Annotated in this window: 50 protein-coding genes; 5 read left to right on the forward strand and 45 right to left on the reverse strand. The window is 59.2% G+C overall.

Features of this window, described 5'->3' with window-relative positions; genetic code table 11:
• Together BO74_RS12665 and BO74_RS12670 are read right to left on the reverse strand one after the other, a co-directional pair.
• A partial coding sequence (locus BO74_RS12665; RefSeq protein ID WP_496442733.1) for a helix-turn-helix domain-containing protein occupies positions 1-261 on the reverse strand: 261 nt, incomplete at its 3' end.
• 23 nt (positions 262-284) lie between these two features.
• Complete coding sequence (locus BO74_RS12670) at positions 285-707, reverse strand: tripartite tricarboxylate transporter substrate-binding protein (RefSeq protein WP_496442734.1); 423 nt, start codon at positions 705-707, stop codon at positions 285-287.
• Between the two features lie 130 nt (positions 708-837).
• On the opposite strand from BO74_RS12670, the gene BO74_RS12675 reads away from it, so the two are divergent.
• Positions 838-1,746, forward strand: coding sequence for a LysR family transcriptional regulator (locus BO74_RS12675; RefSeq protein WP_496442735.1), 909 nt, complete (start codon positions 838-840; stop codon positions 1,744-1,746).
• 82 nt (positions 1,747-1,828) lie between these two features.
• Here BO74_RS12675 and BO74_RS12680 read toward each other — a convergent pair whose 3' ends face one another.
• The 3 genes from BO74_RS12680 to BO74_RS12690 are packed head-to-tail and all read right to left on the reverse strand — an operon-like array spanning position 1,829 to position 4,970.
• On the reverse strand, positions 1,829-2,344 hold the full coding sequence (locus BO74_RS12680) for a 3-isopropylmalate dehydratase small subunit (RefSeq protein WP_496442736.1): 516 nt from the start codon (positions 2,342-2,344) through the stop codon (positions 1,829-1,831).
• A gap of 17 nt (positions 2,345-2,361) precedes the next feature.
• Positions 2,362-3,612 carry a 3-isopropylmalate dehydratase large subunit gene (locus BO74_RS12685; protein ID WP_496442737.1) on the reverse strand — a complete coding sequence of 417 codons (1,251 nt, stop codon included), beginning with the start codon at positions 3,610-3,612 and terminating at the stop codon, positions 2,362-2,364.
• 26 nt (positions 3,613-3,638) lie between these two features.
• Complete coding sequence (locus BO74_RS12690) at positions 3,639-4,970, reverse strand: GntP family permease (protein WP_496442738.1); 1,332 nt, start codon at positions 4,968-4,970, stop codon at positions 3,639-3,641.
• 214 nt (positions 4,971-5,184) lie between these two features.
• Between BO74_RS12690 and BO74_RS12695 the strand changes: the two genes are divergently transcribed.
• Complete coding sequence (locus BO74_RS12695; RefSeq protein ID WP_496442739.1) at positions 5,185-7,053, forward strand: sigma 54-interacting transcriptional regulator; 1,869 nt, start codon at positions 5,185-5,187, stop codon at positions 7,051-7,053.
• Between the two features lie 336 nt (positions 7,054-7,389).
• On the opposite strand, the gene BO74_RS12700 is transcribed toward BO74_RS12695, so the two are convergent.
• The 11 genes from BO74_RS12700 to ttdA all read right to left on the reverse strand — a co-directional run bounded on the left by BO74_RS12700 (position 7,390) and on the right by ttdA (position 17,185).
• Positions 7,390-8,550: a sodium ion-translocating decarboxylase subunit beta gene (locus BO74_RS12700; RefSeq protein WP_496442740.1), complete on the reverse strand. Its 1,161-nt coding sequence runs from the start codon at positions 8,548-8,550 to the stop codon at positions 7,390-7,392.
• A 7-nt stretch (positions 8,551-8,557) separates the two neighbouring features.
• Entirely contained in the window at positions 8,558-8,965 is a 408-nt protein-coding gene (locus tag BO74_RS12705; protein ID WP_496442741.1) for an acyl-CoA carboxylase biotin carboxyl carrier protein subunit, read from the reverse strand.
• Between the two features lie 37 nt (positions 8,966-9,002).
• The gene (locus BO74_RS12710; protein ID WP_496442742.1) at positions 9,003-9,449 is read right to left on the reverse strand and encodes a hypothetical protein; all 447 of its coding nucleotides are present in this window, start codon (positions 9,447-9,449) and stop codon (positions 9,003-9,005) included.
• Positions 9,450-9,553: 104 nt separating this feature from the next.
• On the reverse strand, positions 9,554-11,131 hold the full coding sequence (locus tag BO74_RS12715) for a hydroxymethylglutaryl-CoA lyase-like TIM-barrel protein (RefSeq protein ID WP_496442743.1): 1,578 nt from the start codon (positions 11,129-11,131) through the stop codon (positions 9,554-9,556).
• Between the two features lie 135 nt (positions 11,132-11,266).
• Positions 11,267-11,653 carry a VOC family protein gene (locus tag BO74_RS12720; protein ID WP_496442744.1) on the reverse strand — a complete coding sequence of 129 codons (387 nt, stop codon included), beginning with the start codon at positions 11,651-11,653 and terminating at the stop codon, positions 11,267-11,269.
• A 30-nt stretch (positions 11,654-11,683) separates the two neighbouring features.
• On the reverse strand, positions 11,684-12,745 hold the full coding sequence (locus BO74_RS12725) for a tartrate dehydrogenase (protein WP_496442745.1): 1,062 nt from the start codon (positions 12,743-12,745) through the stop codon (positions 11,684-11,686).
• 92 nt (positions 12,746-12,837) lie between these two features.
• Positions 12,838-14,112 carry a TRAP transporter large permease gene (locus BO74_RS12730; RefSeq protein ID WP_496442746.1) on the reverse strand — a complete coding sequence of 425 codons (1,275 nt, stop codon included), beginning with the start codon at positions 14,110-14,112 and terminating at the stop codon, positions 12,838-12,840.
• Between the two features lie 4 nt (positions 14,113-14,116).
• On the reverse strand, positions 14,117-14,617 hold the full coding sequence (locus BO74_RS12735; protein WP_496442747.1) for a TRAP transporter small permease: 501 nt from the start codon (positions 14,615-14,617) through the stop codon (positions 14,117-14,119).
• A gap of 58 nt (positions 14,618-14,675) precedes the next feature.
• Positions 14,676-15,662, reverse strand: a complete 987-nt coding sequence (locus BO74_RS12740) for a TRAP transporter substrate-binding protein (protein WP_496442748.1) — start codon at positions 15,660-15,662, stop codon at positions 14,676-14,678.
• Between the two features lie 15 nt (positions 15,663-15,677).
• On the reverse strand, positions 15,678-16,289 hold the full coding sequence (gene ttdB, locus BO74_RS12745) for a L(+)-tartrate dehydratase subunit beta (protein ID WP_496442749.1): 612 nt from the start codon (positions 16,287-16,289) through the stop codon (positions 15,678-15,680).
• Positions 16,286-17,185, reverse strand: coding sequence for a L(+)-tartrate dehydratase subunit alpha (ttdA, locus tag BO74_RS12750; RefSeq protein ID WP_496442750.1), 900 nt, complete (start codon positions 17,183-17,185; stop codon positions 16,286-16,288). The genes ttdB and ttdA overlap by 4 nt, the downstream gene beginning before the upstream one ends.
• Before the next feature lie 108 nt (positions 17,186-17,293).
• Here ttdA and BO74_RS12755 point away from each other — a divergent pair, with 108 nt between their 5' ends.
• A complete protein-coding gene (locus BO74_RS12755) occupies positions 17,294-18,208 on the forward strand; it encodes a LysR family transcriptional regulator (protein WP_496442751.1) in 915 nt (304 codons plus the stop codon).
• 82 nt (positions 18,209-18,290) lie between these two features.
• Here BO74_RS12755 and BO74_RS12760 read toward each other — a convergent pair whose 3' ends face one another.
• From BO74_RS12760 to BO74_RS12770, 3 genes are read right to left on the reverse strand one after another with little or no spacing between them, the layout of a single operon-like run.
• On the reverse strand, positions 18,291-18,878 hold the full coding sequence (locus BO74_RS12760) for a restriction endonuclease (protein WP_496442752.1): 588 nt from the start codon (positions 18,876-18,878) through the stop codon (positions 18,291-18,293).
• Between the two features lie 18 nt (positions 18,879-18,896).
• Complete coding sequence (locus BO74_RS12765; protein WP_496442753.1) at positions 18,897-19,217, reverse strand: RnfH family protein; 321 nt, start codon at positions 19,215-19,217, stop codon at positions 18,897-18,899.
• Positions 19,210-19,653 carry a type II toxin-antitoxin system RatA family toxin gene (locus tag BO74_RS12770; RefSeq protein ID WP_496442754.1) on the reverse strand — a complete coding sequence of 148 codons (444 nt, stop codon included), beginning with the start codon at positions 19,651-19,653 and terminating at the stop codon, positions 19,210-19,212. The genes BO74_RS12765 and BO74_RS12770 overlap by 8 nt, the downstream gene beginning before the upstream one ends.
• A gap of 76 nt (positions 19,654-19,729) precedes the next feature.
• On the opposite strand from BO74_RS12770, the gene smpB reads away from it, so the two are divergent.
• Positions 19,730-20,176, forward strand: a complete 447-nt coding sequence (gene smpB, locus BO74_RS12775; protein ID WP_496442755.1) for an SsrA-binding protein SmpB — start codon at positions 19,730-19,732, stop codon at positions 20,174-20,176.
• A gap of 6 nt (positions 20,177-20,182) precedes the next feature.
• On the opposite strand, the gene BO74_RS12780 is transcribed toward smpB, so the two are convergent.
• From BO74_RS12780 to nifV, 24 genes are all read right to left on the reverse strand, one after another.
• Entirely contained in the window at positions 20,183-20,965 is a 783-nt protein-coding gene (locus BO74_RS12780; RefSeq protein ID WP_496442756.1) for a TrmH family RNA methyltransferase, read from the reverse strand.
• The gene (rnhB, locus tag BO74_RS12785) at positions 20,962-21,549 is read right to left on the reverse strand and encodes a ribonuclease HII (RefSeq protein ID WP_496442757.1); all 588 of its coding nucleotides are present in this window, start codon (positions 21,547-21,549) and stop codon (positions 20,962-20,964) included. The genes BO74_RS12780 and rnhB overlap by 4 nt, the downstream gene beginning before the upstream one ends.
• Positions 21,527-22,711 carry a lipid-A-disaccharide synthase gene (gene lpxB / locus BO74_RS12790; protein WP_496442758.1) on the reverse strand — a complete coding sequence of 395 codons (1,185 nt, stop codon included), beginning with the start codon at positions 22,709-22,711 and terminating at the stop codon, positions 21,527-21,529. The genes rnhB and lpxB overlap by 23 nt, the downstream gene beginning before the upstream one ends.
• Positions 22,708-23,478 (reverse strand): acyl-ACP--UDP-N-acetylglucosamine O-acyltransferase, encoded by a 771-nt coding sequence (lpxA, locus tag BO74_RS12795; RefSeq protein ID WP_496442759.1) that lies wholly within the window; start codon positions 23,476-23,478, stop codon positions 22,708-22,710. The genes lpxB and lpxA overlap by 4 nt, the downstream gene beginning before the upstream one ends.
• A 19-nt stretch (positions 23,479-23,497) precedes the next feature.
• Positions 23,498-23,935 (reverse strand): 3-hydroxyacyl-ACP dehydratase FabZ, encoded by a 438-nt coding sequence (gene fabZ, locus BO74_RS12800; RefSeq protein ID WP_305075155.1) that lies wholly within the window; start codon positions 23,933-23,935, stop codon positions 23,498-23,500.
• 5 nt (positions 23,936-23,940) lie between these two features.
• A complete protein-coding gene (gene lpxD / locus BO74_RS12805) occupies positions 23,941-24,978 on the reverse strand; it encodes a UDP-3-O-(3-hydroxymyristoyl)glucosamine N-acyltransferase (RefSeq protein ID WP_496442780.1) in 1,038 nt (345 codons plus the stop codon).
• Positions 24,979-24,983: 5 nt separating this feature from the next.
• Positions 24,984-25,499, reverse strand: coding sequence for an OmpH/Skp family outer membrane protein (locus BO74_RS12810; RefSeq protein ID WP_442956721.1), 516 nt, complete (start codon positions 25,497-25,499; stop codon positions 24,984-24,986).
• A 14-nt stretch (positions 25,500-25,513) separates the two neighbouring features.
• Positions 25,514-27,877, reverse strand: a complete 2,364-nt coding sequence (gene bamA / locus BO74_RS12815) for an outer membrane protein assembly factor BamA (protein ID WP_496442760.1) — start codon at positions 27,875-27,877, stop codon at positions 25,514-25,516.
• Between the two features lie 4 nt (positions 27,878-27,881).
• Positions 27,882-29,249 (reverse strand): RIP metalloprotease RseP, encoded by a 1,368-nt coding sequence (gene rseP, locus BO74_RS12820; protein WP_496442761.1) that lies wholly within the window; start codon positions 29,247-29,249, stop codon positions 27,882-27,884.
• On the reverse strand, positions 29,246-30,433 hold the full coding sequence (gene ispC / locus BO74_RS12825; protein WP_496442762.1) for a 1-deoxy-D-xylulose-5-phosphate reductoisomerase: 1,188 nt from the start codon (positions 30,431-30,433) through the stop codon (positions 29,246-29,248). The genes rseP and ispC overlap by 4 nt, the downstream gene beginning before the upstream one ends.
• Positions 30,434-30,447: 14 nt before the next feature.
• Positions 30,448-31,290 (reverse strand): phosphatidate cytidylyltransferase, encoded by an 843-nt coding sequence (locus BO74_RS12830; protein WP_496442763.1) that lies wholly within the window; start codon positions 31,288-31,290, stop codon positions 30,448-30,450.
• Positions 31,283-32,095: a polyprenyl diphosphate synthase gene (gene uppS / locus BO74_RS12835; RefSeq protein ID WP_496442764.1), complete on the reverse strand. Its 813-nt coding sequence runs from the start codon at positions 32,093-32,095 to the stop codon at positions 31,283-31,285. Before uppS ends, BO74_RS12830 begins: the two co-directional genes overlap by 8 nt.
• A gap of 21 nt (positions 32,096-32,116) precedes the next feature.
• The gene (frr, locus tag BO74_RS12840; RefSeq protein ID WP_496442765.1) at positions 32,117-32,677 is read right to left on the reverse strand and encodes a ribosome recycling factor; all 561 of its coding nucleotides are present in this window, start codon (positions 32,675-32,677) and stop codon (positions 32,117-32,119) included.
• A 10-nt stretch (positions 32,678-32,687) separates the two neighbouring features.
• The gene (gene pyrH / locus BO74_RS12845; RefSeq protein ID WP_496442766.1) at positions 32,688-33,416 is read right to left on the reverse strand and encodes a UMP kinase; all 729 of its coding nucleotides are present in this window, start codon (positions 33,414-33,416) and stop codon (positions 32,688-32,690) included.
• A 24-nt stretch (positions 33,417-33,440) separates the two neighbouring features.
• Positions 33,441-34,337 (reverse strand): translation elongation factor Ts, encoded by an 897-nt coding sequence (gene tsf, locus BO74_RS12850; protein WP_496442767.1) that lies wholly within the window; start codon positions 34,335-34,337, stop codon positions 33,441-33,443.
• An 87-nt stretch (positions 34,338-34,424) separates the two neighbouring features.
• Positions 34,425-35,168, reverse strand: a complete 744-nt coding sequence (gene rpsB / locus BO74_RS12855) for a 30S ribosomal protein S2 (RefSeq protein ID WP_496442768.1) — start codon at positions 35,166-35,168, stop codon at positions 34,425-34,427.
• Between the two features lie 275 nt (positions 35,169-35,443).
• Positions 35,444-36,574 (reverse strand): sodium ion-translocating decarboxylase subunit beta, encoded by a 1,131-nt coding sequence (locus tag BO74_RS12860; RefSeq protein ID WP_496442769.1) that lies wholly within the window; start codon positions 36,572-36,574, stop codon positions 35,444-35,446.
• A gap of 36 nt (positions 36,575-36,610) precedes the next feature.
• Positions 36,611-37,000, reverse strand: coding sequence for a biotin/lipoyl-containing protein (locus tag BO74_RS12865; RefSeq protein ID WP_496442770.1), 390 nt, complete (start codon positions 36,998-37,000; stop codon positions 36,611-36,613).
• Positions 37,001-37,037: 37 nt separating this feature from the next.
• Positions 37,038-37,490, reverse strand: coding sequence for a hypothetical protein (locus BO74_RS12870; RefSeq protein ID WP_496442771.1), 453 nt, complete (start codon positions 37,488-37,490; stop codon positions 37,038-37,040).
• Between the two features lie 192 nt (positions 37,491-37,682).
• On the reverse strand, positions 37,683-39,230 hold the full coding sequence (locus tag BO74_RS12875) for an acyl-CoA carboxylase subunit beta (protein WP_496442772.1): 1,548 nt from the start codon (positions 39,228-39,230) through the stop codon (positions 37,683-37,685).
• Between the two features lie 484 nt (positions 39,231-39,714).
• The gene (gene nifM / locus BO74_RS12880; RefSeq protein ID WP_496442773.1) at positions 39,715-40,554 is read right to left on the reverse strand and encodes a nitrogen fixation protein NifM; all 840 of its coding nucleotides are present in this window, start codon (positions 40,552-40,554) and stop codon (positions 39,715-39,717) included.
• Positions 40,547-41,005: a nitrogen fixation protein NifZ gene (locus BO74_RS12885; RefSeq protein WP_496442774.1), complete on the reverse strand. Its 459-nt coding sequence runs from the start codon at positions 41,003-41,005 to the stop codon at positions 40,547-40,549. The genes nifM and BO74_RS12885 overlap by 8 nt, the downstream gene beginning before the upstream one ends.
• The gene (gene nifW, locus BO74_RS12890; RefSeq protein ID WP_496442775.1) at positions 40,999-41,310 is read right to left on the reverse strand and encodes a nitrogenase-stabilizing/protective protein NifW; all 312 of its coding nucleotides are present in this window, start codon (positions 41,308-41,310) and stop codon (positions 40,999-41,001) included. The genes BO74_RS12885 and nifW overlap by 7 nt, the downstream gene beginning before the upstream one ends.
• A gap of 12 nt (positions 41,311-41,322) precedes the next feature.
• Positions 41,323-42,504 carry a homocitrate synthase gene (gene nifV, locus BO74_RS12895; protein WP_496442776.1) on the reverse strand — a complete coding sequence of 394 codons (1,182 nt, stop codon included), beginning with the start codon at positions 42,502-42,504 and terminating at the stop codon, positions 41,323-41,325.
• 241 nt (positions 42,505-42,745) lie between these two features.
• Between nifV and BO74_RS12900 the strand changes: the two genes are divergently transcribed.
• Positions 42,746-43,459, forward strand: a complete 714-nt coding sequence (locus BO74_RS12900; protein ID WP_496442777.1) for a GntR family transcriptional regulator — start codon at positions 42,746-42,748, stop codon at positions 43,457-43,459.
• Positions 43,460-43,474: 15 nt separating this feature from the next.
• Here BO74_RS12900 and yiaK read toward each other — a convergent pair whose 3' ends face one another.
• Together yiaK and BO74_RS12910 are read right to left on the reverse strand one after the other, a co-directional pair.
• Positions 43,475-44,500, reverse strand: a complete 1,026-nt coding sequence (gene yiaK, locus BO74_RS12905; RefSeq protein WP_496442778.1) for a 3-dehydro-L-gulonate 2-dehydrogenase — start codon at positions 44,498-44,500, stop codon at positions 43,475-43,477.
• Between the two features lie 77 nt (positions 44,501-44,577).
• The coding region (locus tag BO74_RS12910; RefSeq protein WP_496442779.1) for an IS3 family transposase at positions 44,578-44,860 on the reverse strand (283 nt) is incomplete at its 5' end.

Genomic DNA, 44,860 nt, shown 5'->3' on the forward strand with positions numbered 1-44,860 from the left:
GCGTTGTCGAATCCAGACTTCCTGCACCATCGACAGTTTTCGGCACGCGCCGGGGGGACGTCCACGCAGCCTTTCTGTCAGGGAACCCTCGCCGGCGGTCTGTGCCTTTCGCAACCACGCCTGAACCGTCCGGACATGAACTCCTGCCACCTTCGCCAGTTCAACGCCACTCAGGCCCGACTGCTTCCGCAGTCGAAGCACCATCTTCCGCAGCGTATCTCGCCCCTCATAACCCAGCTTGCGCGCATCAATCTTTTCCATGCGGAAATCATACCGCAAACAGCCTATTTAAGGGCCGGGTTAATAACCACCAGCGCCAACGCAGAGTTTCCAATCGAACCGATCGGCACGAGGTCGGTCGCCGGATCGAACGTGAGTTTCGAAAACAGCGCACCGTTGCTCGCCAGCGTATTGGAGGCTGTGAGCAACGTCAGCCCGTCCGGCTTCGCGCGAACGACCAACTCGGACCCCAGGTTCGTCGAGGCACCCGGGCGGTTGTCCACGATGATCGTTTCGCCGAGAATCTCGGCCATTTTCCCGGTCACGGTCCGGGTTACGACATCGACACCCCCGCCAGCGGCATACGGCACGACAATGCGTACGAGATTGCCGTCCGCCGCGTGGGCCATCGAGATCAGCGAACTGCAAACGATCGCCTTGACCGCCGTACTTCTGTATAACCGCGAGAACGTGTTAAGAATCCACATGCTTATCCCCTTTCATGGCTGTGATGTTTTTGGAATCAGAGTTCGACCTACCAGGGCATGTTAGGATTCGCTGCTCTATATTGTCTAATACATTTTTTGTGCCTCAGCTATATGGTTATCAAATAGAAAAATGGATTTCCGTCAGCTCAGATATTTCGTCGCGGTAGCCGAGGAACTCAGTTTCAGCGCCGCCGCCCGCCGGTTGCACATCAGCCAGCCACCGCTCAGTCTGCAGATCCGCGCCATGGAGGAAGAACTCGGCGCCCAGCTCTTCAAACGCGACAGTCGCAAGGTCGAACTGACCAATGCCGGGGAACTTCTGCTGGACGGCGCCCGGAAAGCGCTGTCGCAACTGGATCGTGCCGGCGAGATCGTGCGACAGGCGGTGCGTGGCGAAGCCGGCGAACTGCGTGTCGCATTCACCGCTTCGGTTCCCATGTTCGAGGCCTTCCCGAGCATCCTGCAGAAGTACCGGGAAAGCCATCCTGCCGTGATTGCCGATCTCGTGCACATGTCGACGGCAGGCCAACTGCAGGCACTCGCCGACAAGACGATCGACGTCGGCTTCCTGCGCCCCTCTCCATTTTTCTATCCGCCGGCGGGGATTGCCGTCAAGGAGCTCTGGCAAGACAGGCTTGTTGCCGTGCTGCCGGTTTCGCATCCATTGGCCGTCATGAACACCCCGGTGCCGATGGAGTCGCTGGCACGCGAGGACTTCATCCTCTTCCCGCGCGGCCTGGGGTGCGGCCTGTTCGAGCACGTCAGCACCCTGGCCAGTCGCGCCGGTTTCGGCCCGCGAATCCGCCAGGAAGCGCGGGAGGGCACGACGATCCTCGGGCTGATCGCCGCCGGAATGGGTGTCTCGATCCTCCCGGAGATCTATACGCGGACGGGAATCCCGGGGGTGGCTTATCGGACGATCGACGCCGAGGGGACGGAGAGCCGCTTGCTGATCGCTTCGCGCAGCGATGACGACTCACCGCTGCTGAAGCATTTCCTGGCGTTCGCGGGCGAGTTCAGCACCATTTCCGACGGCTGAGGATTTTCTCTCGTGCCGTCGCTTTGTAGATGCGCCAACTTCGTCCCTGACTCAGGTTATTTCAACAGTACAAGAGCACGGTTCAGACGCCGGCAGCTTGCATCATCTGTGCCTTGATCAGCGGCTTGATCCCCCCACTGGAGAGGATGTTCAGCGTGTACTCTGAGAACGGCTCGGCCTGCGCCGTTGCGCCCGTCGTCACGTTGGTAACCACCCCGGTGCCGAACTCCACCTGCAGCACATCTCCCTTGCTGACCAACGCGCTGATTCCCTTGCAGACGATCAGCGGAATCCCGAGATTGATCGCGTTGCGATAAAAAATGCGAGCATACGAATCGGCAATGACCGCACCGACGCCGACGGCCTGCAGTGTCACCGCGGCATGTTCCCGGCTTGAGCCGCAACCGAAATTGCTCGACGCGACGACGATATCGCCGGCGACGAACTCCTTGACGAAGGAAGGATCGGCCCCTTCCATCGCGTGCTTGGCGAGGTCTTCCGCATCGGTCAGTTCGAGATAGCGGCCGGGATAGATCTGGTCGGTGTCGATGTTCGCCCCGAAAACGAAGGCCTTGCCCTTGATGATTTTTTCTTTCATTGACGCGTACTCCTCATTTACAGATAGGGGGTGGGGTCGGTGATCTTGCCTTCCAGCGCGGCAGCGGCCACGGCGGCCGGCGAACCAAGGAAGATCTTCGCGGCGCTGTGCCCCATGCGCCCCGGGAAGTTTCGGTTGGTCGTAGTGATGCAGGTTTCGCCCGAGGCAATCATCCCTTCATGCGTACCCAGACACGCCGCGCATCCGGGCGTAACGAAGGTGGCACCGGCATCGACGAGCGTCTGCACGTAACCCTTCTGCATCGCTTCGAGGAAGACGCCCTTGGACGCCGGCACGATCACGAAGCGCGAGCGAGGATTGATCTTCCTGCCATTGAGGATTTTCGCTGCGATGGCCAGGTCATCGGCCCGACCACCGGTGCAGGAACCGAGATAGGCCTGATCGATCGGTGTCCCGACGTACTGTGCCAGATCGAAGACGTTGTCGACGCTACTCGGGGCGGCCAGTTGTGGCTTGATCGTAGTGACATCGAAGGACAGTTCCTCGGCGTATTTGAAATCCGGATCGGTCGTGACGATCTCAAAGTCAGCGTTAACCTTGGCATCCACGTACGCCATCGTGATTTCGTCGGGCTGGATGTAGCAAGTCTTCGCGCCCATCTCGGTCGTCATGTTGCACAGCGCCATGCGCTCGGACATGCTGAACTGTTTGAGTACCGGCCCGGTGAATTCGATGGCCTTGTAGACGCCGTAATCGGCGCCCAGCTTGCCGATGATGTGCAGGATCACGTCCTTGGCATAGACGCCGTGCTGTACTGTGCCTTCGAGATTGATGCGGATGATTTCCGGCACGCGGAACCACAGTTTGCCGGTGGCCATGATGATTGCCAGATCTGTCGCACCCACGCCCGTACCGAAGGCACCGAAGGCCCCGTGCGTCGTCGTGTGCGAATCGGTGACGACCAGCAGTTGCCCGGGATACGCCAACCCCTTGTCGGCCAGGACCTGATGGCAAACCCCCTGATCGATGTCCATCAGCAGATCGATGCCCTGCTCCCAACAGAACTCGCGGAACTGTTTCTGGTTCGCCGCCTGCATGATCGACGAGGCCGGGGCGTAGTGATCGAGGAAGACGATCAGTTTTTTCGGATCGTAAACCCGCGTGCCGCCGATTTCGTGAAACGAGCGAATCGTTTGCAGATAGAGGTCGTTGACACCCGCGAGATCGACCTCGCAGTTGACGATTTCGCCGGTAACCACCTTGTCCTTGCCAGCGGCCCGAGACATGATTTTTTCAATTGCGTGCATTGCTTGCTCCTTGATTGCGTTACGTCTTACAGCATGAACATTTGAGCCAGCCAGGTGGCAAACAACCCACCCAGCGCCATCGGCAAACCGCTGATGCTCAACGTCTTCAGGCCCATGTTCATGTCGTACTCGTTCATCTTGGTGAATACCCAGAAGAAACTGTCATTGACATGGCAGATCAGGCGGGCACCCGCACCGGTGGCCAGGAAGATCAAAATCGGATCCATATTCAGTTGTGCGGCCATCGGAGCGCAGAGCGTAGCCGCGGTAATGACCGCGACCGTGCCAGAACCCTGAATGGCTTTGAGCAGGCCGGAAATAACGAACGGAATCAGGATGAACGGCAGGCCGCTCTGCGCCACGTAGTCCGCAACGGCATTCCCCGCCCCCGAGATCTTCAGGATCGCGCCAAGCGAACCACCGGCCGCGGTGATGAAGATGATCTGGCCGGACTCGGTTAGCGCCGCATCCATGATCTTCAGGACCTTTTCCTTGCCGATTCGCTTGCCGAGCATGACGATGGCCAATACCGTGCCGAGTGCCAGAGCGACGTTGGCATCGCCGATGAAAGCGAAGATCTGCGCCACCGGGTGCTTCTTGCCAAGGAGCATCGAACTCGTCGTATTGAGCAGGATCAGCACCATCGGGAACAGCAATGGAAACAGCGACGGCATCGTGCCCGGCATATCCTTCTCGCTGGTGACATCGGCCGGCGTATCCGTGCTGGTCGCGTGGTACTGATAGGCTTCCGGGTGCTTTCTGGCCACGTAGAACATCGCCCAGGCCCAGCCGAACAGCGTCATGAAGATCGCGGCGAACGAGCCATAGGCAATCGCACGGCCGATATCGATCTTCAGCAATCCGGCAACGGCCAATGGCCCGGGCGTCGGCGGAACGTAAACGTGTGTCGCCAAAAGACCCGCCGCCAGCGAGACCGCCAGCGCGGAAAACGCCACGCCGCTCTTGTTGGAAATCGCCTTGGCGAGCGGGGAAAGGATGACGTATCCGACGTCGCTGAACACCGGAATCGAGATCAGGTAACCGGCGATGGACATGGCGAACGGCGACTTCTTCTGCCCGAGCATCCGGACGCAATCGACCGCCAGCCGACGCGCCCCGCCGGAATCTTCCAGATACTTTCCGAGCATCACGCCGAAGATGATGATGATGCCAATGCTGCTCAGGGTTTTCCCGAACCCTTCGGTAATTCCCTTGACGACGGCAACGCCTTCCATGCCGGACAAAAGACCGATGGTTACCGCGCCGACAAGCAGTGCCACAAAGGCACTGATGCGCAGCTTGATCGCGAGAAACAGTAGAACGACGAGGCCAATTCCAAAGGCCATTATGGATGACATATAACCCTCCTTGTGTGATGGAAAAATCCGACAGTTGCTTAGCAATGACCATGCCAAACAAAAAACACACATATAAACAGCATGTTACAAGCAATCATCCGAGATGCCGAAGAGCTAATGTTCCATATCGTTTCACACACGTACCATAAAGTTTCAATCATGCAATAATTCAGCGCCCCCACCCAACATAAGCTCATCGCAAAGAGAATCTTCAATGACGAAAATTACATTTCTTGCCCCGGCAGAACGCCTTCTTGACGAGGCACGCTGTGCTCTTGAAGGCAACGACAAGGATATTGATTTTTCTGTCGGGCTACTGAGCGAGGGAGTCCGCGTTGTTTCATCGCTCGTTTCACGAGGCACCGAGATCGTCATCAGTCGAGGCGGAACCGCCTCAGCGATTCGCGATTCAGGACAGGACGCAATCGTTGTCGACATCCCTGTTACCGGGTTCGACATTATTCGGGCTATCGAAAAGGCAAAATGCCATGGAACCCACATCGCCGCCGTGGCGTTCCCGGCGATGATCAGGGGAATCGAAAGTCTGATTTCCGCTTTGGGAATTGACCTGAGACTTTATCCCCTGGAGTCCGAGCATGAAGTCGAAGATCAGGTCAAGCAGGCGCTTAGTGACGGGGCCGATGTCGTTGTCGGTGGCTATGTCACGCTCCTTGCCACGCAAAAATTCGGCTATCCGGCCGAATTGATCGAGAGCGGCCGTGAGGGAATCATCCAGGCCGTCGCGGAGGCGCGGCGAATCGCCCATGCGCGAAACATCGAAAAGGCGAAAGCGGAAGTGTTCCGCGCCGTGCTCGACTACTCCTACGACGGAATTCTCTCCGTCGATCAAACAACCCGAATCTCCGTCTTCAACCCCGTTGCCGAGCGGATCACCGGTTTGCGCAGCAGCGAGGTAATGGGACGAAAAATTGCCGACGTATGGCCGACTCTGCGCATCCAGAACGTCATCGCGACCGGCCAGGAGGATCTCGGCCAGATCCTCAGCATCAACGACACGGACGTGCTGTGCAACACGGTGCCCATCCTCGTCAACGAGCAGTGCGTCGGCGTCATCGTCACCTTTCAGGACGTCGCGCAAATCCAGAAGGTGGAAGCCCAGGTTCGCCAACGCATTTACGCGACTGGGCACGTTGCCCGTTTCACCTTCGCCGACATCGTGACCCGGAACGAAGATGTCCGGCGCACGATCGAAATCGCCAAGGATTACTCGTTGGCCGATTCGTCGATCCTGATCATTGGAGAAACCGGTTGCGGCAAGGAGTTGTTCGCGCAAAGCTGCCATAGCTACAGCCGATGCAAAGACGGGCCGTTTGTGGCCATCAACTGCGCAGCTTTGCCCGGCCAGATTCTGGAAAGCGAGCTATTCGGTTACGTGGGTGGCGCGTTCACCGGCGCCAGCCAGAAAGGAAAGCCGGGCGTGTTCGAGATGGCGCACGGTGGCACCCTATTTCTCGACGAGATTGGCGAAATCGAATTCACGACACAAGGAAAGCTGCTCCGCGTCCTGCAGGAAAAAAAGGTCATGCGCCTCGGTAGCGACAAGCTGATTCCAATCGACGTCCGCGTCATCGCCGCCACCAACAAGAACCTTAAAAAACTCGTCGACCAGAACGCATTTCGCGCCGACCTGTACTATCGTCTGAACGTACTTCAACTTCGCCTCCAACCCCTGCGTTCTCGCAAACAGGACATCGGCGCACTCGCAGAAGCATTTCTTCAGGAGCACGCGACCGACCGGCGAAAGAGGTTGTCGCCGAGTGCGGTGAATGCTCTGGAGAGTTACGACTGGCCTGGGAACATCAGAGAGCTGAGAAATATCGTCCAGCGCCTGATGGTCTCGTGCAAGCAGCAAAGCATCAGCGCCGACGCGGTCAAACTGGCGCTGGCAGATCTGGAGGAGCCGGTTGAGTACGCACCGGAGACATTGGCTGGCTATGACGAAATCGCCGAGATCAGAAACGCCCTGGCCAAAGCCAGAGGAAAATACACCCTGGCTGCCGAAATACTGGGAATCGGACGAACCACCTTGTGGCGAAAAATGCGGCAGCATGGCTTGAAATAAGGGTGGCAGCGACGAAACGCCACCCTTGCTCATGCGCCTGCCGCGCCCGCCCCTGATCGATCAGAGCACTTCGACCTGCAGCCACTATCCATCTCTGGGCCGCCGGGTGGTCCGGTCGGAGCGATTGCCGTTACGTACTGGTTTTATCATTGAACAAAAAGTGAGCGCCGGAAGAGGCATGCAGGTGCACACCCCTTCCGGCTCACAGGAGTCGCTTCCCGGCCCCCACCGGGAAGCGGCCCGTCCCCAAACCCGGAGTATTTCAACAACACATTCCTGCCCCCCACTGCGAAGCAGGGGCCGTGCTGGCAAACCTTCAAGGCCTTGAGCGAACAATCACCCCAGGCGAGAGATGAAGTAGCCCGCGCAGACAGCCGTTCCGATAACACCTGCAACGTTCGGTCCCATCGCATGCATCAGCAGGAAGTTGCCCTTGTCGTACTTGGCCCCGACCACCTGGGAGACACGCGCCGCCATCGGCACGGCGGAAACCCCGGCAGATCCGATCAGCGGGTTGATCGGGTTGCTCGGCGACAGCTTGTTCATCAGCTTGGCCAGCAACACACCACCCGCCGTAGACACGGCAAACGCGATAACCCCGATACAGATGATCATCAGCGTTTTCGGGCTGAGGAAGTTCGCCGCGTCCATGGTCAGACCGACCGAGGTACCCAGGAAAATCGTCACGATATTGATGATTTCATTCTGGGACGCCTTGGTCAGACGCTCGACAACCCCCGACTCACGCATGATGTTGCCCAGCATCAGCATGGCGACCAGCGGCGAAGCCGGCGGAACGACCAGACACACGATCACCATGACCACGATGGCAAACATGATCCGCTCGAGCTTGCCGACCGGGCGAAGCGTCTTCATGCGAATCTTCCGCTCGGCATCGGTGGTCAAGGCCGTCATGATCGGCGGCTGAATCAACGGCACCAGCGACATGTAGGTGTACGCCGCCACCGCGATCGGGCCAATCAGGTGAGCCGCCAGCTTGTTCGCCGTGAAGATCGAGGTCGGACCATCTGCACCACCGATGATGCCGATAGAGGCACCTTCGCCCGGCGTGAACACGCCGCTGACAACCGCAACGAACATCGTCGCAAATATGCCGACTTGCGCAGCCGCCCCGAGGAACAGAGTTCGCGGGTTGGCGATCAGCGGACCGAAGTCGGTCAGCGCCCCCACACCGAGAAAGATGATCGGCGGGAAGAGCTCCAGGTGAATCCCCTGCGAGATGTAGTAATACAGCCCGCCCGGAACGTGCACCAGGTTATCGACGAACGGCTCGTTCAACACCCCCATGGTCGGGATGTTGGCCAGGAGCGCACCGAAGGTGATCGGCAGCAACAGCAGCGGTTCATACTGCTTGACGATGGCGCAATAGAAGAGGACGGCGCAAACCGCCCACATCATGACCATCCCACCGGTGATCTGCGAGAACCCGGTGGTGGTGGTCATCATGATCCAGAATTGTTCAAAAATCCCAGTCATGGCGACCTCAGCTCAGCTGAACCAGAACCTGCCCCTCGGAAACGGCATCACCTTCCTTGACCAGAATCGCGGACACGGTTCCCGCTGCAGGCGCATAGATCGGCGATTCCATCTTCATGGCTTCGAGCACGACGAGTTCCTGATCGGCAGCGACCTGCTCACCCACGGCGACGCGAATCTTGAACACGGTTCCCGGCATCGGGCAGACAACGGCACCAGCCCCAGCAGCAACAGGAGCAGCGGCTACCGGAGCCGGCGCGGGAGCGGGGGCCGGCGCTGCAACAGGCGCGGCCGCAACAGGCGCCGGAGCAGGCGCAGCGGCGGCAGGAGCGGCTACCGGAGCAGCAGCGCCATCAGCGACTTCGACACAAACATCGTAGGTTTTGCCTTCCAGCGTGATTCTGAGCTTTTTCATGATTAATTTTCCTTTTGACTGAAATCGGAATGAATACTCAAACCGAGCTTCCCGTGGGGCGGAACGAAACGACAGAAGCGGACGAACCGAACATCTCGTGCGCCACGGCCGTCAGCAATACGAGAATTTTTTCCTGGCCAAGGCCGCCAGGAGCCACTATCGGCGCACTGGCCACGGGTGCAGCACCCACCGACTTGGCCGCGACCGGCATGGTTTTGCCGTAATACTGAGCAGGCAGAAAAGTCTTCAGACACCAGGACAGCAAGATGCTAATGCCCGTAATCGCCCCAAGGACGACGAAGACCACCAGCAAGCCCGTCGCCTGGAACTCGACGATCTCTCCCATCGTCGGCTTCTCTGAAAAGGGTGACTTTTTTGCCGGTACCTGCGTGGTCGCAACGGTCGCTTGTGCCTCGCCGGTCTGGGCTGCCGCCACACCTTCTGCGCTGGCAAGAATCAGGACATTTGACTGCAAAGAATTCATGGTAGGTTGTTTCCCGTTAATGAAATTCAGTGAAACAAAGAGGTAACACCACGCCGTGGAAGAAGAGTCGTACCCAATGCTGAACGCACCAGGCACGCAGCCGCTTAGAGCGTCTCGACCCGCAGATGGTAGGACTTGCCCTCGACGCTGAGGTTGTAGGCAACGACGCTGCCCGGCGCTGCCGAGACCACGGCGGCAGGCGCTGCGGCAACGGGCGCTGCCGGCGCCGGTGCGGCAGCCGGTGCAGGGGCCGGAGCCGCAGGCGCCGCGGCCGGCGCCGGCTTCTTCTTCGGCACGGAGACCTTGAAGTTGCCCTTGAGGAAGTCCAGGCCCTTGTTGCCACCCTTGGTCGCCAGCGCACCGATGATGAAAATGTTTTCGTCGGTCACCGGCAGCCCGTTTTCTTCCAGCACCTTCTTGGCCTTCGGGATGCCCGGCTCAAGGCCCTTGATCGGGTCGCCGGTGAATACCGGTTTCTTCATCTGCTCGGAGGCGATCTTGACGATCTCGGGATCGGGGGCGACCGGGGTCTTGCCGAAGTAGCCGAGGACCATGTTGCCGTAGCCTTCGGTGATCTTCTTCCACGGGCCGAGCATCACGTTGGCGTAGGCCTGCTGGAAGTAGAACTGGGAGACCGGGGTGACCGAGGTGCCGAAGCCGCCGCGGGCGACGCATTCGGCCATGGCCTTGATGACTTCCGGATACTTATGGAAGGTCTTGTTCTCGCGCATCATCAGGGTGTTGGCGGTCAGCGCACCACCCGGCATCGGGCTGAAGATGACTTCGGTATCGATCCCCAGGGCTTCCGGCGGGAATTCGTAGTCGCTCAGGCATTCCTTGGCGACTTCGTTGGCTTCCATGACCTTGTCGACGTCGATGTCGAGGGTGTACTCGGTACCCTTCAGCGCATGCCAGACGGAGAACAGGTCGGGCTGGGCGGTGCCGCCGGAGAGCGGGGCGCGGCCGACGCAGATGCCATCGCAGCCGGCTTCGATGGCGGCGATGTACTGGGCGACGCCGGTACCGCAGGTGTCGTGGGTGTGCATGCGCAACTCGACCTTGTCGCCGAGCAGCTTGCGGGCCTGCTTGAAGGTCTCATAGACCTTGCGCGGGTTGGAGGTGCCGGAGGCGTCCTTGAAGCAGACGCTGGAGAAGGGCACGCCGGAGTCGAGGATGTCGCGCAGGGTCTTGGTGTAGAACTCCGGGTCGTGCGCGCCGGAGCAGCCGCGCGGGAGTTCCATCAGGGTGACGACGACTTCGTGTTCGAGGCCGGCGTTGGCGATGCACTGGCCGGAGTAGATGAGGTTGTTGACGTCGTTGAGCGCGTCGAAGTTGCGGATGCGGGTCATGCCGTGCTTCTTGAACATCTTGGCATGCAGGTCGATCATGTCGGCCGGCTGCTGCTCAAGCGCGACGACGTTGATCCCCCGGGCGAGGGTCTGCAGACGGACGTCCGGGCCGACGGCCTTGCGGAAGGCGTCCATCATGTCGAAAGCCGATTCGCCGCAGTAAAGGAACGGTGACTGGAAACGTGCACCGCCGCCAGCTTCGAAGTGGGTGATGCCCGCCGCCACCGCGGCTTCCACGGCCGGAATGAAATCCTTGGTCAGGGCCCGCGCACCGAAGATGGACTGGAAGCCATCACGGAAACTGGTGTCCTGGAAAAGTATCTTCTTGCTCATGATGAGGATCCGAATTAGAGAAGTGCTGATTTATTGAAGACTCGTCATTCCAGCGCAGGCGGGATTCCAGAAAAATCGACGAACTGGACCTCGGCCTTTGCCTGGGTGACGAATATTTCGGCGTTTCCTTCGGGGCTATCCGCGCGGATTGACCGCAAGCGCCTCGGCCACCGAATTGCCATGAGCCTGAATCAGTTCGATCACCAGCCCTTCCGGCAACTGCAACCAGTGGTGCCCTTTCGGCGTCTCGCGTGCTCCCCAGGCGGTTACTGCGCGAATCGCCTCCTCGAGATTTTCAGTCACGACGCCGATATGGCCGACCAGGCTGGTCGTTTCGGCCCCTTCCCCCTGCGCCACAAGCTGGATTCCGCCAACGGTCCAGGCTTGCTGCGGCGAGTCCTCGGGACCTTGCACACGGTAAACGGGCATGCCGAGCGCCTCATCGAAAAAGCGGATATGCCACAGCACATCCTTGACGTGAATGGCTACGTGCTCCACGTACGATCGATTTGTGTGAGTCAAAGGAAAACCCTCCATTTTTCAGAAAATGAATCAGGCGACGAGCGAGGCAATCGACTTGCCGACATCGCTCGTCGTGGCGTTACCGCCCATATCCGGCGTGCGCGCCCCCTCGGCAAGGACCGTTTCGATGGCGCGGAGCAGTTCGCCCCCGGCCTCATGACAGCCGAGGTGTTCGAGCATCATCGCCCCGGCCCAGATCTGCCCGACGGGGTTGGCTATACCCTTGCCGAAGATGTCCGGCGCCGAGCCATGCACCGGCTCGAACAGCGACGGGAATTTGCGGTCCGGGTTGAGGTTGGCCGACGGCGCGATGCCGATGGTCCCGGTGCACGCCGGCCCCAGATCGGAGAGGATGTCGCCGAACAGGTTGGAGGCGACCACGACGTCGAACCAGTCCGGACGCCGGACGAAGTTGGCGGTCAGGATGTCGATGTGGAACTTGTCGGTGCGGACGTCGGGATATTCCCTGGCAATCTCGGCGAAGCGCTCGTCCCAGTAAGGCATGGAGATCGAGATGCCGTTCGACTTGGTCGCCGACGTCAGGTGCTTCGCCGGGCGCTTCGACGCGAGTTCGAAGGCGAAGCGGATCACGCGATCGACCCCGATGCGGGTAAAGACGCTCTCCTGCACGACGAATTCCCGCTCGGTGCCCTCGAACATCTTCCCGCCGACGCTGGAATATTCGCCTTCGGTGTTCTCGCGGACGATGTAGAAATCGATGTCACCGGGCTTGCGTCCCGCCAGCGGCGACGGCACGCCGGGCATCAGCCGCGCCGGGCGAAGATTGACGTACTGATCGAACTCGCGCCGGAACTTGAGCAGCGAACCCCACAGCGAGATGTGGTCGGGCACCTTCTCGGGCCAGCCGACGGCGCCGAAATAGATCGCGTCATGGTTGCGAATCAGCGCCTTCCAGTTGTCCGGCATCATCGCGCCGTGTTTCAGGTAGTAGTCGCAGTCCCAGTCGAACTCGTCCCAGACGAACCGGATGCCATGCTTGCCGGCAATGGCGTCGAGGCAGCGGATCCCCTCGGGCATGACCTCCTTGCCGATTCCGTCGCCGGCAATCACGGCGATTTTCAACTCCTTCATCGTTCCTTCCTCTCAAATAAAAGCGCGATCATCCGGACAGACGATCGCGCTCACTCAGTACGTCAAACGATCCATGCCCGCAAGCGACGGTGCTATTTCAGCGCCGTCGGCAACCACATCGTAATCGAAGGAATGTAGGTGAGAACCAGCTGGCACACAACCAGAACACCGATAAAGCTGATGACTGCCCGCGACAGACTGGTCATCGACACTTTGGCGATGCTCGACGCGACGAACAGGTCGACACCGACCGGCGGGGTGATGCAGCCGATTGCCAGGTTCGTGACCATGATCACGCCGAAGAAGACCGGATCAATGCCCAGCTTGACCACGATGGGAACGAGTATCGGTGTCAGGATGGTGATCGCCGCCGAGGCATTCAGCAAAACGCCGACGATGAACAACAAAACGTTGATCAGCATCAGGAACACGATCGGGTTGGTCGTCAGGCTGATGAAGTACGCCGCCAGTTGCGCCGGGAACTGCTCGCGGGTGATAACCCAGCTGAACAGCCCCGCGGCGTTCATGATGAACATGACGACCGCGGTTCCGATCACGGTGCTCTCGAAGATCTTCGGCAGGTGCGAGATCTTCAGATCCCGGTAGATGACGAAGCCCACGATCAAGCCGTAGACGACAGCGACAACCGCCGCTTCCGTCGCCGTGAAGATGCCGCCGTAGATCCCGCCGAGGATGATGACCGGCATCAGCAGCCCCCAGCTGGCTTCGCGGAAGGTTTTCCAGACGTTGGCGCCGCCCTTGAATTTCTCGCCGCCGTAACCCGCTTTCTTCGACTTGTAATAGATGAGGAAGCACAGCGAGATGCCCATGATCAGCCCCGGCACGACGCCGGCGAGGAACATGTCGCCGATCGACACGCCGGCGATGACGCCATAGACGACCATCGGCACGCTCGGCGGGATGATGATCCCGGTTTCCCCCGCCGCCGCGATGATCGCCGCGGAGAAGCTTTTGTCGTAGCCACGCTTCTCCATTTCGGGGAACAGCACACCGCCGACTGCTGCCGTCGTAGCTGCAGACGAACCGGAAATGGCCGAGAAGAAGACGCCGGTGATCTGCGCGACGATGCCGAGGCCGCCGGTCAGCCAGCCGAACAGCGAATCGGCGAACAGGACCAGCCGCTTCGATACCCCGCCTTGCGACATGCACGATCCGGCCATGATGAAGAACGGAATGGCCATCAACGGGAACGAATCGTTCGAGGCCAGCATCCGTTGCACGACGATGGTCAGCGGCAGATCCGAGTACCAGATCGACAATGCTGTCGACAGCCCCAACGCGACGGCAATCGGCACGTTGAGCAGGAGCAGGACGCCCAGCGCAATAAACAAGAGTGTGACAGTCATTTCCCTATGCCCCCTTCACCGATTCGTTGCCCCTGGCGACGAACAGGTCGTCCAGGACATTCTTTATCTCGCAGATGAACAGCACAATCGCCGACAGCGGCACCGCCAGATAGACGTAGCCCATCGGCAATTCCAGCGCCGCCGATTCCTGATCCATCGTCTCGCCGACCATCTCGAAGCCGTACCAGATCAGCATCCCGTAGAAGACGAGGCTGAGCACGCAGGCCAGGACCTTCGCCGGCTTGGCCATGCTGGCCGGCAGCCTCTCGACGAGGATTTCAACGCCGATATGCGAGCGTGTCCGCAGCGCCAGCGCCGAGCCCATGGCGACCGACCAGATGAACATGTAGCGCGCCAGTTCCTCGGAAAAACTGAGTGACTCGCCGAGAACGTAGCGGTAAATAACCTGCAGAAAAATCATCACCGTCATGACGACGGCGGTGGAAACACCGCACCATTTCGCACAGGCGACGGTGATGTTGGTAAGTGTGTCGATAAATTTCATTGCCCCTCCGCTGAAAAAAGGGCGATCCGGAGACCGCCCCTCTCAAGCTTCAACCCTGTTATTTGGTGTCCTTGATCTTCTGGATCAGATCCTTGCCAATCTTGTCGGCGAACAGATCCCACACCGGCATCATCTTTTCCTGGAACGCCGCGATTTGCTGCGGTGTCAGCCTGGTGACGGTCATGCCCTTTTCCTCGAGCTTGCCGACGTATTCCTTGTCCATCTTCGCCGACAGTTCGCGGTTGAATTTCTTCGCTTCGGCGCTCGCCTTCAGGATCTCTTCCTGATACTTGGCCGGGATCTTCTTCCACGAGGCAAGGCTGAAGACGACAGCTTCCGGCGAATAGGTATGGCCGCTCAGGGTCGCGTACTTCTGCACCTCGTAGAAGCGCGAGGTGTAGATCTGCCCCAGCGGGTTTTCCTGCCCGTCGACCACCTTGGTCTGCAGGCCGGTGAACAGTTCGCCGCGCGCCATCGGAGTCGGGTTGGCGCCGAGCGCCTTGAACATCTCGATGTACATCTTGTTTTCCATCACGCGGATCTTGACGCCCTTCATGTCGTCAGGCGTCACGATCGGGCGAACGTTGTTGGTGATGTTGCGGAAGCCGTTCTCCCAGGTGTCGATCACCTTCATCTTCTTCTTTTCGTCGCCGGCGTAGATTTCCTTGGCGAGCGGACCGTCGACGACCTTGTAGACGTGTTCGCTGTCGCGGAACATGAACGGCAGTTCGATCACCTGCGTCTTCGGCAGGAAGCTCGACAGCACCGCCGCCGTCGTCAGCGTGATGTCGACCGAGCCGAGTTGCAACCCTTCGAGCAGTTCACGCTGACCACCGAGCAGGCTGTTCGGGAAGATCTGGATCTCCACCGCGCCGTTGGTGTTCTTCTTGACCAGCTCGGCGAACTTCTCCGCAGCCTGGTGATACGGCTCATCGGTCGGCGCGACATGGCCGAACTTGAGTTTGATCGTGTCCTCCGCAGAGGCCGGGAACGCCAGCGACAGCGCGCTGACGGCGAGAAGCGAGGAAATGACGAGTTTTTTCATGGTTTGTAACCCTCCTTATTTGATGAATCCAACTTGGCTGTAGATCTTTTCCAGAATCGGTTCCTTCTTGGCGTTGAATTCCGCCTTGTTCTTTTCAATCAGGTTGTTGCCCTGCGTGTCGATGGAGATGATCAGCGGGCCTAGTTCCTTGACGCGATTGACCCACAGGGTTTCCGGCATGCCGAGGTCCTGCCACTCGGCGCGCTCGATCTCCTCGACCTGGGTCGCCGCCAGCACCGCGCAGCCGCCGGGGAAGATGGCATGCACGGCCTTGTGCTTCTTGCAGCCTTCCTCGGTCAGCGGCCCCATGCCGCCCTTGCCGACGATCAGCTTGACGCCGGTCTGCTCGATGAACTCGCGCTCGAATTTCTCCATGCGCATGCTGGTCGTCGGGCCGATCGACACCATCTCGAACTTGCCGTCGTCGAGCTTGCGCACGATCGGCCCGGCGTGGAAGATCGCCCCGCCCTTCAGGTCAACCGGCAACTCGCGCTTCAGTTCGATCAACCGGCGATGCGCGACATCGCGGCAGGTGACGATATGACCGGTGAGATAGACGACGTCGCCGACCCGCAAATCCTCGAGATCCTCGTCCTTGATCGGTGTGGTAAGTACTTTCTTGCTCACAGTTTGGCTCCTTCATGCGTCAGGACTTCGTAGGACATGTCGGCGTTGATGCGGATGCGCCCGCGCCGGTGCGCCCAGCAGCCCGTATTGACGGCCACGCCGATCGTCGAGGGGTGGCGGGCAGACGCCTCGATGTTCACGCCCATCACGCTGTCGGTGCCGGTCAGCCCCTGCGGGCCGATACCCATCTCGTTCAGTCCATCCTCGAGGAGCTTTTCCATCTTCGCGGCGTTCAGATCGGCGTTATGCGAACCGACCGGCCGCATCAGCGCCTTCTTGGAAAGCCGCGCTGCGGTTTCGACGGCGGTAGATACGCCGACGCCAACCAGCAGCGGCGGGCAGGCATTGACGCCGCGCGAGGAAATGACGTTGAAGACGAATTCGGCAACGCCTTCATAGCCCTGCCCCGGCATCAGCACCGTGGCCGAGCCCGGCAGAGTGCAGCCGCCACCGGCCATGTACACGTCGATCGTCACGCCGTCGTCGTCCGGCACGATTTCCCAGTCCAGCCAGGGAACCTTCGTCCCGGTGTTCGTCCCGGTGTTCTTCTCGACGAACGTTTCCACCGCGTTGTGCCGCAGCGGTGCCTTCTGTGTGGCTTCGCGCGTGGCTTCGGCGAGGATGTCGCCGAGTTCGCCGAGCAGCGGGAACTTCGCCCCCGCGGTGACGAAGTACTGGATGACGCCGGTATCCTGACAGCTCGGCCGGTCGAGCCGGTTGGCGGCATCCTGGTTTTCGGCCATCGACAGATAGATCGCCTTGGCCAGCGGTTTGGTTTCCTTCGCGCGAAGTTCCGCGAGCTTCTTTTCGACATCGGTCGGCAGATGCTTGCCGATGTAGGCGGTGAACTTCGCCATGGTGTCAGTCAATGACTGAACGGCTGCTTGCTTTTCCAATTTCCACTCTCCTGACAACACCCTTGCGGGCGACGTGGGTAATTTATATAGTTCCAACCCGGACATAAATACCGATTTTGGCAAACCATATGTTCCACACAGGAAAATATGAAACTACGCTCCGACCTTTCCTTCTTTTCCACGCTGGTGAAGAGCGGCAGCCTTTCCGCCGCGGCCCAGGAGTTCAACGTCACCCCGTCGGCGGCCAGCAAATGGCTGGCACAGCTCGAAGAACGGCTGGGCGTCCGTCTGATCGCGCGTAACACGCGGCGCTTCAGCCTGACGCAGGAAGGGGAAATCTATCTCGCCGAGGGGCAGCGCATCCTCAGCGAAATCGACGATCTGGAGCACGCCATCTCAAGCAGCCACGGGGTTCCTATCGGACTGCTGAAGATTCAGGCGACCTTCGGCTTCGGCCGCAGCTTCATCGCCCCGGCCATCTCGGAATTCTCGCGCCAGTACCCGGACCTCGAAATCCAGTTGCTGCTGTCGGACCGACCCGCCAGCCTCGCCGATGGCGACATCGACGTCAGCGTGCGCTTCGGTCCGCCGCCGGACAGCCGGGTCATGGCACGCAAGATCGCCAACCATCGCCGGCGCATCTTCGCCTCGCCGATCTATCTGAAGGATCGTCCACTCCCGCTGACCCCGGACGATCTCGCGCACCACAACTGCCTGATCGTTCGCCAGGACGACGTCGCCTACGGACAATGGCACTTCACCAAGGCACGGAAGACACAGAGCGTGAAGGTGCGCGGAAATCTCAGCAGCAACGACGGCGGCGCGGTACTGACCTGGGCTCTGGAGGGACACGGAATCATCATGCGCTCCGAATGGGACGCCGCCCCCTTCGTGCAGGATGGGAAATTGACAATCCTGCTCGACGATTACGAGCTTCCACCGGCGGACATCTACGCGGTCTATCCCCAGAAACGCAACCTGCCGGCCAAAGTGCGTGTTTTTGTCGACTTCCTCGCCACGCGCTTCGAACACGGAGTCATTCAAACACGCGCCCGGTGGTAGCCCCCCGTGGAAACCAGCTTTTCCGCGTTGTCAGCCTGTTGGACATACGCTGGATGCTCGGCACAGGAGAATAACGACGCCTTCAGGACTCGCTCTTCGCCACCTTGGGCAGACGCAGCAGACTGGTCAATTCCATGCCGCCGATAATCCGCAGGTTGTTTTCCCGGGCAAAACGGCGGGCGTTCTCGGAGACGATGCCGACGGCAATATAGACTGCCTCGTGCGCTTCCTGCTTCTCGCGCTGTTTCACCAGCTCGCGCAACGGTTCAACGCCGTGATTCGCCGCCTTCCAGCGTTTTCCGGACACCAGCGTAACGCGCCCCGCTTTCTCCAGGCGAAAGTCCGCCTCGCCGGCGAGACGCGTCACCGCGAACCCTTCACGCTGAAACGCGCTTTCCAGCACGGCGGCGAATTCGCGCCAGGACATCGCCGAAACCGCCTCGACGGTTGCCTCGATTTTTCCTGCGCCGGGCAGCCGCAGCTGCTTCCACGCGGCCATGCATCCGATCACCACAAACGGAATGCAGATAGACAGCGCCGGCACGACATAGCGACTCGGGGAAAACAGCCGCACGGCCAGCCCCAGCATCAGCGCAATGGCAAAACTCAGCCACCACGGCGAGCGCAGCAGGACGGCGAAAAGCGACTTGTCGGACATTTTCAGGCGCATCGGATAACTCTCTCTCGTTCAAACGCTCTCTTGCTCGCCGGCACCTTTCTTCATCGCCTTGCCCTCGGCCGCGCGCTGCTTGCGCACTTCCTTCGGATCGGCAATCAGCGGCCGGTAGATTTCGACCCGGTCGCGGTCGCGCAGCACAGCATCCGGCTTGGTCAGCTTGGCGAACACGCCGAGTTTGTTCTTGGCGAGATCGATCTCGGGGTATTTCTCCAACAGACCGGAGGCCTCGATCGCCTGGCGCACCGTCGTTCCCGACGCCACCTTGACGGCGACGAGTTCCTGCTTTGCCGGCAGCGCATAAACCACTTCGACGCGAATCTGTTCACTCATGCGACTTCCCATAAACCTGATCGGCACGCTTCACGAATGCCTCGACGAACGTATTGGTGATCTGGCTAAATAGCGGACCGATGATCTTCTCGAACAACTTGCTGGAAAAATCGTAGGACAACTGGAACTCGACCTTGCAGGCGTTCTCAGCCAGCGGTTTGAAGCGCCAGCCGCCCTCCAGTCGGCGAAACGGCCCGTCGACCAGTTTCATGCCCATCCAGGTCGGGCTTTCCTTGGCGTTTTCGGTCGTGAAATGCGACTTGATGGCGTGAAAACTGATGTGCAGCGTCGCCACGGTTCGCTTGTCGTCACGAAAATCGACCCGTGTTTCGCTGCACCACGGCAGGAATTTAGGATAACTCTCGATATCCTCGACGAGATCGAACATCTGCTGCGCCGAACGCTCGATCAATACCGATTTTTCAACAAGGGGCATTCTCGGCCACGTCCATCGAATCCTGTAGAATCGGCGATTCTAGCATCCTCGCCGCACGATCCAACGGAAACACATCATGAGCATCGTCAATAACAAAAAAGCCTTCCACGACTATTTCATCGAAGAGCAGTTCGAGGCCGGAATCATGCTCGAAGGCTGGGAAATCAAGGCGATCCGCGCCGGTCGCGCGAACATCAAGGAATCCTACGTGATCGTCCGCGACGGCGAAGTTTTCATCTTCGGCATGCACATCACGCCGCTCACGCAGGCGTCCACGCACATCAAGCCCGACCCGATCCGCACCCGCAAGCTGCTGCTGCATGCCGCGCAGATCAGCAAACTGATCGGCAAAGTCGAACGCGCCGGCTTCACGCTGATGCCGCTGGACCTGCATTACCAGCGCGGCCGGGTCAAGGTTCAGATCGGCCTCGCCAAGGGCAAGAAACTGCACGACAAGCGCGAGGCCGAGAAGGATCGCGACTGGGACCGCGAAAAAGCGCGGCTGATGCGAACGAAGGTGTAGGACGAATCAGCGCAAGCGCTGCCTGACAGTCTCGAACAGGCAGACGGCCGCCGCGGCCGCCACATTGAGCGATTCGACCTGGCCGGGCATCGGTATGCGAATTCTCCGGCGAGCGGTTTCCATTACCTCCGGACGGACGCCCTGCCCCTCACTGCCGAACACCCAGGCGACAGGGCTTCTCAATTCCAGCGCGTAGAGCACGTCATCCGCATCGAGCGCGGTGACGATCGACTCGCCGCGGAAACCAGCGAGAAAAGCCACCAGGTCGCAACCTTCGTGGATGTCCAGGAAGAAATGCGCTCCCATCGCCGCGCGCAGCACCTTCGGCGACCAAGCCTGCGCACAATCGGCCGACAACACCACCTGCCGCAATCCGGCCGCCGCCGCCGAGCGCAGGATCGAACCGAGGTTACCCGGATCCTGAACCCCGTCGAGCACCAGCGTATCGACGTCCGGTTTCGGCATCGCAGAACAGCCAGGAAGCGCGGCCACTGCCATGACTCCGCTCGGCGTATCGACGACTGCCAGTTCGCCGAACAGCGCATCGGCGAGCACAGTTACTGACGAATCGACGGCGACTTCCGCGAGGAAACGTGCGATTTCGCCCCGGGCAAGCCCGCTCTCGCTGACCACTATTTCCTGCGGCAGGCCGAATCGCTCGACGTGCGCCTCGATCAGATGCATGCCATCAAGGACGATACGCCCGGCCTTGCGCCGCTCGCGCCCGCTCTGGCAAAGCTTCTTCAGTTCGCGGAAATGCGCGTTGTCGCGTGAAGCGATGCGCTTCATAGCAAGGTCAACTGGGCAACCGGCGCGTAGCTGCGCCGATGCACACGACTCGGCCCGTGTTCACGTAGCGCCTGTAAATGAAACGCTGTCGGGTAGCCCATGTGCCGGTCGAAGCCGTACATCGGGAACTCCGCATGCAGCAGCAGCATGCCGGCATCGCGTACCGTTTTTGCCAGAATCGACGCGGCCGCAATAGACGCCACCTTGCCGTCGCCGCCGACGATCGCCTCGGTAGGACAATCGAGCGCCGGACAGCGATTGCCATCGATCAACGCTTTCTCCGGCCGCAGCGAGAGAGACTCAACCGCGCGACGCATCGCCAGGAAGCTGGCTTGCAGGATGTTGATGCGATCGATTTCATCGACGCTGGCCTCGGCAACAGCCCAGGCCAAGGCCTGTTCCCGGATAGCCACAGCCAGTGCCTCGCGACGCTTTGCCGACAGTTTCTTGGAGTCGTTCAGTCCATCGATCGGCCGCTGCGGATCGAGAATGACCGCCGCCGCGACCACCGGCCCGGCCAGCGGCCCGCGGCCGGCTTCGTCGACGCCACAGACGAGCCCCTCAGGCAGCAGCAGCGACGGCATCTTTTCGCACCTCGGCGGGCAGGCAATCCAGAACCGCACAGGCGGCCTTCTCGGCGGTGTTCTGCCGGAGTTGCAGATGGATGTCGCGGAACACCTCCCCGATACGAGCGCAGGTCTCCTTGTCACCCAGATAGTTGAGCAGCGCCTGCGCCAAGTTTTCCGGCGTCGCATCGTCCTGAATGAACTCGGGAACAACGAAGCGTCCGGCGAGAATGTTCGGCAGACCGACATACGGCAAATAGCCCATCCGCCGCATCAGGCGATGGCTGAGCGACGCCATCTTGTAGGCGATGACCATCGGCCGCTTGAGCAACGCCGCCTCGAGCGTGGCAGTGCCGCTGGCCACGAGAACGACGTCGGCGGCGGCCATCGCCTCGTGCGCATGTCCGAACAACATCCGGACCGGAAGATCACGCGCGTTGCAGCGGTAAAGCGCCGTCTCGAACAGCAGTCGTGTTTCGCGCGTGGCCATCGGCACCAGGAACAGCGCGTCCGGTTGTTTTTCGTGAATCCGCTTCGCCGTCTCGATGAACGTGTCGGCCATGTGCTCGAGTTCGGACTGACGACTCCCCGGCAACAAGGCGAACACAGGCAGTTGCGGAGAAAGATCGAGGAGTTCCCGCGCGGCGCCGCGCGCATCGTCGACGGGCAACATGTCGGCCAACGGATGTCCGACATAGGTAACGGGAATCCCCTCCTTTTCGTACAGCGCCGGCTCGAAGGGAAACAACGCCAGGATCCGGGAGACCGACGCGCCGATCTTGTGGATCCGCTTGCCCCGCCAGGCCCAAATCGACGGACTGACATAGTGGATGGCCGGCACGCCGCGTTGCTTGAGCGCTTTTTCCAGCCACAGATTGAAATCTGGCGCATCGACGCCAATGAATACATCAGGCGGATCGGCCAGCAGGCGACGTTTCAGGTCCTTGCGGATACCGGAAATCTCCCGATAACGCCGCAGAACCTCCACATACCCCATTACGGAAAGCTTTTCGAGGGGATACCAGGCCCGAAAGCCCTGCCCTTCCATCTTCGGCCCGCCAATGCCGAAAAATTCGGCATTCGGCAGCTTCGCCCGAAGAGCGCGAATCAGATGACTCGCCAGTTGGTCGCCGGACGCTTCGCCAGCCACCATGGCGATGCGTACCGCCCGGGAAGTCATCGAATGATGCCGCGCTTCGAAACCGCCAGAAAATCGAGGATCAGTTGGACTTCCGGATGCGTCTTGGCATCCTCTTCCAGCTTGGCGCGGGCCTCTTCGAGCATCAGGCCAGACTTGTACAAGGTTCGGTAGGCGCGCTTCAAGGCCATCAGCGCCTCGGGCGAGAAGCCCCGCCGCTTAAGTCCCTCGGCATTGATCCCGTACGGGCTTGCCGAATTGCCCGCGGCCATCACGTAGGGCGGCACATCCTGCAGGACGACCGTTCCGACGGCGGTCATCGTATGCGATCCGACCCGGCAGAACTGATGCACACCGGTATAGCCGCCAAGAATCGCCCAGTCGTCAACATGCACGTGCCCGGCCAGCTGCGAGTTGTTGGCGAAGATCGTACGGTTACCGACCTGGCAATCGTGGGCGATATGCACGTAGGCCATGATCCAGTTGTCGCTGCCGATGCGCGTCACGCCAGCGTCCTGGGCGGTGCCGAGGTTGAACGTGCAGAACTCGCGGATGGTGTTGCGATCACCGATCTCCAGGCGGGTCGGCTCGCCGGCGTACTTCTTGTCCTGCGGCACCTCGCCGATCGAGGAAAACTGGAAAATCCGGTTGTCGCAGCCGATCCGGGTGTGCCCGGAGATCACGACATGCGGGCCGATCGTCGTGTTGTCACCGATCTCGACATGCTCGCCGATGATCGAGTACGGACCGACGCTCACGCCGGCGCCCAGCTTCGCGCCGGGATGAATGATTGCCGTGGGATGAATCATCTGGCTGCCCCGAACGCAATCAGGCGACGTCGCGCTTGGCGCACATCAGTTCGGCTTCGGCGACGACTTCGCCGTCAACTTTCGCCTCGGCCTTGTATTTCCAGATACCGCGCATCTGACGCGCGATCTCGACGTGCAGGTGCAATTGATCGCCGGCGGTGACGGGCTTCTTGAAGCGCGCGTTGTCGATGCCGACGAAATAGAACACCGAGTTCTCGTCCGGCAGCGATCCCATCGTTTTGAAGGAGAGAATGCCGGCGGCTTGCGCCAGCGCTTCCATGATCAGCACGCCAGGCAGGACGGGATGGTGCGGGAAATGCCCGACGAAGAACGGCTCGTTGATCGTGATGTTCTTGTAGGCGTGGAGAAATTTCCCCGGCTCGAAGTCAACGACCCGATCCACGAGAAGGAACGGATAACGGTGGGGAAGATGCTTCAGTATTTCGTGAATATCCATCGTATTCAAGATGATTTCTCCAATGATTCGAGTTTTTTCTCGAGTTCAGACACCCGCTCGGCGAGCTTCGCGAGACGCTTGATTTGCGCCGCGTTCTGCAACCACTCGTCGTGCGGCTCCAAAGGGAAAATGCTGGTGTACTGGCCCGGCTGACGCAGACTCTTGGTCACCATCGTCCCGGCCGAGACGTGGACGTCATCGGCCAGTTCAAGGTGCCCGATGATCATCCCCGCCCCGCCAATCGTGCAACGCCGTCCGATGTGTGTACTCCCGGCGACGCCGACGCAGCCGGCCATCGCCGCGTGATCGCCGATGGTGACGTTGTGCGCAATCTGGATCTGGTTATCGAGCTTCACGCCATCACCGATCACCGTATCGTCCAGAGCGCCGCGGTCGATCGACGTATTCGCCCCGATCTCCACGTCGTCGCCGATAACCACGCGACCAATCTGGGGAATCTTGATCCAGCGCTCGCCGTCCTTGGCGAAGCCGAAGCCGTCGCTGCCGATCACCGCCCCCGCCTGTACGACAGCCCGCTTGCCGATCACGCAATCATGATAAACAACAACATTCGGATAAATGACCGAGTCGTCGCCGATCGAAACGCGGTCGCCAATCACGCAGCCCGGATAGAGGGTGACGTTCTCACCGATCATCGCATCGCGACCGATCACCACGTTCTCACCTACCCGCGCGGTCTCCGGGACTGGACTCTCGACAACGGCGCTGGGATGCACCCCTTGGGGGCGCACCTCCGGCGGATTCAGCAAGGCGACAACCCGCGCATAGTATGCGTAGGAATTCGGATGAACGATTTTCGGCAGATCGGTATCGCCCACAAACCTCGGCGGAACGATTACCGCGGAAGCCCGTGTGGACTGCAAGTGCTGCCGGTATTTCGGATTTGCCAGAAACGCGATCTGTCCCGCCTCTGCCGACGCCAAAGTACCGACCTGCGACACTTCGATCGACGGATCTCCGATAAGCTCGCCGCCCAGTTGCGCGACGATCTCGCCAAGGCGACGCCCAGCTTGCCTGACCACGTTGTTTACTTGCCGTTTTCGGTTGCCAGGGCTTTGATGATCTTTTCGGTGATATCGAGCCGCGGGCTCGCCCACACGACATCCTGGACGATCAGATCGTACTTCTCGGTTTCGGCCAGTTGCTTGATCGCCTTGTTGGCCTTCTCGATGATCGCCGCGTTTTCCTCGTTCTGACGGAGGTTGAGATCTTCACGGAACTCGCGCTGCTTGCGCTGGAATTCGCGCGACAGTTCGTTCAGCTCCTTCTCCTTGGCGCGCCGATCGGATTCCGTCATGGTCAGCGAATTCTTCTCCAGCGATTGTTGCATGCCCTGCAACTGCTTCGCCATGCCCTGAAGTTCCTGGTCGCGCCGCGAGAATTCGGCTTCGATCTTCTTGGCCGCTTTCACGGCAGCCGGTGCGTCACGGAAAATCCGCTGCGTATTGACGTAGCCGATTTTCACCCCCTCGTTCGCCGATACTTGCGACACCGGCAGCGCCACCATGAGCGCTGTCAAAACAGCAGCCAGTTTCGTTTTCAAACTGATTCTCCTAATTAAAACGTCGTTCCCAGCTGGAACTGGAAGCGCTGAATATTATCACCATCCTGCTTGTTCAGCGGCTGGGCAAAGCTGAACTTGAGCGGCCCGACAGGGGACAGCCAGGAAGCGGCCACCCCGACCGACATCCGGATCGGACCGCTGTCGTATACTTTTGAATCCGCAGTTGAATAACTACTGGCCACATCTGAATACACCTGGCCCGCATCGAAGAACGGACCGAAACGCATCGATCTATCCTTCCCGAACCCCGGCAAGGGCATCATGAGTTCGGCGTTAAAGATGACTCGCCTGGTACCCCCCAAGCGTACTTCATCGCCATCGGTCGGATCGATCTCGTACGGTCCAAGACTGGCGGAATCCCAGCCTCTAACGGAGCCCGTACCACCAGCATAGAAGTTCTTGAAGAAGGCGACATCCTGACCGCCCAGCCCCTTCGCATACCCCAGTTCACCGTTCAACATGAGCGTCATGTCCTTGGTGACCGGGAAAAAATGCTGACTTTGCAACGTCGCCTTGTAATAGCGCAAGTCGCCAGCCGGACTGACTTCGAACGTTGCGCGCTGATAGCTCCCCTTGGTCGGACTGATCGCACTGTCCTTCCCGTCACGAACCCACCCCACGGTCAGCGGAATGGAAAGATTGCCGCAAGTTGTAGCACCCTCACCGCAGAATTTTTCCATGAACCGGACGTATTGCAGAGGCGTTATCCTATCTTCCTCTTTAGCAGGATAAGCCTCCGTCGGATCAATCTCAACCTTGGTGTAGTCAATCGCCGCGCCAAAATTGATCGACTGCCTTTCGGCAATCGGAATCCCGAACTTTACTCCGCCCCCCGTCGATTCAGTCGTATAGACGTAACCGAGGGACGTGGGATCGCTCCTCCGGTGATAGACATCGAACCCCTGACTTACGCCATCAACGGTGAAATACGGGTTGTTGAAACTCAGACCGATTGCGCGATTGACTTTACCGGTGCCGACCTGAAGCGAGACGTACTTTCCACTGCCGAAGATGTTCGCCTGCGAGATGGATCCTGAAAGGATGACCTTTTCCGACTGGGAGTAGCCTGCGCCCAGCGTGATGTTACCGGTCGACTTCTCGGTGACGTTGTAATTGACATCGACCTGGTCGGTCGTCCCCGGAACCGGCAACGTTTCGACCGTCACTTCGGAGAAATAATCGGTCTTGTCGATCCGCTGCTTGCTCAGCTTGACCTTGTCGTCGTCATACCACGCACCTTCCATCTGACGACTTTCCTGGCGGACCACTTCGTCACGCGTCTTGGTATTGCCGCCGATATTGATCCGGCGAACGTAAACCCGCTTGCCCGGGTCGACAAAAACCGTGAAGGCGACCTGACGCTTTTCCTTATCCACTTCCGGCGCGGCATTCACGTTGGCAAACGCGTAACCCTTCGCGGAAAGTTTCTCGCTGATCGCCTTCGTGCTCTGATTGAGATTTTCACGGGAAAACACATCGCCGGCCTTGATCTGCATCGCCTTCCGGAAGTCCTCCTCCGGAAGAATCAGGTCACCGGCCAACTTGACCGACGAGACGATATAGCGCTCGCCTTCGGAAACACTGACCGTGATGTAGATGTTCTTTTTATCCGGACTGATCGAGACCTGCGTCGACTCGATATTGAAATCGAGAAAACCGCGGTTCAGGTAGTGAGAGCGCAACGATTCAAGGTCAGCAGACAACTTCTGCTTGGAATACTGATCGTTTTTCGTATACCAACTGATCCAGTTCGGTGTCTGCAACTGGAAAAGGTCGAGCAACTCCTTTTCCCTGAACGCGCTCGCGCCGACGATGTTGATCTGCTTGATCGACGCCGCGTCGCCCTCGTCGATGTTGAAGTTGATCGCAACCCGATTCCGCTCAAGGGGGGTGACCGTGGTCGTCACGGTCATCGAGTACTTGCCGCGGGTGAGATACTGGCGCTTCAGTTCCTGCTCGGCGCGCTCAAGCATTCCTCGGTCGAAAGAGCGGGACATCGCGAACCCCGCCTCTTTCAGCCCCTTGATCAACTGGTCCTTGTCGAACTCCTTGAGTCCGACGAAATCGATCTGCGCAATGGCCGGACGCTCTTCGACCACGACCACCACAACGGCCCCGTCAATTTCGATGCGCACGTCCTTGAAGAAGCCGGTGGCAAACAGCGATTTGATCGCTTGCGCCGCCTTTTCGTCCGTCATCGTGTCGCCGACCTTGACGGGCAGATAGCTGAATACGGTACCGGCCTCGGTGCGCTGTATCCCTTCGACCCGGATATCCTTGACGGTAAATGGTTCCAGCGCGCAGGCGGCGTTAACGAAAAGTGCTGCGATCGCACCAACGATCAGATTTCTCTTCATGGAGTCAACCGGGGATCAATCGAGTCAGGTCATTGTAGAAGGCAAACGCCATGAGCATCAGAAGCAAAGCCAATCCGACCTTTTGGCCGATCACCATGCATTGCTCCGGCAAGGGTCTGCCCCGTATGAATTCCGCGAGATAATACAGCAAATGCCCCCCATCCAGAACCGGAATGGGTAGCAAATTGAGGATTGCCAGGCTGATGCTGACAAGTGCCAGAAACTTGAGATACGGGCCGACACCGAGCTTGGCGGACTTCCCGGCATAGTCAGCAATGGTCACCGGCCCGCTGATGTTCTTCAGCGACAAAGAACCCGTCACCATCTTCGCCATCATCCGAAGGCTGAACACCGACTGATCCCAGGTTTCGGTTATTGCTTTTCCCAGTGCCGGAATGAAGCCATGGCGCACCGTCACAAAGAGAGCTGCCCTATCCCCGCCATCGTCGCGCACCGCCCCTCCGATCCGCCCGATTTTTTCGCCCTTGTCATCCAGCATCTCTCGGGGGGTGATGGCCAGCGTCTTGTACTGCTCCCCGCGCAGCACTTCGAGTTGCAGCGGGACATTTGCCGATAACCGAATCACCTGGACGAAATCCCTCCACGATTCGATCGATTTTCCATTGACCCCGGTTATCTCATCTCCCGCCAGGAGGCCGGCTGATTCAGCAGGACTTCCCGGACTGACGCTCCCCACGACAGGGCGAATAACGGGTTGAAAAAACCGGATTCCGAGCCGGGCAATCGGATCGTCACCTTCGGCACCCCGTGCGGCCGACAAATCGATGCGACGCCAGTTGATTTCGCTACGTGAGTTGATCACTTCAAGATCGATGGCATCATGCGTCACCGCCGACTTCAACAGTAGCCAGCGCATCTGCGACCACGTCTCAATCGGCTCACCACCGACCTTCATAACGCGATCACCGTTCTCCACCCCCGCGTGCGCCGCCGCACTGGTTGCCACGGGCGCCCCCAACACCGGCCTGAGTTCTTCGACGCCGACGATGAACAGGCCCCAGTAGACGATGACGGCGAGAAGCAGATTGGCCAACGGCCCAGCGGCGACGATCGCCATGCGTTTCCCGACGCTCTGTCGATTGAAACTGCGATGCACCTCGTGAGCGGGAACCTCGCCCTCGCTTTCGTCAAGCATTCTGACGTAACCACCAAGGGGAAACAGACCGATGGACCACTCGGTTCGATCTTTTCCAAATCGTCTGATCACAATGGGGCGACCAAATCCGATGGAGAACCGCAGCACCTTGACCCCTGCCCAACGGGCGACGAGGTAATGTCCCAATTCATGCACGACGATCAAAGCCCCCAACAACAGGGCAAAGGCCATCAGATAAAAGAGGAAACCGTTCATCTTCCGAGCAGTCGCTCGACGATCCCTGTTGACTTGGCTCTCGCCAGCGCATCGGAGGCAAGAACGTCATCAAGCGTATTCAGCGGCATCACCGGGGCCGCTTCGAGTGTTTCCGAAATCACCCGTGCGATGTCCGTGAAACGAATCTTGCGGTCGAGAAATGCCTCGACGGCGATCTCATTGGCGGCGTTCAACGTCGCGGGGCAATTCTGACCGACCTCGAGAGCACGATAGGCGAGTCCAAGACACGGGAATCGTTCGAAATCAGGACGTTCAAAATGCAAGGAGGCGATTTCAAACAGGTCGAGCGGCTTCACGCCGGCGTCAATCCGCTCCGGATAGGCCAACGCATGTGCTATCGGCGTGCGCATGTCCGGATTGCCCAATTCCGCCAGAACCGAACCGTCGATATATTGCACCAGAGAATGAATCACGCTCTGAGGATGAATAACAACCTGAATCCTGCTCGCCGGCACACCGAACAACCAGTGCGCCTCGATCATTTCCAACCCCTTGTTCATCATCGTCGCGGAATCGATCGATATTTTCCGCCCCATGCTCCAGTTGGGGTGCGCACAAGCCTGATCGGGGGTCACGACATCGAGGTCACCAGGTGCCGCATTGCGGAATGGTCCGCCGGACGCCGTCAGCAGGATTCCCTCGACACCGCACTCGCCCGGCCTACCGGAATAATTGGCGGGAAGCGACTGAAAAATGGCATTGTGCTCGCTGTCGATCGGCAACAGGACGGCGCCATGCTCACGAACCGAGCGCATGAAGACGGGCCCGGCCATGACCAGCGCTTCCTTGTTAGCCAGAAGAATCCGCTTGCCGGCAACCGCCGCTGCCAGCGTCGACGGCAAACCGGCCGCACCGACAATTGCGGCCATGACCGTATCGATCTCGGGTAGTTCGGCCATGCGAACGAGGGCGTCCGGACCGAACTCCACACGGGTCGGACACGACAACGCTTCGAGTCGGTCGCGCAAAACGTTCGCCAGTGACTCATCGCGAACAACCGCATAACGGGGGCGAAATTCCAGGCACTGTTCGAACAATCGGTCGACCTGGCGGTGAGCGCAAAGCGCCACCACCTCATAACGCCCCGGATGCCGCCGAATGACGTCGAGTGTATTGACACCGATCGACCCCGTCGAGCCGAGAACCGTAATCTTCTGAACCATCGGCGACCTCGCAATTAAAAGCTGACGTTGAACCAGATCAGCGCGACGAGCGGCAACGTTGAAGTAAGACTGTCGATCCTGTCCAGCACCCCGCCATGGCCTGGAAGCAAGTTGCTACTATCTTTCAATCCGGCTTGGCGCTTGAGCAACGACTCGAACAGGTCACCCACGATACTGGTGGCGGCCAACAGAATCAGCGATGCCACAAGCAACGGCAAACTGCCAGCCAATGCGCCCGGCAGTATCGATGGCATATAGATGCCATAGAGAACAACTGCCGCGCCGCCACCCACGGCACCTTCCCATGTTTTACCAGGGCTGATGGCTGGCGCCAGCTTATGCCGACCGAAAGCCCTACCGGTAAAGTAGGCGCCAGTATCGGCCAACCAGACCACAACCATGACAGAGAGCAGCCACAGACCACCGAACTGACGTAATTGCGTCAGCGCCGCCCAGAAAGGAAAGATCACCAAAACACCCGTCGCATAGCCGAGCAGGCGATTGGACAACGGCCAACGTCGATTCAACCAGACGGGTACGACCAACAACCAGAACACCGCCGCCGGCCAATAAAACCAGCGTCCGACTGCCTGTACCACAGCGGCATTCTGCCCCGCCAGCTCGGCAACAAACACCGAGGGGAACAGCAACCCAAGGGCTAAACAAATCGCGAAAGCGACCGCAGCGCTAATCACGCGCTCCCCCGGGGGGCGCCTCATCAGCGCGCCCCACTCCCAGAAGGCCATACCGGAAACCAGGGCCGTGCCCAACAACCATCCAGTGGGCGGCAAATAGAACAGTGCCCCGAGGAAAACGCCAAGCAGCACGATCGCGGTGATTATCCGCGCTTTAAGCATCGGTCTTTACTTTCCCGGGGCTTCCCGCGCCAGCAGGATGATCAGCCGCATCCGTTGCAGCGCTCAGTTGCTCGCTGGTACGGCCGAACCGACGCTCGCGCGATCTGAATGACGACAGCGCCTTGTCAAAGGAGGCCTTCCCGAATTCAGGCCAGAGAGTATCGGTGAAATACAACTCGGCGTAGGCCAACTGCCAGAGGAGGAAGTTGCTGATCCGCTCCTCCCCTCCGGTACGTATGAACAAGTCCGGCTCCGGTGCGTAGCTCATCGCGAGATAGGGTGCCAGATCCTCTTCCTCCCACTTTCCAGCCTCTTCCGGCTGGCTTTCAGCAAGACGATTCACGGCTTGAAGGATATCCCAGCGCCCTCCGTAATTGGCGGCGATGGTCAGCGTCAACTTGTCACATCCGGCGGTCTGCGCCTCGGATACGCGGATCAATTCCTGCAATTCCGGATCAAACCGCGAGAGATCGCCGATGACTCTCAAGCGAACACCATTCCGTGCAAGCTTGGACACCTCACCCCGCAAGGCACGGACGAACAATTGCATGAGCAGACCGACCTCCTCGGGAGGACGGCGCCAGTTCTCCGAGCTGAAGGCAAAAAGGGTGAGGTACTCTATGTGGTTGTCAAGGCAAAGCCTGACGACTTCGCGAACCGTCTCGACGCCTTTGGTGTGGCCGGCAAAGCGCGGGAGAAAGCGCTTTTTCGCCCACCGCCCATTGCCGTCCATGATGATCGCGATGTGCCGAGGAACATCGAAAATGTTCGGCACAATCCTCGTAGAACTGGAGAAAACCCCCATCAGCCGAATTCCTCCGGCCGCCTAGATGGCCATCAATTCGGTTTCTTTATGCGCGAAGAGTTTGTCCACTTCCGCGACAAACTTATCCGTCAGCTTCTGGATCTCATCCTGCGCACGGCGCTCTTCGTCTTCGGAACACTCTTTTTTCTTGAGCAGATCCTTCAGCGTCGCGTTCGCGTCCCGCCGCAGGTTACGCATTGCGACGCGAGCCCCTTCACATTCCTGCTTGACGACCTTGATGAGGTCGCGACGACGCTCCTCGGTAAGCGCCGGCATCGGAACTCGGATCAGATCCCCCTGCGACGAGGGATTCAACCCCAGGTCGGAGTCACGGATCGCTTTTTCGACCTTCTGCGCCATGCCTTTTTCCCAAGGCTGGACACCCAACGTTCTCGGGTCCAAGACGGTGATATTGGCCACCGTATTCACCGGAACCATCGAACCGTAATAATCAACTTGCACGTGGTCGAGCAGGCCAATGTGCGCACGACCAGTCCGGATCTTCGTCAGGTCCACGCGAAGCGCCTCCAGCGACTTCTGCATTTTGTGCTCGGCATTCTTTTTCACATCGGCAATCGACATTCCATTCTCCTCAGCAATACACCAACGTACCTTCGTTCTCACCAAGAACGACACGCTTCAGCGCACCGGCCTTGAAAATCGAGAACACATTGATCGGCAACTGGCGATCCCGACACAAGGCGAATGCGGTTGTATCCATCACCGCGAGATTACGCGAAATCGCTTCGTCGAAAGTAATCCGGTCGAAGCGCGTTGCAGCCGGATCCTTTTTCGGATCGGCCGTATAAATCCCGTCGACCTTGGTCGCCTTCAGAACGATCTCTGCTCCGATTTCCGCACCACGCAAAGCAGCCGCCGTATCAGTGGTGAAGAACGGATTACCGGTACCACCTGCAAAAATCACCGTACGCCCCTGTTCCAGGTAACGAATGGCGCGCCCGCGAATATAAGGTTCCACAACCTGCTCGATATTGAACGCCGACTGAACCCGCGCAACCATGCCGGCAACGCGCATGGCATCCTGCAAGGCCAGACCGTTCATTACCGTCGCCAACATTCCCATGTAGTCGGCCTGCGCCCGATCCATGCCGTTCGCCGCGGGGGCGACGCCACGGAAAATATTGCCGCCGCCGATGACGACACCCACCTGAACTCCCAGATCGACAACGCTCTTTACCTCAGCAACGATCTCGGAAATGGTTTGACGGTTGATTCCGTAGGAATCATTGCCCATCAATGCTTCGCCGGACAACTTGAGAAGAATCCGTCTGAACTTGGGGGTTTCGGTGGTATCGGTCATGTCGGCGTTTCTAGTAACAGTCGGTTAGTTCTTGGCCGCTGCAGCCGCTTGCGCAGCGACCTCGGCGGCGAAATCGTTGGAGCGCTTTTCAAGCCCCTCGCCGACCACATACAGCGTAAAGCCTGCAACCGATGCGCCCTTGGCCTTGAGCAACTGCTCCACCGTTTGTTTTCCGTCTTCCGCTTTCACGAAAACCTGAGCAAGCAGAGTCACATCCTTCAGATACTTCTGAACGGTACCCTCGGCGATTTTCTCCAGCATGGCTTCCGGCTTGTTGTCCGCACGCGCCTTTTCGATCGCGATGCGACGCTCGGTATCCAGCAACTCGGCGGGAACACCTGCTGCGTTCAACGCCTTCGGCTTGGAAGCCGCGATGTGCATGGCCAGATCCTTGCCGAGTTGCTCATCGCCACCAACGAGATCAAGCAGTACAGCGATCTTCGAGCCACCGTGCACATACGAAACGAGCTTCCCTTGAGCCTCGACGCGCACGAAACGACGAACCGACATGTTCTCGCCAATTTTGCCAACCAGCGCGGTACGGGTCGATTCGACGGTTCCCTCACCACAGGGCAGCGCCGACAGCGCAGCCACGTCAGCCGGATTCTGGGCCGACACGAGATCAGCACAAGCCTTCGTCAGGGCGATGAATTCGTCGTTCTTGGCAACGAAATCCGTTTCGCAATTGACTTCGACAATCGAGCCGAGTTTGCCGTCCGGCGAAATGCTGACCGCCACCAACCCTTCTGCAGTAATCCGGGCAGCGGCCTTGGTTGCCTTGTTTCCCAACTTCACGCGGAGAAGTTCTTCCGCCTTGCCCAAGTCCCCATCGGCTTCGGTCAAGGCTTTCTTGCACTCCATCATCGGCGCATCGGTCTTTGCGCGCAGTTCTGCCACCATGCTTGCGGTAATTGCCGCCATTTTTCTATCTCCACTTGCGGGCACGGCCGGAACCCCGGCCGCACCTTGTCTCAACAAAATATCGAATTCCCTCAATCAGAAGGAGGTCTACTCCGAATCGGATTCCTCGATAAACTCGTCATCCGATGTCGCAGCGATGATGTCCTCGACGAATTGACTACGGCCTTCGAGGATCGCGTCTGCGACACCACGTGCGTAAAGACGGATAGCGCTCGACGAATCGTCGTTTCCGGGGATAACGTAATCGATGCCTTCCGGATTGTGGTTGGTATCGACCACGGCAACAACCGGGATGCCCAGCTTGTTGGCTTCGGTGATGGCAATCTTGTGATACCCGACGTCGATGACAAAAAGCGCGTCAGGCAAATTGTTCATATCCTTGATACCGCCGATCGACTTCTCGAGCTTGACGAGTTCCCGTTGAACCATCAACGCCTCTTTCTTGCCAAGCTTCTCGAGCGAACCATCCTCGACCATGGCTTCCATTTCCTTGAGACGCTTGGTCGACTGCTTGACCGTCTTGAAGTTGGTCAGCATCCCGCCCAGCCAGCGCTGATCGACGAACGGCGAGTCACAACGCGACGCCTCTTCGGCAATGATTTCGCGGGACTGACGCTTCGTCCCGACAAAAAGGATCGTCCCCTTGTTCGACGCCAGCTTGCGCACGAAAGCCATGGCTTCGTTGTACTTCGCAAGGGTCTTTTCAAGATTGACGATATGGATCTTGCTCCGGGCACCAAAAATGTACGGAGCCATCTTGGGGTTCCAGAAGCGAGTCTGGTGCCCGAAATGGACACCCGCTTCCAGCATTTGACGCATTGTCACGGACATGAATTTATCTTCCTTTAAGGGTTAAACCACCACTCGCCAACCTACGCCCGATCCGGGCACCCTTGAATAGGCGAATGTGAGGATTTGGCAGACTCGATCGAACATCGCTATCGACCTACCGCGTCCTGCAACATAACAAGTTGCAGGACGCGGGATTTTACTACACACCGGGGAATTCAACAAACATGGAATGGAGTACCGTTGCGCCGTTACCATGAAAAACAGGCCCCACCGCAAAACGGTGGAGCCTGTTTCTGTAACGGATAAGCGCTGGATCAGCCCAACCGGGAGATGAAGTAGCCTGCGCAGACCGCCGTTCCGATAACCCCGGCAACGTTCGGCCCCATCGCATGCATCAGCAGGAAGTTGCCCTTGTCGTACTTGGCACCAACCACCTGCGAGACGCGCGCTGCCATCGGCACGGCGGAAACCCCCGCAGAACCGATCAGCGGGTTGATCGGGTTGTTCGGCGACAGCTTGTTCATCAGCTTGGCCAGCAACACCCCACCCGCCGTAGACACGGCAAACGCCACCACGCCGATACAGATGATCATCAGCGTTTTCGGACTGAGGAAGTTCGCCGCGTCCATGGTCAGACCCACCGACGTACCCAGGAAAATCGTCACGATGTTGATGATTTCGTTCTGGGAGGCCTTGGTCAGACGCTCGACGACACCCGATTCGCGCATGATGTTGCCGAGCATCAGCATGGCGATCAGCGGCGACGCCGGCGGAACCACCAGACACACGATCACCATGACCACGATGGCGAACAGGATCCGCTCGAGCTTGCCCACCGGGCGGAGCGTCTTCATGCGGATCTTCCGCTCGGCATCGGTGGTCAGCGCGGTCATGATCGGCGGCTGAATCAACGGCACCAGCGACATGTAGGTGTACGCCGCCACCGCGATCGGGCCAATCAGGTGGGCCGCCAGCTTGTTCGCCGTGAAGATTGAGGTCGGACCGTCAGCGCCACCAATGATCCCGATGGAGGCGCCCTCACCCGGCGTAAACACCCCGGTAGCGACCGCAACGAACATCGTGGCAAAAATGCCGAGCTGAGCCGCCGCACCGAGGAACAGGGTACGCGGATTGGCGATCAGCGGGCCGAAGTCGGTCAGTGCCCCCACGCCGAGGAAGATGATCGGCGGGAAGAGTTCCAGGTGAATCCCTTGCGAGATGTAGTAATACAACCCACCCGGAACGTGCACCAGGTTATCGACGAACGGCTCGTTCAACACCCCCATGGTCGGGATGTTGGCCAGCAGCGCACCAAAGGTGATCGGCAACAACAGCAACGGCTCATACTGCTTGACGATGGCGCAATAGAAGAGGACGGCGCAAACCGCCCACATCATGACCATTCCACCGGTAATCTGCGAGAACCCGGTGGTGGTGGTCATCATGATCCAGAATTGTTCAAAAATCCCAGTCATGGCGACCTAAAAAAAAAAGACCTGCCCTTCGGAAACGGCATCACCTTCCTTGACCAGGATCGCGGACACGGTTCCCGCTGCAGGCGCATAGATCGGCGATTCCATCTTCATGGCTTCGAGCACGACGAGTTCCTGATCGGCGGCAACCTGGTCACCCACGGCAACGCGGATCTTGAACACGGTTCCGGGCATCGGGCAGACCACTGCACCGGCGCCTGCAGCGACGGGCGCGGCAGCGACGGGTGCGGGAGCGGGGGCTGCGACGGGCGCCGCAGCCACAGGGGCCGGCGCGGGCGCCGCGGCCGCAGGAGCGGCTACCGGAGCAGCGCCGCCATCAGCGACTTCAACACAAACGTCGTAGGTTTTGCCTTCCAGCGTGATTCTGAGCTTTTTCATGATTGATTTTCCTTTTGACTGAAATCGGAGTAACTACTCAAATTTTGTGCGAAGAGTGATGGGCGGCCCTCCCGTGGATCGACCAGAGCGCATCCGAACTCCCTGTGGGACGGAACGAAACGACGGAAGCCGATGAACCGAACACCTCGTGCGCCGCGGCCGTCAGCAATACGAGAATTTTTTCCTGACTAAGACCGCCAGAAACCGCCGCCGGCGCCTTTGCCGCAGTCGCTGCTGCAGCCGGCTTCGGGGCCGGAGTTGGCGCCGCCTTGGCGGCCGCCGGCATGGCCTTGCCGTAATACTGGCTCGGCACGAAAGTCTTCAGACACCAGGACAGCAACAAAGTAAGAAGCGTAATCGAGCCAAGGACAGCGAAGACCACCAGCAGCCCCGTCGCCTGGAATTCGATGATCTCTCCCATCGTCGGCTTTTCGGAGAAGCCTCCCTTTTTGGCGGGTGCCTGCGTGGTCGCAACGGTCTGCTGGGCCACGCCGGGCTGGGCTGCCGCCGCGCCTTCTGCGCTGGCAAGTACCAGGACGTTTGATTGCGAAGAACTCATGGTAGGTAGATTCCCGTTAATGAAATTCGTGAAACAAGGGTTTGTGCCACATCCTCAAGCGTGAGAACTGCCACTCCGGCACGTGACGCCCGGAACATGCAGCTCTCAGCTTCGGCGTTTTCCTTACAGCGGAATCAGACCGTGCTTCTTCGGCGGACGCGTCACCCGCTTGGTCAGCGACAGACGCAGCGCCAAGGCGATCGTCGAACGTGTTTCGGACGGCGCGATGACGTCGTTGATCATTCCGTTTTCCGCTGCCTGATACGGCGAGGCAAACTCCTTGCGGTACTTGGCGATCAGTTCGGCTTCCTTGGCTTTCTTGTCCTCCGCCGCGTCGATTTCCTTCTTGTAGATGACGCGAACGGCACCTTCCGCCCCCATAACGGCAATTTCGGCAGTCGGCCAAGCGTAGACAAAATCAGCACCGAGGTCCTTCGAGCACATTGCCAGATAGGCACCGCCGTAGGACTTGCCAAGAATCATCGTAATCTTCGGCACGGTGGCGGCGGAGTAAGCGAAGAGCAACTTCGCACCGTGGCGGATGATACCGCCGCGCTCCTGCGCCAGACCGGGCATGAAGCCAGGCACGTTGACGAGGTTGACGATCGGGATATTGAACGCGTTGCAGAAGCGGATGAAACGCGCTCCCTTGTCCGACGAATCGACGTCAAGGACACCGGCCTTGAAAGTCGGCTGGTTGGCAAGAATACCGACGACCATGCCTTCGATCCGCGCAAAGCCGACCACCAGACTCTTGGCGAACTCGCGCATGACTTCGAAGAAGTCACCACCGTCAACCAGACGGGCGATGACCTTATAGGCATCGAGCGCCGACTTGACGCCTTCCGGCACCAGATCGTTCATTCCCTCGTCCTGCACCTTGGCGATAGACGTCGGAATATGGTGCGGCGGATCCTGCAGGTTGTTCGACGGGAGATACGACAGCAACTTGCGTGCAATCTCCAGGGCGTGCTTGTCGTCTTCGGCAATGAAGTGGATGTTGCCGCTGACCGAAGCGTGCGCTTCCGCCGTACCGAACATTTCGATCGGCGCTTCCTGGCCGGTAGCGGCCTTGATGACGTCTGGACCGCAGATGAACATCTGCGAGTTCTTGCGCGTCATGATCAGGAAGTCCATCAGTGCAGGGCTATACGCCGCACCGCCGGCACACGGCCCCGCGATGATGGCGATCTGCGGAACCAGACCCGACAACTCGACGTTACGATAGAAAACCTGGCCGTAACCGGACAGCGAGTGAACAGCTTCCTGAATACGCGCACCGCCGGAGTCGTTGATGGCGACGACCGGAACCCCGAGGTTCGCTGCCGTATCCATCATGTCGCAAATCTTCTTGGCGTGCATGCGGCCCAGCGATCCACCGGAAACGGTGAAATCCTGCGAGAACGCTGCAACAGGACGGCCATCGATCTGACCGAGACCGGTAATCACACCGTCGCCCGGAAGGACTTTCCCCTTCAACTCAGCGGTCTGGTGATTGACGTGCGCCCCGGACTCCTGGAAGGACTCCTTGTCATAAAGACCTTCGATCCGCTCACGTGCGGTCAGCTGCCCTTTTTGATGACGCTTCGCGAGTTTATCGGCGCCGCCACCAAGACTTACTGCTTTGCGACGCTCGTTCAACTCATCTAGTAGTTCCTTGCGTATTGCCATAAACGCTCCTTAGTCCCTTGGCCTGCTTCTAGGTTATGAAAAACCGCAATCCCCAAACGAACAATACGGGGAAAAATCCAACGATTCCTTTATTGCCGCCGAGTGGAACTATCCCATCGAATTAGCGTCAACTAAATTGTGGGAATCCGACATATCAACTGAAAAGCAGCAAGAAACGCGACAAAAAAACGCCCGCAACCAAGCTTTCAGTCCACACCTCGGACCATGTCTTGTACGTCTGAAAACCCTTCAATGCCAAGAAAAAATATTCCGGCACGGGCAAATTCTCAGAGGTACAAGAAGTCGATCGGCAAAGCCGTAAGTTTATGGCGCCCACCCTTCACAGTCAATCGAGAAACGGATTCACGAGAGAAATTCGTTGCACAATTGGCACGCCCTTGGCGCTGTGCGGGGCGAAAAATCCGACTCGAAATGCAGCCGAAAACACCGTCTCGACGACTGGAAAACATCACGCCGCTCCCCGCTACGCAGCCTTTCTGAAGAGCGAGGCAATCCATTCCCTCTGTGCCGACCTGCGACGCGACTCAACCAGGTATGTGCGGATTTTTTCCCGCACCAGCGACAGCGGCTGCTCGCTCTCAGACTGAATGGAAATACAATCGATTATGTGAAACCCCATCGGCGATTCGACCACACGCGACAACTCGCCGGCCTGCATGGCAAAGGCCGTCCGCTCCAGCTCCGAATACAACTGTCCTTTTTCTACTGCACCAAGCATGCCACCGTTCATGGCTGTCGTGCATTCGGAGTATTTCATCGCCAGCTCTGCGAAACGGTGCGGCGATTTCAACAGTCGCGCCCGCACGTTGTCGATCCTGCGCCGCGCGGAAGCCCGGTCATTTCCCCTCAACGTGTCGTTGATTGTTACGAGAATATGGCGCAACGTCCGGTTCTCCGGTCGACGAAATCGTTCCCGGTGCATCAAATAAAAGATCTCGATATCGGTCTCGCCGACGTCGACAATCCGGCTGGCCACGCGGTCCAGAACCGCGTCAAACTTCAGGTCGCGCTCGACCGCGTCGATCAGTTCCTCCTGATCCATTCCCGAATTTTCCAGATCGGAAAGAAACTCATCTTCCGAAGCATAGCGCCCACGGATTTCCGACAGCGCCTGAGCCAGCGATGATTCCGGAAGCACGACCTGAGCCGCTTCGGAAGAAGCCAGAATACGCTGCTCGATGCGCTGTTGACGGGACGCGACCGAATCCACTCGTTTCCGCTCGAACGGCTCCAGGGAAGCAGGCGGTTTGTGGAATAGTTCCTGAGACAACTTGAGCGCAAGGTAGGGATTAACTTCAGGCATGATTCAACTCCGACAGTGAAGCAAGCGCCGATTCCGGCACGGCAAGCGTGCGGCCCGGCAGACAATCAAAATGGACGTGATAACAAATGGCGTCTTGCTCGCGCACCACGCGCAATATTTCTCCAAACGATCCGCGGGGAACGCGCACTTCGTTACCGAGCGAGAGAATTCGCGCCGCCGCGATCTTTTCGCGACTTTCAAACGCGCTCGGAATCCAGGACTCATCGCCCCCGATCAGCTCTTCTTCGCGGCAGCCGACCATCCGATCGGCGTCCAGAAAATGAACGGTGTAAATGACCTGCGCGCCGAGAAATGTTCCGACATCGATCACCGTGCCGACGCTACCCCGGCGAATCAGCAGCGCGCCCATCGCCTCGCCCGCGAACGTTCCATCGTTCCGCAGGTTGCGGGTCACCCGCACCTCATCACCGAGATCCCACCGCGTCAGCATGCGCGCCTCGCTCGCCCGATGGCTGACAGCGGCACCGTGGCTATGCCGGCCGCGCGCTTATGGACGCTAAAGACCTTTTCAGTCAACGCATCCGAATGCACGAAATCGTCGTAGGCCCTGGCGAGACAGGCGCGATACTCTTCGAACGTCACGCCGGATCTGTTGCGCAGATAGTCGTGAAACCGCTGCAATATGTGCAACCGCGCGACGATGACGACCTCTGGGTCGAAATCGATTCCGAAGAATTCAAGAAACTCCTCTGCCGACTCGAGCCTCTCCATTTCCTGCCGAAAATCGGTTTCCATAACTCCTCCAAATCAACCAAAAGCAGCAACCAGCCCACGAGATACGCAAGAATGATTCGCAGAGCTTCTCAAGGTATTAAGCATCTGCAACAGATCCTGCGTCGAAGGCGGACGTTTTTTCTCCTCGACAAACCCTCGGACGACCGACAACAACGCGTCCGACTCATCCTCGCCAACAACCTCGCCCAAAGCACCAAAGACTGCTTGCACTCCACTCTTTCCGGAATGCTTGCCGAGCACGAAGCGATGCTGCCGCCCGAGAATGCGTGGATCGAACCCCTGGTAATTGTCGGGATGCTTGAGCAGACCATCGATATGCACGCCGGCTTCGTGGGTGAAGACCCCCTCGCCGACGACGCTTTTTTGCCATCCCACCGGACGGCCGGACGCACTGGCAACCAGTTGGGAAATAGAGAGAAAGCCGTCGAGGCTGATCCCGGCGTCGATGCCATAACAACGCGACAGTCCGAGCACCACTTCTTCCAGTGGCGCGTTACCCGCTCGCTCGCCCAACCCGTTGACGGTCGTATTGACATGGGTCGCACCGGACCGGATGGCCGCCAGCGTATTAGCCGTGGCCAGCCCGAGATCGTCATGGGCATGCATCTCAATTTCGAGATCCGTCCGCGCACGCAGCCAGCCGATGCGTTCGGCGACCATGAAGGGATCGAGTACGCCGAGCGTATCGGCGAACCGGATACGACGCGCGCCCGCCCGCTGAGCGGCGTCGGCAATCTGCGCCAGGAAATCCGGATCGGCGCGCGAAGCATCTTCGGCACCGATGCAGACCTCGACGCCTCGCTCGAGGGCACTTGCCACATGGCGACCGAGGTTGCCAAGCAGCCATGCGCGGTCGCGGCGCAATTTGTAGGCGAGGTGCTGGTCCGAGGAAGGCACCGAGATATCGACGCAATGCACGCCGACATTGCAGGATGCCCGGATATCGGCTTCACTCATCCGGCTCCAGACCATCAACCGGGCGGAGAGGCCGAGCGAGGCTACAGCGCGAATACTCTCGCACTCGGCTACGCCCATGGCCGGGATGCCGATCTCCATCTCCGGGACGCCAAGTGCATCCAGCTGACGGGCAATGGCGATTTTTTCCTCGACGCTGAACGCCACGCCTGCCGATTGTTCGCCATCGCGCAGCGTCGTATCGTTGATGACAACCGGTGTAAGTGCAGTTTCAGACATTGCGGCCTCCTGTCACCGCAAAAGCAATTCCAATGCCTGAAAACAAAAGCCTTATATTTCAGCCAACTACACAACCCCTCAAGGCTGCAATCCGCGCCGGTTTGGTGCAAAACGCACAAAATGATCCGAATGCGACAGTGCGAAAACGGGGTTGTATGGTTTCAACCGCACCATCATGGCCCTACAATTGCCTCTTCCAAAAGTCTTGAAGCGTTCAGAACGAACAGCATGATCGATACGAATGAATGAAGAGCGCAACGCCCCCTCGGCATCAGTTGCTGACACCCGGCGAAGCGAACCTGCCTCGATAAGCAGCCAGGTACACCGCCAGTTACGCAACGCCATCATTCGCGGAGAAATCACCCCGGGCGTCGCGCTTTCCGAATCCGAGATCGCCCGTCAATACCAGACGAGCCGGCAACCGGTGCGCGAGGCCTTCATCAAGCTGGCGGAAGAGCGTCTGGTGAGCATTCTTCCGCAGCGCGGCACCTTCGTCGTCAAGATATCGGTCGCCGACGTGCTCGACGCACGTTTCGTCCGCGAAGCGATCGAAATCGCCGTGGCTCGCGAAGCCGCGACATCCGCGCCACTTTCTGCGATCAAGGAACTAAGGACCCTGATCGACCGGCAGAGTTTGCTGGAGCATGGACACAACGACGAATTCCTCGCGCTCGACGAGGAATTTCACCGTACGATCGCCCTCTCCGTGGGACGCGCCCACGCCTGGCGGGTTATCGAAGGCATCAAGGCGCAGATGGACCGCATCCGTTACATCAGCCTTGACGCCGCGACCCCCATCGCGCTGATCATCGAACAGCACAAACGGATCGTCGACGGCATCGAGGCGGGTGATCCGACGATTGCCGCGGCGGCGATGCGCAGCCACCTGCGGGAGATCACCCTGTCCCTCCCCGACATCGCCGGGCGCTTCCCGGAGATGTTCGAGAAGGAATAATCAAGCAACGTCGGATTACGCAGCCGACCGCCCGGCGAGCGTCAAGACCTCGGCCCAGACGCCGTCATCGACGACGATGCCATTGGCCCGGTGCTCACCCCGGATGCGCAATGTCGACTGCCCCGGATAAAGGACTTCCTTGCTGTTCTCGGCGGGGATCGACGAATTAACGTAGTCGGCGACGCTGTCCGCCACTTTGTCCGTAAATTCTTCGCCACCGAACTGACGCGGGTCGAAGACGATGAACACCTGCGAACACCCGGTGCAACTGCCTTTCCCGACCGCATCGATCTGGTTGGTCGGCAGCCCCTCGGAAAGAACGGCTGCCAAGGTATCGAGGAGAATGGCAAAGCCCGAGCCTTTCCAGTACCCCGTCGGCAGGATGCGCATGGACTGCTCGATCGGCCCCGGCTCGGACGTCAGATTGCCGTCCTTGTCGAACCCGCCCGGATAGGGCAGCGTGGCTCCTTTGAGGCGCGTCACCTGCAGTTTTCCGTAGGAATACTGCGACATCGCCATGTCCAGAACGATATTCCCCTTCTTGCGTGGCACGGCCATCACAAAGGGGTTGTTCCCCAGTCGGGCATTCTTCCCGCCCCAGGCGGGCATGCAGGATTCCGTATTCGTCCAGCTGACCGCCACGAATCCCTTGTCTGCCGCGTGCCAGCCGTACGTACCGCCACGCATCCAGTGGGTCGTATTGCGCAGCGTCACGATCCCGACCCCCTGCTGTGCGGCAATGGCCATCGCGCGCTCGGTGGCAAACAGCGCGTTCAGGATCCCCGGCCCGGTATGCCCGTCGTAGATTTCGATGACGCCGAGCTCCTTGACGATCGTCGGCCGCGCCTTGGCATCCACCCAGCCGCGGTTGAGATAGTCGACAAAACGGGCCACACGGTTCAGGCCGTGCGAATAAATCCCGTCGCAGCTCGACTCGGTGTGGATCCGCGCGCAGGTGCGGGCGTCTGCCTCATCCATCCCTGCCCGGACGAAAGCCTCGGTGACCACTTCGTACACCGTTTCAAAAGGAATGCGTGCCATCAGTCTTCTCCAGAATTCAAACGCTCAAATGTGCCGATCACCAGTGAGGTAGGTCGTCAACCGTAGAGTCCAACGGGTTAAGCGGCTATCTGTTTTGCATGGTATTGCTGGGTGAATTGTGCCGGCGACAGATAGCCCAGTCTCGCCTGCTTACGAATTCGGTTGTAGAAGATTTCAATGTACTCGGTGATTTCCTGCCGGGCCTGTGTGCGCGTAGTAAAGCGCCTGTGATGCACCAACTCGTTTTTCAGGGAACCCCAGAAACTCTCCATCGGCGCGTTGTCCCAACAATTGCCCTTGCGGCTCATGGAAGCTTGCATGCCGAATTGTTGCAGTTGCTTTCGATAAGCGTGGGCGCAG

This window comes from Propionivibrio pelophilus DSM 12018 (assembly GCF_059569095.1).

What these genes read in the sequence shown, in the direction of transcription:
- lpxB (WP_496442758.1), bottom strand. Translation starts at nt 22,711, where the DNA reads ATGACTTCCCGGGCGGTACGCATCGCCATGGTGGCTGGCGAAGCGTCC.
- BO74_RS12755 (WP_496442751.1), top strand. Translation starts at nt 17,294, where the DNA reads ATGAAACTACGCTCCGACCTTTCCTTCTTTTCCACGCTGGTGAAGAGC.
- BO74_RS12770 (WP_496442754.1), bottom strand. Translation starts at nt 19,653, where the DNA reads ATGCCCCTTGTTGAAAAATCGGTATTGATCGAGCGTTCGGCGCAGCAG.
- BO74_RS12780 (WP_496442756.1), bottom strand. Translation starts at nt 20,965, where the DNA reads ATGAAGCGCATCGCTTCACGCGACAACGCGCATTTCCGCGAACTGAAG.
- BO74_RS12740 (WP_496442748.1), bottom strand. Translation starts at nt 15,662, where the DNA reads ATGAAAAAACTCGTCATTTCCTCGCTTCTCGCCGTCAGCGCGCTGTCG.
- BO74_RS12830 (WP_496442763.1), bottom strand. Translation starts at nt 31,290, where the DNA reads ATGCTTAAAGCGCGGATAATCACCGCGATCGTGCTGCTTGGCGTTTTC.
- fabZ (WP_305075155.1), bottom strand. Translation starts at nt 23,935, where the DNA reads ATGGATATTCACGAAATACTGAAGCATCTTCCCCACCGTTATCCGTTC.
- BO74_RS12690 (WP_496442738.1), bottom strand. Translation starts at nt 4,970, where the DNA reads ATGTCATCCATAATGGCCTTTGGAATTGGCCTCGTCGTTCTACTGTTT.
- BO74_RS12685 (WP_496442737.1), bottom strand. Translation starts at nt 3,612, where the DNA reads ATGCACGCAATTGAAAAAATCATGTCTCGGGCCGCTGGCAAGGACAAG.
- BO74_RS12715 (WP_496442743.1), bottom strand. Translation starts at nt 11,131, where the DNA reads ATGAGCAAGAAGATACTTTTCCAGGACACCAGTTTCCGTGATGGCTTC.
- BO74_RS12735 (WP_496442747.1), bottom strand. Translation starts at nt 14,617, where the DNA reads ATGAAATTTATCGACACACTTACCAACATCACCGTCGCCTGTGCGAAA.
- rpsB (WP_496442768.1), bottom strand. Translation starts at nt 35,168, where the DNA reads ATGTCCGTGACAATGCGTCAAATGCTGGAAGCGGGTGTCCATTTCGGG.
- BO74_RS12700 (WP_496442740.1), bottom strand. Translation starts at nt 8,550, where the DNA reads ATGACTGGGATTTTTGAACAATTCTGGATCATGATGACCACCACCACC.
- rnhB (WP_496442757.1), bottom strand. Translation starts at nt 21,549, where the DNA reads ATGCCGTCGCTGCTGCTGCCTGAGGGGCTCGTCTGTGGCGTCGACGAA.
- BO74_RS12900 (WP_496442777.1), top strand. Translation starts at nt 42,746, where the DNA reads ATGAATGAAGAGCGCAACGCCCCCTCGGCATCAGTTGCTGACACCCGG.
- pyrH (WP_496442766.1), bottom strand. Translation starts at nt 33,416, where the DNA reads ATGACCGATACCACCGAAACCCCCAAGTTCAGACGGATTCTTCTCAAG.
- nifW (WP_496442775.1), bottom strand. Translation starts at nt 41,310, where the DNA reads ATGGAAACCGATTTTCGGCAGGAAATGGAGAGGCTCGAGTCGGCAGAG.
- tsf (WP_496442767.1), bottom strand. Translation starts at nt 34,337, where the DNA reads ATGGCGGCAATTACCGCAAGCATGGTGGCAGAACTGCGCGCAAAGACC.
- BO74_RS12730 (WP_496442746.1), bottom strand. Translation starts at nt 14,112, where the DNA reads ATGACTGTCACACTCTTGTTTATTGCGCTGGGCGTCCTGCTCCTGCTC.
- BO74_RS12710 (WP_496442742.1), bottom strand. Translation starts at nt 9,449, where the DNA reads ATGAATTCTTTGCAGTCAAATGTCCTGATTCTTGCCAGCGCAGAAGGT.
- BO74_RS12885 (WP_496442774.1), bottom strand. Translation starts at nt 41,005, where the DNA reads ATGCTGACGCGGTGGGATCTCGGTGATGAGGTGCGGGTGACCCGCAAC.
- frr (WP_496442765.1), bottom strand. Translation starts at nt 32,677, where the DNA reads ATGTCGATTGCCGATGTGAAAAAGAATGCCGAGCACAAAATGCAGAAG.
- yiaK (WP_496442778.1), bottom strand. Translation starts at nt 44,500, where the DNA reads ATGGCACGCATTCCTTTTGAAACGGTGTACGAAGTGGTCACCGAGGCT.
- BO74_RS12705 (WP_496442741.1), bottom strand. Translation starts at nt 8,965, where the DNA reads ATGAAAAAGCTCAGAATCACGCTGGAAGGCAAAACCTACGATGTTTGT.
- rseP (WP_496442761.1), bottom strand. Translation starts at nt 29,249, where the DNA reads ATGAACGGTTTCCTCTTTTATCTGATGGCCTTTGCCCTGTTGTTGGGG.
- BO74_RS12865 (WP_496442770.1), bottom strand. Translation starts at nt 37,000, where the DNA reads ATGAAAAAGCTCAGAATCACGCTGGAAGGCAAAACCTACGACGTTTGT.
- ispC (WP_496442762.1), bottom strand. Translation starts at nt 30,433, where the DNA reads ATGGTTCAGAAGATTACGGTTCTCGGCTCGACGGGGTCGATCGGTGTC.
- nifM (WP_496442773.1), bottom strand. Translation starts at nt 40,554, where the DNA reads ATGCCTGAAGTTAATCCCTACCTTGCGCTCAAGTTGTCTCAGGAACTA.
- BO74_RS12860 (WP_496442769.1), bottom strand. Translation starts at nt 36,574, where the DNA reads ATGATGACCACCACCACCGGGTTCTCGCAGATTACCGGTGGAATGGTC.
- BO74_RS12875 (WP_496442772.1), bottom strand. Translation starts at nt 39,230, where the DNA reads ATGGCAATACGCAAGGAACTACTAGATGAGTTGAACGAGCGTCGCAAA.
- BO74_RS12760 (WP_496442752.1), bottom strand. Translation starts at nt 18,878, where the DNA reads ATGCGCCTGAAAATGTCCGACAAGTCGCTTTTCGCCGTCCTGCTGCGC.
- smpB (WP_496442755.1), top strand. Translation starts at nt 19,730, where the DNA reads ATGAGCATCGTCAATAACAAAAAAGCCTTCCACGACTATTTCATCGAA.
- lpxA (WP_496442759.1), bottom strand. Translation starts at nt 23,478, where the DNA reads ATGATTCATCCCACGGCAATCATTCATCCCGGCGCGAAGCTGGGCGCC.
- BO74_RS12695 (WP_496442739.1), top strand. Translation starts at nt 5,185, where the DNA reads ATGACGAAAATTACATTTCTTGCCCCGGCAGAACGCCTTCTTGACGAG.
- BO74_RS12670 (WP_496442734.1), bottom strand. Translation starts at nt 707, where the DNA reads ATGTGGATTCTTAACACGTTCTCGCGGTTATACAGAAGTACGGCGGTC.
- bamA (WP_496442760.1), bottom strand. Translation starts at nt 27,877, where the DNA reads ATGAAGAGAAATCTGATCGTTGGTGCGATCGCAGCACTTTTCGTTAAC.
- BO74_RS12725 (WP_496442745.1), bottom strand. Translation starts at nt 12,745, where the DNA reads ATGAAGGAGTTGAAAATCGCCGTGATTGCCGGCGACGGAATCGGCAAG.
- BO74_RS12675 (WP_496442735.1), top strand. Translation starts at nt 838, where the DNA reads ATGGATTTCCGTCAGCTCAGATATTTCGTCGCGGTAGCCGAGGAACTC.
- uppS (WP_496442764.1), bottom strand. Translation starts at nt 32,095, where the DNA reads ATGGGGGTTTTCTCCAGTTCTACGAGGATTGTGCCGAACATTTTCGAT.
- nifV (WP_496442776.1), bottom strand. Translation starts at nt 42,504, where the DNA reads ATGTCTGAAACTGCACTTACACCGGTTGTCATCAACGATACGACGCTG.
- BO74_RS12765 (WP_496442753.1), bottom strand. Translation starts at nt 19,217, where the DNA reads ATGAGTGAACAGATTCGCGTCGAAGTGGTTTATGCGCTGCCGGCAAAG.
- BO74_RS12680 (WP_496442736.1), bottom strand. Translation starts at nt 2,344, where the DNA reads ATGAAAGAAAAAATCATCAAGGGCAAGGCCTTCGTTTTCGGGGCGAAC.